The 46955-nt window shown below is 59.4% G+C and carries 47 protein-coding genes and 1 pseudogene; 38 read left to right on the top strand and 10 right to left on the bottom strand.

Going from position 1 to position 46955, the window contains the following annotated elements:
* Positions 1–231: pseudogene (locus ACTG3X_RS10735) on the top strand (transcriptional regulator); the annotation flags it as partial.
* A 90-nt stretch (positions 232–321) separates the two neighbouring features.
* On the opposite strand, the gene ACTG3X_RS10730 reads toward ACTG3X_RS10735, so the two are convergent.
* From ACTG3X_RS10730 to ACTG3X_RS10715, 4 genes are read right to left on the bottom strand one after another with little or no spacing between them, the layout of a single operon-like run.
* A complete protein-coding gene (locus ACTG3X_RS10730; protein ID WP_439111267.1) occupies positions 322–1077 on the bottom strand; it encodes an SDR family oxidoreductase in 756 nt (251 codons plus the stop codon).
* Positions 1074–2549, bottom strand: a complete 1476-nt coding sequence (locus ACTG3X_RS10725; RefSeq protein ID WP_439111266.1) for a carnitine 3-dehydrogenase — start codon at positions 2547–2549, stop codon at positions 1074–1076. The genes ACTG3X_RS10730 and ACTG3X_RS10725 overlap by 4 nt, the downstream gene beginning before the upstream one ends.
* 21 nt (positions 2550–2570) lie before the next feature.
* On the bottom strand, positions 2571–2927 hold the full coding sequence (locus ACTG3X_RS10720) for a hypothetical protein (RefSeq protein WP_439111265.1): 357 nt from the start codon (positions 2925–2927) through the stop codon (positions 2571–2573).
* Positions 2924–3835 (bottom strand): 3-keto-5-aminohexanoate cleavage protein, encoded by a 912-nt coding sequence (locus ACTG3X_RS10715; RefSeq protein WP_439111264.1) that lies wholly within the window; start codon positions 3833–3835, stop codon positions 2924–2926. The genes ACTG3X_RS10720 and ACTG3X_RS10715 overlap by 4 nt, the downstream gene beginning before the upstream one ends.
* A gap of 82 nt (positions 3836–3917) precedes the next feature.
* Between ACTG3X_RS10715 and ACTG3X_RS10710 the strand changes: the two genes are divergently transcribed.
* The gene (locus ACTG3X_RS10710; protein ID WP_439111263.1) at positions 3918–4886 is read left to right on the top strand and encodes a GlxA family transcriptional regulator; all 969 of its coding nucleotides are present in this window, start codon (positions 3918–3920) and stop codon (positions 4884–4886) included.
* On the opposite strand, the gene ACTG3X_RS10705 is transcribed toward ACTG3X_RS10710, so the two are convergent.
* The gene (locus ACTG3X_RS10705) at positions 4880–5923 is read right to left on the bottom strand and encodes an aldo/keto reductase (RefSeq protein WP_439111262.1); all 1044 of its coding nucleotides are present in this window, start codon (positions 5921–5923) and stop codon (positions 4880–4882) included. The genes ACTG3X_RS10710 and ACTG3X_RS10705 overlap by 7 nt on opposite strands.
* Positions 5924–6059: 136 nt before the next feature.
* On the bottom strand, positions 6060–7730 hold the full coding sequence (locus tag ACTG3X_RS10700; protein WP_439111261.1) for a SulP family inorganic anion transporter: 1671 nt from the start codon (positions 7728–7730) through the stop codon (positions 6060–6062).
* Between the two features lie 362 nt (positions 7731–8092).
* Here ACTG3X_RS10700 and ACTG3X_RS10695 point away from each other — a divergent pair, with 362 nt between their 5' ends.
* The 4 genes from ACTG3X_RS10695 (at position 8093) to ACTG3X_RS10680 (ending at position 10869) form a co-directional block, all read left to right on the top strand.
* Complete coding sequence (locus ACTG3X_RS10695) at positions 8093–8965, top strand: S-methyl-5'-thioadenosine phosphorylase (RefSeq protein ID WP_439111260.1); 873 nt, start codon at positions 8093–8095, stop codon at positions 8963–8965.
* 48 nt (positions 8966–9013) lie between these two features.
* On the top strand, positions 9014–9643 hold the full coding sequence (locus tag ACTG3X_RS10690; protein WP_439111259.1) for a LysE family translocator: 630 nt from the start codon (positions 9014–9016) through the stop codon (positions 9641–9643).
* A gap of 78 nt (positions 9644–9721) precedes the next feature.
* Positions 9722–10324 carry a type VI secretion system-associated protein TagO gene (locus tag ACTG3X_RS10685; protein WP_439111258.1) on the top strand — a complete coding sequence of 201 codons (603 nt, stop codon included), beginning with the start codon at positions 9722–9724 and terminating at the stop codon, positions 10322–10324.
* Positions 10325–10338: 14 nt separating this feature from the next.
* Complete coding sequence (locus ACTG3X_RS10680) at positions 10339–10869, top strand: adenine phosphoribosyltransferase (protein ID WP_439111257.1); 531 nt, start codon at positions 10339–10341, stop codon at positions 10867–10869.
* A gap of 10 nt (positions 10870–10879) precedes the next feature.
* Here ACTG3X_RS10680 and tldD read toward each other — a convergent pair whose 3' ends face one another.
* Positions 10880–12307, bottom strand: coding sequence for a metalloprotease TldD (tldD, locus tag ACTG3X_RS10675; protein ID WP_439111256.1), 1428 nt, complete (start codon positions 12305–12307; stop codon positions 10880–10882).
* Between the two features lie 195 nt (positions 12308–12502).
* Between tldD and coxB the strand changes: the two genes are divergently transcribed.
* The 18 genes from coxB to ACTG3X_RS10585 all read left to right on the top strand — a co-directional run bounded on the left by coxB (position 12503) and on the right by ACTG3X_RS10585 (position 30649).
* Positions 12503–13345 carry a cytochrome c oxidase subunit II gene (gene coxB, locus ACTG3X_RS10670; protein ID WP_439111255.1) on the top strand — a complete coding sequence of 281 codons (843 nt, stop codon included), beginning with the start codon at positions 12503–12505 and terminating at the stop codon, positions 13343–13345.
* Positions 13346–13401: 56 nt separating this feature from the next.
* Entirely contained in the window at positions 13402–14355 is a 954-nt protein-coding gene (gene cyoE / locus ACTG3X_RS10665; protein WP_439111254.1) for a heme o synthase, read from the top strand.
* Positions 14352–14582 carry a cytochrome C oxidase assembly protein gene (locus tag ACTG3X_RS10660; protein ID WP_439111253.1) on the top strand — a complete coding sequence of 77 codons (231 nt, stop codon included), beginning with the start codon at positions 14352–14354 and terminating at the stop codon, positions 14580–14582. The genes cyoE and ACTG3X_RS10660 overlap by 4 nt, the downstream gene beginning before the upstream one ends.
* Positions 14582–15157, top strand: a complete 576-nt coding sequence (locus tag ACTG3X_RS10655; RefSeq protein WP_439111252.1) for a cytochrome c oxidase assembly protein — start codon at positions 14582–14584, stop codon at positions 15155–15157. The genes ACTG3X_RS10660 and ACTG3X_RS10655 overlap by 1 nt, the downstream gene beginning before the upstream one ends.
* Before the next feature lie 28 nt (positions 15158–15185).
* Positions 15186–15986, top strand: coding sequence for a cytochrome c oxidase subunit 3 (locus ACTG3X_RS10650; protein WP_439111251.1), 801 nt, complete (start codon positions 15186–15188; stop codon positions 15984–15986).
* 105 nt (positions 15987–16091) lie between these two features.
* Positions 16092–16766, top strand: a complete 675-nt coding sequence (locus ACTG3X_RS10645; protein ID WP_439111250.1) for an SURF1 family protein — start codon at positions 16092–16094, stop codon at positions 16764–16766.
* Complete coding sequence (thrC, locus tag ACTG3X_RS10640) at positions 16763–18151, top strand: threonine synthase (protein ID WP_439111249.1); 1389 nt, start codon at positions 16763–16765, stop codon at positions 18149–18151. The genes ACTG3X_RS10645 and thrC overlap by 4 nt, the downstream gene beginning before the upstream one ends.
* On the top strand, positions 18148–19410 hold the full coding sequence (locus ACTG3X_RS10635) for a M16 family metallopeptidase (RefSeq protein ID WP_439111248.1): 1263 nt from the start codon (positions 18148–18150) through the stop codon (positions 19408–19410). Before thrC ends, ACTG3X_RS10635 begins: the two co-directional genes overlap by 4 nt.
* 1 nt (position 19411) lies before the next feature.
* Positions 19412–19999 carry a GNAT family N-acetyltransferase gene (locus ACTG3X_RS10630; protein ID WP_439111247.1) on the top strand — a complete coding sequence of 196 codons (588 nt, stop codon included), beginning with the start codon at positions 19412–19414 and terminating at the stop codon, positions 19997–19999.
* A 3-nt stretch (positions 20000–20002) separates the two neighbouring features.
* A complete protein-coding gene (locus tag ACTG3X_RS10625) occupies positions 20003–21442 on the top strand; it encodes an FAD-binding oxidoreductase (protein WP_439111246.1) in 1440 nt (479 codons plus the stop codon).
* Positions 21443–21475: 33 nt separating this feature from the next.
* On the top strand, positions 21476–22642 hold the full coding sequence (gene dprA, locus ACTG3X_RS10620) for a DNA-processing protein DprA (protein WP_439111245.1): 1167 nt from the start codon (positions 21476–21478) through the stop codon (positions 22640–22642).
* Between the two features lie 110 nt (positions 22643–22752).
* The gene (gene topA / locus ACTG3X_RS10615) at positions 22753–25356 is read left to right on the top strand and encodes a type I DNA topoisomerase (protein WP_439111244.1); all 2604 of its coding nucleotides are present in this window, start codon (positions 22753–22755) and stop codon (positions 25354–25356) included.
* Between the two features lie 103 nt (positions 25357–25459).
* Positions 25460–26041, top strand: a complete 582-nt coding sequence (locus ACTG3X_RS10610; RefSeq protein ID WP_439111243.1) for a L,D-transpeptidase — start codon at positions 25460–25462, stop codon at positions 26039–26041.
* A 96-nt stretch (positions 26042–26137) separates the two neighbouring features.
* A complete protein-coding gene (locus ACTG3X_RS10605) occupies positions 26138–26851 on the top strand; it encodes a CoA transferase subunit A (protein WP_439111242.1) in 714 nt (237 codons plus the stop codon).
* A 1-nt stretch (position 26852) separates the two neighbouring features.
* The gene (locus ACTG3X_RS10600) at positions 26853–27476 is read left to right on the top strand and encodes a 3-oxoacid CoA-transferase subunit B (RefSeq protein ID WP_439111241.1); all 624 of its coding nucleotides are present in this window, start codon (positions 26853–26855) and stop codon (positions 27474–27476) included.
* Between the two features lie 119 nt (positions 27477–27595).
* Positions 27596–28591: a lysylphosphatidylglycerol synthase transmembrane domain-containing protein gene (locus ACTG3X_RS10595; RefSeq protein ID WP_439111240.1), complete on the top strand. Its 996-nt coding sequence runs from the start codon at positions 27596–27598 to the stop codon at positions 28589–28591.
* Positions 28591–29898, top strand: coding sequence for an FAD-binding protein (locus tag ACTG3X_RS10590; protein ID WP_439111239.1), 1308 nt, complete (start codon positions 28591–28593; stop codon positions 29896–29898). Before ACTG3X_RS10595 ends, ACTG3X_RS10590 begins: the two co-directional genes overlap by 1 nt.
* Before the next feature lies 1 nt (position 29899).
* Entirely contained in the window at positions 29900–30649 is a 750-nt protein-coding gene (locus tag ACTG3X_RS10585) for an SDR family NAD(P)-dependent oxidoreductase (RefSeq protein WP_439111238.1), read from the top strand.
* Here the strand turns inward: ACTG3X_RS10585 and ACTG3X_RS10580 are convergent.
* Positions 30646–31866 (bottom strand): UbiA family prenyltransferase, encoded by a 1221-nt coding sequence (locus ACTG3X_RS10580; protein WP_439111237.1) that lies wholly within the window; start codon positions 31864–31866, stop codon positions 30646–30648. The two genes, ACTG3X_RS10585 and ACTG3X_RS10580, sit on opposite strands and share 4 nt — an antisense overlap.
* Positions 31866–32702 (bottom strand): lytic transglycosylase domain-containing protein, encoded by an 837-nt coding sequence (locus ACTG3X_RS10575; RefSeq protein ID WP_439111236.1) that lies wholly within the window; start codon positions 32700–32702, stop codon positions 31866–31868. The genes ACTG3X_RS10580 and ACTG3X_RS10575 overlap by 1 nt, the downstream gene beginning before the upstream one ends.
* A gap of 385 nt (positions 32703–33087) precedes the next feature.
* Between ACTG3X_RS10575 and ACTG3X_RS10570 the strand changes: the two genes are divergently transcribed.
* The 12 genes from ACTG3X_RS10570 (at position 33088) to ACTG3X_RS10515 (ending at position 43802) form a co-directional block, all read left to right on the top strand.
* Positions 33088–33276, top strand: a complete 189-nt coding sequence (locus ACTG3X_RS10570; protein WP_439111235.1) for a Flp family type IVb pilin — start codon at positions 33088–33090, stop codon at positions 33274–33276.
* Positions 33277–33367: 91 nt separating this feature from the next.
* The gene (locus tag ACTG3X_RS10565) at positions 33368–33553 is read left to right on the top strand and encodes a hypothetical protein (protein WP_439111234.1); all 186 of its coding nucleotides are present in this window, start codon (positions 33368–33370) and stop codon (positions 33551–33553) included.
* Between the two features lie 203 nt (positions 33554–33756).
* Positions 33757–34605, top strand: a complete 849-nt coding sequence (gene cpaB, locus ACTG3X_RS10560; RefSeq protein WP_439111233.1) for a Flp pilus assembly protein CpaB — start codon at positions 33757–33759, stop codon at positions 34603–34605.
* Positions 34606–34821: 216 nt separating this feature from the next.
* Positions 34822–36240 (top strand): type II and III secretion system protein family protein, encoded by a 1419-nt coding sequence (locus ACTG3X_RS10555; protein WP_439111232.1) that lies wholly within the window; start codon positions 34822–34824, stop codon positions 36238–36240.
* Between the two features lie 17 nt (positions 36241–36257).
* The gene (locus ACTG3X_RS10550; protein ID WP_439111231.1) at positions 36258–36929 is read left to right on the top strand and encodes an OmpA family protein; all 672 of its coding nucleotides are present in this window, start codon (positions 36258–36260) and stop codon (positions 36927–36929) included.
* A 226-nt stretch (positions 36930–37155) separates the two neighbouring features.
* Positions 37156–38397: an AAA family ATPase gene (locus ACTG3X_RS10545; RefSeq protein ID WP_439111230.1), complete on the top strand. Its 1242-nt coding sequence runs from the start codon at positions 37156–37158 to the stop codon at positions 38395–38397.
* Between the two features lie 14 nt (positions 38398–38411).
* Positions 38412–39878 (top strand): CpaF family protein, encoded by a 1467-nt coding sequence (locus tag ACTG3X_RS10540; protein ID WP_439111229.1) that lies wholly within the window; start codon positions 38412–38414, stop codon positions 39876–39878.
* A 5-nt stretch (positions 39879–39883) separates the two neighbouring features.
* Positions 39884–40852 (top strand): type II secretion system F family protein, encoded by a 969-nt coding sequence (locus ACTG3X_RS10535; RefSeq protein WP_439111228.1) that lies wholly within the window; start codon positions 39884–39886, stop codon positions 40850–40852.
* A gap of 10 nt (positions 40853–40862) precedes the next feature.
* Positions 40863–41828 (top strand): type II secretion system F family protein, encoded by a 966-nt coding sequence (locus ACTG3X_RS10530; RefSeq protein ID WP_439111227.1) that lies wholly within the window; start codon positions 40863–40865, stop codon positions 41826–41828.
* 7 nt (positions 41829–41835) lie between these two features.
* Positions 41836–42411, top strand: coding sequence for a tetratricopeptide repeat protein (locus ACTG3X_RS10525; RefSeq protein ID WP_439111226.1), 576 nt, complete (start codon positions 41836–41838; stop codon positions 42409–42411).
* 32 nt (positions 42412–42443) lie between these two features.
* Positions 42444–43301: a tetratricopeptide repeat protein gene (locus tag ACTG3X_RS10520; RefSeq protein ID WP_439111225.1), complete on the top strand. Its 858-nt coding sequence runs from the start codon at positions 42444–42446 to the stop codon at positions 43299–43301.
* Between the two features lie 6 nt (positions 43302–43307).
* A complete protein-coding gene (locus ACTG3X_RS10515; RefSeq protein WP_439111224.1) occupies positions 43308–43802 on the top strand; it encodes a prepilin peptidase in 495 nt (164 codons plus the stop codon).
* On the opposite strand, the gene ACTG3X_RS10510 is transcribed toward ACTG3X_RS10515, so the two are convergent.
* On the bottom strand, positions 43787–45313 hold the full coding sequence (locus ACTG3X_RS10510; protein WP_439111223.1) for a hypothetical protein: 1527 nt from the start codon (positions 45311–45313) through the stop codon (positions 43787–43789). The two genes, ACTG3X_RS10515 and ACTG3X_RS10510, sit on opposite strands and share 16 nt — an antisense overlap.
* Positions 45314–45463: 150 nt before the next feature.
* Between ACTG3X_RS10510 and ACTG3X_RS10505 the strand changes: the two genes are divergently transcribed.
* Positions 45464–46771 carry an ATPase gene (locus tag ACTG3X_RS10505; RefSeq protein ID WP_439111222.1) on the top strand — a complete coding sequence of 436 codons (1308 nt, stop codon included), beginning with the start codon at positions 45464–45466 and terminating at the stop codon, positions 46769–46771.
* Positions 46771–46955 (top strand): hypothetical protein (locus ACTG3X_RS10500; RefSeq protein WP_439111221.1); only part of this gene is annotated, 185 nt, incomplete at its 3' end. The genes ACTG3X_RS10505 and ACTG3X_RS10500, both read left to right, overlap by 1 nt.

Raw genomic sequence — 46955 nt, 5'->3', positions numbered from 1 at the left:
CCGCGCCTGCGCATCTACCTGTTTGATGCCCGCCGCCTCTTCTCCTCCCCCATCACAGTTTTCGGCCCGCTCCTGGCCGCGCTATACGTGGGCCGCGACTATCTCACCTTCCGTGACCGCGAGCGCGTCGCAGCGCTCACACAGCACTTTGACGCGCTCGTCGTCGAAGCCCGCATCACAGCGCGCGACTTCCCCGCACACCTTGATGCGCTCGCCTCCGAGCTGCCCTAGCGCTTTCTTTTTGCTTAAAATATCCTGGGGAGAGCGCGAGAGGGGCAAAGCCCCTCTCGCATCGGTCGGATTGGCGCAGCCAATTCGATCCTAGATTTTCGGATCAGGGTTCTCCGTGTGCCCGTCCACAGCAATCACCTGTCCGCTCACCAGCCGCGCTTTGCTTGAGCCAAGGAACACCGCCATTTGCGCCACATCCTCGGCGCTCACAAAACTGCGCATCGAGGTGCCCGCCGCATAGCCCGCATAGACCGCGTCCCGCGTCATGCCCTTGGCCGCAGCTTCACGCGCCAAAACGCCGTCCATCCGCGCACCTTCCACCGCCCCGGGGCAGATCGCATTGGCACGGATGCCGTAAGGGCCAAGCTCCATCGCCAATGTTTTCATCAGGCCGATAATCGCCCATTTCGCCGCCGCATAGGGCGCACGAAACGGATAGCCATATTGCCCTGCCGTTGAGGAGGTCAGCACAATCGATCCGCTGTTTTGCGCCTTCATCATCGGGGCGGCGTATTTTGCGGCCAGAAACGCCCCCTCAAGGTTCACACTCACGCATTGGCGCCAGTCCGCAAGCGCCACATCTTCCACAGCAGCCGTCGGCCCGGCGATACCCGCATTGGCGCAGAGCACATCCAGCCCGCCCCAATGCGCCATGATCTCTTCAAAAAGCGCCGCCATCGCCACCTCGTCAGAGGCGTCCACACAAGAGGCCTGCCAGCCCTCGGGCACAGCCGCCAAAGCGCCCGTGTCCACATCCGTCACCCAGATTTGTGCCCCCTCGGCCGCAAAGGCCTCAGCCATGGCGCGCCCGATCCCGGACGCGCCCGCTGTCACAAGCACTTTCACCGCGCATCACCGATCGCGCGGCCAAGCCCCTCAGGTGCCGCGAGGCCCGCATGGGCCGCAGCCACCTTCACCAAGGCCGCCTCGACATGCGCCGCCGGCGGAGCCGCGCGGCGCGTGGCAAGATCAACGTGCAAGAGCATATGCTCACCGCTCGCCAGTAGCCGGTCGCCTTCGCGCATTGTGTGGAACAGGTGCATCTTCTTGCCGGCCCCCATAATCACCTGCGTGTGCACCGTGATCTTGGCACCGGCATGAACCTCGTCGATATGCCTGATATGCGTCTCGGCGGTGAAGTAGCTGCCGCCGCTCGCGATATAGGCCGCATCACAGCCGATCTGCTCCATAAAGCGGTCGGTTGAGTCGGCAAAAGCCTGCAAATAGCGGCTCTCGGTCATATGGCCGTTGTAGTCGAGCCAGTCGAGCGGCACGACACGGTGCAGCGTCAGAACAGGCTGGCTCAGGTCGGCAATCTCATCGATATGGCTGGCAATGCCTGCGCCTGCGCGCAGGGTCTTGTCATGGGCGTTTTGCAAAGCGCCTGCGCCCCAGTCGTTCGCGCCCAGCGCACGCATCATGCCCACAAGGTTATCATCGCGAATGCGCTCCAGCTCGCGGATGCTGTGCATCCCGCTCTGCGCATCCGACTGGTCGGCAATCGCATCGACCAGTTCGTCTGTCAGCTCGGGCACATCCATGAGCTTGGTCCAGGGCCAGCTCAGACAGGGGCCAAACTGCGCAATGAAATGGCGCATCCCCGCCTCGCCACCCGCCACGCGGTAAGTTTCAAACAGACCCATCTGCGCCCAGCGGATGCCAAAGCCGTAGCGGATCGCATTGTCGATCTCTTCTGTCGTGGCGATGCCATCGTTGATCAGCCAAAGCGCCTCGCGCCACACAGCCTCGAGAAAGCGGTCGGCAATATGGGCATCAATCTCTTTCTTCAGATGCAGCGGATACATCCCGACACCCGAAATCACCTCTTTCGCCCTGGCAATCACGCCCGCGTCGTTGGCCTCGGTTGTGACCAGCTCGATCAGCGGCAAAAGGTACACGGGGTTGAACGGATGCGTCACCACAATCTGGCGCGCATTGGCCATCCCCGCCTGCAATTCGCTCGGCTTATAGCCCGACGTCGAGGAGCCGATCACAGCATCCGCCGCCACACATGCCGCAAGCTGGCCATAGACCTTGTGCTTGATATCCAGGCGCTCCGGCACGCTTTCCTGCACCCAAGCCGCGCCCTCGCAGGCCTCGGCCAGATCTGTGTGAAAGCTCAGGCGCCCTTCCTCTGGCAACGCCATATTGCCAAGCCCCGGCAAGGCGCGGCGCGCATTGGCCAGCACTTCGCCAATCTTGCGTTCGGCCTCGGGGTCAGGGTCAAACACCCGCACATCCCAACCATTGAGCAAAAACCGCGCGGCCCAGCCGCCACCGATCACACCACCGCCGATGATAGCAGCCCGTTTATCCATCTCTCTCGTTCCTTATCCGTGTTAATCGATGCAGATCGCAGCAGCCTTGCCTTGGAGCAAAACCTCATGGCAGCCAAAATAGGGCGTCACAGGCGAGCAGCTCTTGCTCTTGGCAAGGCAGAACCCCGCGCAATCTCCGTTGTCGGTGCAGGCTTTGCCCGCATCAGGCTGGGCGCGCGCACATTGCGGCCCCGCAAGGCCCACAACCATTGTGCCACCCGCCGCCTCGCAGTCTTGCGCCACCAACAGGGGCGAGCGCTTGCCCGCAGATTGCTGCGGCGCACCGCCCCCGCCCGAGACCCCCTCATCGATCTGACACGCCGCCAGCGCAAACAAGGTCAGGAGAGCGAGGGCAAAACGGGGCAGTGCAAGTCTCATGATTTCGGGGCTCTCTTTGTCAGTTTCAGCTTTTCGCGCACCGCCTCGGGGCCGATCACTTTGGCCCCCATGTTCTCGATGATGCTCACAGCACGCTCTACCAGCTGATAGTTCTCGGCCAAGACGCCCTTGTCCAGCCAAAGGTTGTCTTCCAAGCCCACGCGCACGTTTCCGCCCGCCAGCACAGACGCAGCCACATAAGCCATCTGGTTGCGCCCCAGCGCAAAGGCGCTGAACGTCCACTCGCTTGGCACATTGTTAACCATCGCCATAAATGTGTTGAGATCATCAGGCGCGCCCCAAGGCACCCCCATGCACAGCTGCACCAGCGCATCAGGCTCAAGAACGCCATCCGCCACAAGCTGCTTGGCGTACCAGAGGTGACCTGTGTCAAAGGCTTCGATCTCGGGCTTCACGCCCATCTCGGTCATCATCCGCCCCATCGCCGTGAGCATACCGGGCGTGTTGGTCATCACATAGTCGGCCTCGGCAAAGTTCATCGTGCCACAGTCGAGCGTGCAGATTTCGGGCAGACACTCCGCAATATGCGCCACGCGTTCTGTTGCGCCCACCATGTCAGTTCCGGCCACGGTCGGCAGCGGGGTTTCAACCCCGCCAAAGACCATATCACCGCCCATGCCAGCGGTGAGGTTGAGCACAACATCCACATCCGCCTCGCGCACACGGTCTGTCAGCTCGCGGTAAAGCTTGAGGTCACGGCTGGGCGCGCCGGTCTCGGGGTCGCGCACATGGCAATGCACCACAGCCGCCCCCGCCTTGGCCGCCTTGATCGCGCTGTCGGCAATCTCTTTGGGCGAGCGCGGCACATGCGGGCTGCGGTCTTGCGTGCCCCCCGAGCCTGTTACGGCACAGGTGATGAAAACCTCTTTGTTCATTGTCAGTGGCATTGGCGAATCCCTCCTCAGCGTCAGATTTGCCAAAAGTATCACCGCTCTTGTGCTGCCTCTTTTGATCTTTTACGAAATAGACATGGCAAATACCGAAAAAATCTTGGCAAAACCGCTCGATACGGCTGTGCTCACCTTCAGCGACAGCAACACGCTCAGCTTTGCCGCCGCCGTTGACCCGCTGCGCGCCGCCAACCGCCGCGCAGGCCGCACGCTCTTTCAGTGGCGGTTTGTAACCCCCACAGACGCGCCCGCAACGCTCACATCAGGGGTCGAGGTGCACGGCACAGCGCTCAGCCAGATAGACAGCTGCGATCTGCTGGTGATCGTTGCAGGTTTCAACCTTGAGGCCCACGCCACACCTGCGCTTCTGGCCACTCTGCGCCGCCTCGCGCCCCGCGCGGGGCAGGTCCTGGCAATAGATGGGGCGAGCTGGCTCTTGGCGCGCGCAGGTCTGCTCAACGGCCACCGCGCCACCACCCACTGGGAAGATCTCGAGAGTTTTGCCGCACGCTTTGACGGGGTTGAAACCCTCGCCCACCGCTTTGTGCAATCGGGCAAGTTTGCCACCGCAGGCGCCGCTATGTCCGGGCTGGATATGATGCTGCGCCTCATTGAAGAGCGCTTTGGCGCACGCCTCGCCCAAGAGGTGGCAGGCGCGTTTTTGCATGATCCGTCCTTGCCCGCCGATCTGCCGCAAAACCCCGCCAGCCGCCAAAGCCTTGCGCGCCACCACCCCGCCGTGGCCCGCGCGCTGGCGCTGATGCAGGCCAATGTCGAAACGCCGCTCGGCATCGCTGCGCTGGCAACTGCTGTCTCGCTCTCGCCCCGCGTGCTGGAGCTGCGCTTCAAAGCGGCGCTGGGCCAAAGCCCCAAGGCAACCTACCTTGCCCTCAGGCTCTCCGAGGCCCACCGCCTCGCACTTGATACATCCCTGCCCGTGCAAGACATAGCGCTTGCCACGGGCTTTGCCTCGCAAGCCAGCTTCGCGCGCGCCTTTCGTGCCGCGCACGGCAACTCCGTGCGCAGCCTCAGGGGGCGGCCTCAGTAAGGCATCGGGTGCAGCTTATGCGCCGCGTCGATCTCTTTGAGCACCTCGGCAGACAGCACAACATCGCCCGCGCCCAAAGCGTGCTCAAGCTGGCCCACGGTCGTTGCACCAAAAATCGAGCTGCCCATAAACGGCCGCGTCAGCGTCCACGCCAGCGCCATATGCACAGGGTCAAGACCATGGCGCGCCGCAATCGCAAGATAAGCCGCAACCGCCTCCAAAACCCGTGGCGTCATGCGCCCGCCCATCTCGGGCACAAGGCTCATGCGCGAGGCCTCGGGCACTGCGCCCGCCTGATACTTGCCCGTCAAAAAGCCCGCCGCCAGCGGCGAAAAAGCCAAAAGGCCCACGTCTTCGTTCACGCTCATCTCGGCCATGTCGGTGTCATAGAGGCGGCACAGCAGCGAATATTCGTTCTGCACAGAGGCCACACGCGGCCCGCCCACGCGCTCGGCGGCAGCAAGCCACTGGCACGTGCCCCAAGCGCTCTCGTTTGACAGGCCAAAGGCACGGATCGTGCCGCGCTCCACCTCGCGCTGCAAAGCTTCAAGACAGGCTTCCATATTGGCCAGCGTCTCGGCGCGGTTCTGTTTTGAAGGGTCAAACTTCCAGTTCTGGCGAAACATATACGAGCCACGGTTGGGCCAGTGAAACTGGTATAGATCGATCACATCGGTCTTGAGCCGCTTCAAGCTGCCCTCAATCGCCTCAGGGATGGTCGCCGCCGTGATCGGCGCACCGTCGCGCACGTTTTTATAGCCAGCCCCCGAATGCTTCGTGGCCAGCACAACCTCGTTGCGCCGCCCTGTCTTTTCAAACCAGTTGCCCAGAATACGCTCGGCATCGCCCTGCGTTTCCTTGGTGAGCGGGTTCACAGGGTACATCTCGGCACAGTCCCAAAACTGCACCCCATGCGCCAGCGCCATATCCATCTGCGCGTGGCTGTCGGCCTCGCTGGTCTGCGTGCCGAATGTCATCGTGCCAAGGCACAGCTCGCTCACAGAAATACCCGTGCGGCCAAGTTCGCGCTGCTTCATGTCATACCCTCATGTTTGATCTGATGCGCACTCTGCCAGCATGGGGCGCAATGTCAAATCGCACCTGCGCCCAAACAGAAAAAGCCGCCTGCGCATCGGCACAAGCGGCTCTTTTTTTGGGGCGTTAAAGCGGGGCTTAGTGCCCGCTCTCCAGAATACCTGTCTGCACATCATAATCCACAGCCAGCGCATAATCGGGGTCATCGTCACTATCCACCATCAGGTGGCCCGCCTTGTTGAGCAGCTTGTGACAGTCGCGGCTCAGGTGGCGCAGCTTGATCTGCTTGCCAGCCGCCTCATAGCGCGCCGCCAAAGCCTCAATCGCCTGAAGCGCCGATTGGTCCACAACGCGGCTTTCCTTGAAATCCACGATCACAAGATCAGGGTCTGTCTCGACCTCGAAAATCTCGGCAAAGCCATCGCTTGAGCCAAAGAAAAGCGGCCCCTGAATTTCATAGACTTTCGCGCCCTCATCCGTGGTCGACTCGCGCGTGACAGCATGAATGCGCGTCGCGTTGTTCCACGCATAGGCCAGCGCCGACACGATCACACCCACAACAACCGCAATCGCCAGATCATAGGCCACTGTCACAATCGTCACCAGAATGGTGACAAAAGCATCCGTCATAGGCACACGGCGCAGGATCTTGAGCGAGTTCCACGCAAATGTGCCGATCACCACCATGAACATCACGCCCACAAGCGCCGCCAGCGGGATCTGCTCGATCAGCGGCGAGGCAAACATGATGAAGCTCAGCAAAAAGAGCGCCGCCGCAATGCCAGCAATGCGCGTGCGCCCGCCCGACTTCACATTGATCATGCTCTGCCCGATCATGGCACAGCCGCCCATACCGCCGAAAAAGCCTGTCACAACATTGGCAGCACCCTGCGCCATACATTCCTGCGAAGCCCCGCCGCGCTTCCCGGTAATTTCGCCCACAAGGTTCAGCGTCAGCAAGCTTTCGATCAGGCCAATCGCGGCCAGAATAACCGCATAGGGCAGAATGATGTAAAACGTCTCCATATTAAGCGGTGCAAGTGCTGTGCCGTAAAGCCCCTCCCCCGTGCCAAACGGGTTGTGAAAGCTCGGGAAGCCGCCAGAGATCGACGCCAGATCGCCCACGCGCGGCACATCAAGCCCAAGTGCAATCACAAGGATCGCCACAATCCCGATCCCTGCGAGAGGGGCCGGCACAAAGCGTGTCACCTTCGGCATCACCCAGATAATCGCCATGGTCAGCGCCACGAGGCTCAGCATCATCATAAGCGCTGTGCCCGTCAGCCACTCACCGCCGCTCATACCGTGGCCTGTGTTCACAACAGAGCCCGGCACTTTAAACTGCGTCATCTGCGCAAGGAAAATAACAATCGCGAGCCCGTTCACAAAGCCCAGCATCACAGGATGCGGCACAAGGCGGATGAACTTGCCCCAATGCATGGCCCCCGCAATCAGCTGCAAGACCCCCATCAGCACGACCGTCGCAAAGAGATATTCCACCCCGTGCTGCGCCACGAGCGCCACCATCACAACCGCCAGAGCGCCAGTCGCGCCCGAGATCATACCGGGGCGGCCGCCAAACACAGCCGTGATGAGGCCCACAAGAAAGGCCGCATACAGCCCGACCAGCGGATGCACCCCCGCCACAAAGGCAAAGGCGACAGCTTCAGGCACAAGCGCCAGCGCCACGGTCAGCCCCGCCAGCACCTCGATTCTGAGCCGCCCCACGCTAAAGGGTTCGTCAGGCATCAGCCTCAGGTCTGGCATGGCAAGGCGGTTGGCAAAAGCAGCCATAAGGGCGCGTTTCATATATTCTGTCCTACTCGGGTCGTTCGGGTTCGCGTTCAGCCTTGCGCCCTAACGCGCCCCGCGTCAAATGGCCAGCCCGCACCGAAACGCGCGCCACGACGCGTTGCGCCGATGCACAGGCTGCAGGGCCTCGGCGGGTGGGCCTGCGTTTGGCAGGCCGTTTCGACAGGAGAAACCAAAAGGTTAACGATTCGCCCGCGCACAACACCCGCCACAGCCGGTGCACGGGGGGTGCACGCATGGTGCACGCTTTTCACCCCCCCGTTTTTGGCCATCACAAGCAGGTTAAGCCTGCGCACGCTGCCTTGCCTTTGGCCCCGCATCGGGCCACAAATGAGCCAACAGATATCAGGGAGCACACCATGAGCGAAACTATGATTGGCGTCATCGGCGGGTCAGGAATATATGAGATCGACGGGCTGGAAAATGCCAGCTGGCAAACGGTTAAAACCCCTTGGGGAAAGCCCTCTGACGCGATCCTGACAGGCCGTCTGAATGGTGTCAAAATGGCCTTTCTCCCCCGCCACGGGCGCGGCCATATCCACACGCCCACAAGCGTGCCCTACCGCGCCAATATCGATGCGCTCAAGCGCATTGGGGTCACCGATGTGATCTCTGTCTCCGCCTGCGGCAGCTTTCGCGAAGAGATGGCACCCGGCGATTTTGTCATTGTAGATCAATTCATTGACCGTACATTCGCCCGCGAGAAATCCTTCTTTGGCACAGGCTGCGTGGCGCATGTTTCGGTCGCGCACCCCACCTGCCCCCGCCTTGGCGCCGCCTGCTTTGAAGCCGCCCAAGACGCAGGCATCACCGTGCACAATGGCGGCACCTATCTTGCCATGGAAGGCCCGCAATTCTCCACGCTGGCCGAGAGCAAAATGTACCGCGAAAGCTGGGGGGCCGACGTGATCGGCATGACCAATATGCCCGAGGCCAAACTCGCCCGCGAAGCCGAGCTCTGCTACGCCTCGGTGGCCATGATCACCGACTACGACAGCTGGCACCCCGAACACGGCGAAGTCGATGTGACTGAAATCATTAAGACTTTGATGGGCAACGCCGAAAAAGGCCGCGCTCTGGTCTCCCGCTTGCCCGCCCTGCTCGGCGCGGCACGCGCAGCCTGCCCCCACGGCTGCGACCGCGCTCTGGAATATGCGATCCTCACCGCGCCAGAGGCCCGCGACGCGGCGCTTTTGGCAAAGCTTGACGCGGTGGCAGGGCGTGTCCTCTAAAGGCCGCCGCCCAGAGGCGTTACCAGTTGTTAAGAAAGATAGGTAAAGATGACATTTGAAACTTGGGGTGCCTTCGTGCTCGCCTCATCGGTGCTTCTGATGATCCCCGGCCCGACGATTCTTCTGGTCATGAGCTATGCGCTCTCCAAGGGTCGGCCTGTGGCGGTTGCCTCGGCGGCGGGGGTGGCACTGGGCGATCTTGTCGCCATGACAGCGTCGCTCGCAGGGCTTGGCGCGCTGGTTCTGGCCTCGGCCACGGCCTTTACCGTCCTCAAATGGGTCGGCGCGGTCTATCTGGTCTACCTCGGCGTAAAGCTCTTGCGCTCGGCCACCGAAGAAACCCTCAGCCTGCCCGAGGCTGACAAAAGCGTCACGCCGCGTGGCGTCTTTGCCCATGCGGCTGCCGTCACCGCGCTCAATCCGAAGAGCATCGCGTTTTTCATCGCCTTTGTGCCGCAGTTCATCCGCCCCGAGGCGGCGATCCTGCCCCAAATGGCCCTGCTCGTCGCAACCTTTGTAAGCCTTGCAACCCTCAACGCACTGGCCTATGCGCTCCTCGCTGACCGCCTCCGCAGCGTCATAGCCCAGCCCAAAGCCCTTGTCTGGATGACACGTACAGGCGGGGCAACGCTTGTCGCCATGGGGCTTCTCACCACCACGCTCAAACGCGCAACGTAATCAGGCAAGCCACTCTAGAAAATCGATACTAATTCAACCTATAGTAGGGCAAAATCGATAAATCTAAGGAGTTAGCCAGTGAAACATTTTATATCAATTATCGCGCTCTTCGCAGCAAACACCCTAAATGCGCAAGACCTTGAAGGCTGTGCCGCAATCCAAAACGACTTAGACCGGCTCGCTTGCTACGACAAAGCCTTAGGCCTAACTCCAGAAGTCTCAACCGAACCATCCAAAGGCAATTGGACGGTGAGGCAAGAAAAGTCAGACTTCAAGGATACAACAGACGTTTTCCTATCCGTTTCAAGCGAAAAAACTGTCCGTTGTGGCTATTCTGATGATCAAAAAATTACTCTTTTTGCACGCTGTGTCGAGAACACGACAGCTCTAATCATTGCGACCCACTGCCATGTGGCATCTGGCTTTCAAGGCTATGGCTCCGTTGAATACCGTATCGACGACAAGCCAACTCAGAAACGAGGTTTCAATGAGAGCACCAATAACCGTTCGCTTGGCCTGTGGAGCGGAGGACAGTCAATTCCCGTTATTAAATCTCTGTTTGGAGCAGATAGTCTCTTGGTTCGTTTCACTCCGTTCAATGAAAATCCTGTAACTGCAAAATTCGATGTCCGCGGGATAGAAGATGCGATATCACCGCTCCGAAAAAGCTGTGGCTGGTAACGCTGAGGAAAAAAATGAAAACCGTCAAAGACTACATCCGCACGATCGTTGACTTTCCTCATGAGGGCATCATGTTTCGTGATGTGACAACCCTCTTTGCTGATCCGCGCGGCTTTCGCATGGCGATTGACCAGATGCTGCACCCCTATGCGGGTATGCAGATCGACAAGGTCGTCGGCCTTGAGGCGCGCGGCTTTATCTTGGGCGGGGCGATTGCCCACCAGCTCTCTGTCGGTTTTGTGCCTGTGCGCAAAAAGGGCAAGCTTCCGGGGGCTGTGATCTCGGAAGAATACACGCTCGAATACGGCGAAGCCGTGGTCGAAATCCATGATGACGCCATCCAGGCGGGCGAGAAGATTCTCGTGGTCGATGACCTCCTCGCAACGGGTGGCACAGCCGAAGCCGGCATCAAGCTCATCGAGCGGTTGGGCGGCGAAGTCATCAGCTGCGCCTTTGTCATCGACCTGCCAGAGCTGGGCGGGCGCAAGCGCCTTGAAGCCATGGGCATGGACGTCATGGCGCTCTGTGATTTTGAGGGGCTGTAAGCTGCGCCTGTCAGCCTGCGGCGGCAGAGCCACCAACGGTTAATCCGCCAATCATGACAGTGGGTTGCCCAACACCAACAGGCACCCACTGGCCCGCTTTGCCGCAGTTGCCCATACCCGGATCAAGCGCCATGTCATTGCCAAGCGCGCGGATGTTCTTCAGGGCCGTGGCTCCATCTCCGATGAGCGTTGCACCCTTCACAGGCTCCATGACTTTCCCGTTGCGGACGCGGTAGGCCTCGGTGCAGGAAAAGACAAACTTGCCGTTTGTAATATCAACCTGCCCGCCGCCAAAGCCCACGGCCCAAATACCGTCTTTCAGATCGGCCACGATATCGCTCGGATCGGCCTCACCGCCCATCATATAGGTGTTGGTCATGCGCGGCATCGGTGCGTGCTGGAAGCTTTCCCGCCGTCCGTTGCCTGTAGGCTCAACCCCCATCAGGCGCGCGTTCTGGCGGTCTTGCATATAGCCCACAAGCACCCCGTCTTCGATCAGCACATTCTTCGCACTGGGCGTGCCTTCATCATCAATCGTGATCGAGCCGCGCCTGTCAGGGATCGTGCCATCATCCAGAACCGTCACACCTTTGGCCGCAATCTGCTGGCCCATTAGCCCTGCAAAAGCAGAGCTTCCCTTACGGTTGAAGTCGCCCTCAAGCCCGTGGCCAATGGCCTCGTGCAGCAAGATCCCGGGCCAGCCTGGCCCGAGCACAATATCAAGCTGTCCCGCAGGCGCTGGCACTGCATCAAGGTTGACCAAAGCAATGCGCAGCGCTTCCCGTGCGCTGGCCTGCCAGCTTGTTGGCGCGAGCAGCCCCGTGAGGCCAACACGCCCCCCGCCGCCCGCCGACCCGCTTTCGCGGCGGCCACCCTGCTCGACAATCACACCTACATTGAGCCGCGTCATCGGGCGCACATCGGTCAGCCGCTGACCGCCCACACGCAGAATCTCGACCTCCTGATAGGTTGCCGAAACCGAGGCTGTCACCTGCACCACCCGCGCATCAAGGCCACGGGCATAGGCATCAATCTCTTTCAGGATATCAAGCTTGGCTGAAAAGCCTGCGCTCTCGATCGGATCAATTGCCTCATAAAGACGGGTGTTTGTGCCCTTTGGCCCCGCCGCCATCGTGCCCCCGCCCGCAGCCACAGCCAAGCGCGCCGTCTCGACAGCGCGCGTCACAGCCGCTTCGCTGATATCGGTGGAATGCGCATAGCCAGCCACCTCACCCAGCACAGCCCTGAGGCCAAAACCTTGAGATGTGTCAAAACTTGCTGTTTTGACGCGCCCGTCATCCAGGACAAGAGCTTCCGACTTGGAGCGCTCCAGAAAAAGCTCTCCATCATCGGCCCCGGCACAGGCATTCTCCAACAATTTAAGGGCTTTCCCCTCGTCTATCTCGGTCTCAAAGGGGCGAAACGGGGCGTTGCTCATGACTTTTCCTGTCTTTCTCGGGGCGTATTTTCTTGATCTAAATCAAAAAAGCGTCTCTTTGACGCAAGCTACAATATTGTCTCTGAGCCTAGAATATGGTTTCTGAGGCTCCAAGACGCAATGGGCCGAGACATGAGTCTCTGGTTCCTTTTGCTTTAAGATAAAACAGAGATACTCAACCGATCAGGGTGAACCATGCGAATTCTTTCTTCCCTTCTGGCTCTTATGACAGCCATTTTTGCGCTTCCTGCCATGGCACAAGACGCTGTCGAGCGCGTCGGCAAGCCTGTCGATGGTGGCATGAACTTCCAATTTGCAGCCACCGAGCTGAAACGCGACATCATCTGGCTGGACACAGCGATCAACTGGATCATCCTTGCGATCTGTCTTTTGGTCATCGCTCTGGTTCTGTGGATCATCGTGTTCCACAACCGCAAAGCAAACCCGACCCCAGCGACCTTCACGCACAACACACCCATCGAGGTCATGTGGACACTCGTGCCAGTGCTGATCCTCGTCTTCATCGGGGCCTTCTCGCTGCCGATCCTGTTCAAACAACAGATCATCCCTGAAGGCGAAGTGAACATCAAAGTGACAGGCTACCAGTGGTACTGGGGCTACGAATACACAGACGAGGAGTTCGGCTTTGAAAGCTTCATGGTCGCGCGCGAAGAGCTCGCCGACTACGGCTACTCAGACGACGAATACCTCCTTGCGACAGACACACGCATTGTTGTGCCGGTCGACAAAGTGGTCGTCATGACAGTCACAGGCGCCGATGTGATCCACTCATGGACCATCCCTGCCTTTGGTGTGAAGCAAGACGCCGTACCGGGCCGCCTCGCGCAGCTGTGGTTCAAAGCAGAGAAAGAAGGCCTCTACTTCGGCCAGTGCTCAGAGCTTTGCGGCAAAGACCACGCCTACATGCCGATCACAGTCGAAGTTGTAAGCCAGGAAGCCTATGACGAATGGCTGCTTGGCGCGAAGGAAGAGTACGCCGGTGTGCCTGCTTCCGTGACATTGGCCTCGGCTGACTAAGTCAACAAGAGGGCGGTAACCTGCCCTCTTTTCCTCACCTGATCCAGAGAGATGCGATGAGCGACACATCAATCAACACACGGACGAAAACACTTGCCCGAGCTGGTGAAGCTGGCTTTGGCGATTATTTTGCGCTGCTGAAGCCCCGTGTCATGTCGCTTGTTGTTTTCACAGCACTGGTGGGCCTGCTCGCCGCACCAGTGCCTGTGCACCCTCTGCTCGGGTTCGCCGCCATTCTCTTTATCGCCATTGGCGGCGGCGCATCAGGGGCGCTGAACATGTGGTATGATGCCGACATCGACCGCATCATGCGCCGCACCCAGAGCCGCCCGATCCCTGCTGGCATCATCAGCGAGAGCGAAACATTTGCCTTTGGCATGTTCCTCGCGGTCTTCTCCGTGACGATGCTGGCCCTTGCGGCCAACCTCGTCGCAGCTGGCATTTTGGCCTTTACGATTTTTTTCTACGTGGTGGTCTACACCATGTGGCTCAAGCGCTGGACGCCACAAAACATCGTCATTGGTGGCGCTGCCGGAGCCTTCCCTCCCATGATCGGTTGGGCCGTTGCAACAGGTGGCATCAGCGTGGAAAGCGTGTTGATGTTCACTCTGATCTTCATGTGGACTCCCCCCCACTTCTGGGCGCTGGCCCTCTTCATGAAGTCTGACTACCGCGACGCTGGCGTGCCCATGCTCAACGTAACGCATGGCCGCCCCGCAACCCGCGCCCACATTATTGTCTACACAATCCTGCTCGCGCCCATCGCGATCGGAACAGGCTTCACCAGCATTGGTGGCCCCATCTATCTGACGGCTGCTTTGGTCCTCAACGCGATCTTCCTGAAAGGCGCGTTTGATATCTGGCGCCGCGGTGATGAACAGGCCGATGCTGACAATTACAAAGTCGAGAGAAAGTTCTTCACTTTCTCACTGCTCTATCTCTTCGCGCATTTCGTCGCGATTCTTGTTGAAAAAGGCCTCGCGCCTTACGGTCTTGGAGGCTGGTCATGAGCAGTAAACTTCGCGTCGAGCACGAACTTCACGGCCGCCGTCGCAGCCGCAATGTTGGCCTTGGCCTCGTGCTGGGTGCATTTGTCTTCCTTGTGATGGGGATGACATACGTAAAACTAACCGCGCAAAACGCGGAAATGGCGGCGGAGCACGCCAAAAAACAAGCGGCCGCAGCAGCCGCAACCGGGACAGCCACATCAACTTCTTCTCAGGAGACAAGTGACTGATGGCACTAGAAGGTAAAAACAAAACACTGGCACAAACAGTTGGCGTCGTCATTCTGATGGGCGGCCTCGCTTGGGCTTCTGTTCCGTTTTATGACTGGTTTTGCCGTGTAACGGGCTTTGGCGGCGTGACCAACACAGCCGAGGCAGGCTCGGACCTGATCTTGGATCAAACGATCAAGATCCGCTTTGACGCCTCCATCGAGCGTGACTTCCCATGGACCTTCAAGCCCATGCAACGCGAGATGGAAGTGCGCATCGGCGAGACAGGCTTGGCCTTTTATGAGGCCTACAACCCGACAGACGTACCTGTTGCAGGGTCAGCGGCTTACAATGTAACCCCCTACGAAGCTGGCAGTTTCTTCACCAAGATCGACTGCTTCTGCTTTGAAGAGCAAGTCTTGCAGCCCGGCGAACGGGTGCAGATGCCCGTGACTTTCTTTGTCGATCCAGAGATTGTCACAGATCGCGAAGGGCAGTATGTCCATACCATCACGTTGGGCTACACCTTTTATCAAATCGACCTCCCAGAAGCGCAAGCCGCTCTGGAGACCGACCAAAAAACCAATCTTAACTAATCACAACTAGCCTCAGGCGAGGGACACAATGGCGCACGAAAAAAATCACGACTATCACATCCTACCCCCATCACCATGGCCCCTGCTTGCATCGCTTGCTTGTTTTGTGCTGCTTTTTGGTTCTGTTCTTTTCATGCACGGAAGCACGCCTTTCGTAATGATCGCGGGTTTCCTGTTCACCTTCTATGTCATGTATGGCTGGTGGGCTGACGTTGTTCATGAAAGCAACACAGGCGACCACACACCTGTCGTTCAGATCGGCCTGCGGTACGGCGTTGTTCTGTTCATCATCTCCGAGATCATGTTCTTCGCAGCTTGGTTCTGGAGCTTTTTCAAGCACGCGCTCTATCCGATGGGCCCGCAAAGCCCCGCTGTGGACGGCCCATGGCCACCTGTTGGAATCGAGACGTTTGACCCATGGCACCTGCCTCTGATCAACACACTCATCCTGCTATGTTCCGGTGCAGCGGCCACATGGGCCCACCACGCAATGGCGCATGAGAACAACCGCGAAGACATGAAGTGGGGTCTTATCCTTGCCGTGGCTCTCGGTGTGATCTTCACAGGCTTCCAGATCTACGAATATACCCACGCAGGCTTTGGCTTTGCTGGCAACATCTATGGTGCCAACTTCTTCATGGCGACAGGCTTCCACGGGTTCCACGTTGTGGTCGGCACGATCTTCCTTGCTGTCTGCCTCTTCCGCTTGCAAGCGGGCCACTTCACGCCCGAGCGCCACGTTGGCTTCGAAGCGGCGGCCTGGTACTGGCACTTCGTCGATGTGGTCTGGCTCTTCCTCTTCGCCAGCATCTACGTCTGGGGTCAATAAGCCTTCACAAGCTGATCAAAAAGTTACACCAAACGCCCCGCTTTTGCGGGGCGTTTCGCGTTTGGCCCCTTGCACGTGCCCCCTCTCTCGCCTTACGTCTTGCCCATGATAAAAAACTGGCCTTTCCTGCTTCTGTCAGCGCTTGTGCTTGCCGTGCTTATCAGCCTCGGCAACTGGCAAGTGGCGCGCCTTGCCGAAAAGGCCGACTACATCGCCTCAATCGACGCGCGCCTTGCCGCAGCTCCGGCGGTGGTGCCCGCACACCCCGATGCCGTGACTGACCAGTTCCGCGCCGTCGCGGTGCAAGGCAGCTTCACAGGGCCGGAAGTGCGCGTCCTCGTGTCAACCCGCGACTATGGCGCCGGCTACCGCATCATCCAGGCCTTCGAGACCGAAGGCCGCCGCCTGTTGGTTGATCGTGGCTATGTGCGCTCGAGTGACAAAGACACGCCCCGCCCCGCAGGGCGCGCCACGGTTGAAGGTAACCTGCACTGGCCAGAGGAACGCGACAGCTACACGCCTGAAAATGACATCGCAGGCAACACATGGTATGCCCGCGATGTACCTGCCCTTGCACAAGCGCTCGACACCGAAGAGGTGCTCATCGTCACCCGCGTTGAAACACCCCAACCCGAAGCGCTCCTGCCCTTGCCGCTTGATACAAGCACAATCCCCAACAACCACCTTGAATACATCATCACTTGGTATGGATTGGCCGCCGTATGGGTGCTAATGACCGCCTACTTTCTCCAACGCCGAAACGCGAAAGCGAAGCCATGAAATATATCTCGACCCGCGGCCAAGCGCCTGAACTCACTTTTGAAGACGCCATGCTCACAGGCCTTGCCCGTGATGGCGGGCTGTATCTGCCCAAAGACATCCCCACCCTGAGCGAAACCGAGATCGCCGCGCTCGCAGGCCTGTCCTATGAGGACACGGCATTTGCCATCATGCGCCCATTCATCGGCGACACCTTCACAAACGCCGAGTTCAAAGAGCTGATTGCCAAGGCCTATGCAGGCTTCGGCCACGCCGCGCGCGCGCCACTCGTACAGCTTGACAGCGGCCACTTCCTGCTCGAGCTGTTTCATGGCCCTACACTCGCCTTCAAAGACTTCGCCATGCAGATCATCGGCCAGATGTTTCAGGCCGCTCTCGAGCGCTCGGGCAAACGGATCACAATCGTTGGCGCCACATCAGGTGACACAGGCTCAGCCGCCATCGAGGCGTTTCGCGGCCTCTCCAACGTCGATGTCTTTATCCTCTACCCACATGGCCGCGTCTCAGAGGTGCAGCGCCGCCAGATGACGACGCCCACAGAGAGCAACGTGCACGCGCTCGCCGTCACCGGCGACTTTGACGACTGTCAGGCGCGCGTTAAAGACATGTTCAACGACTTTGACTTCCGCGATGGGGTGCGCCTTGCGGGCGTAAACTCCATCAACTGGGGCCGCGTGCTTGCACAGGTTGTGTATTACTTCTCTTCCGCCGTCGCGCTCGGCGCGCCACACCGCAAGGTCAGCTTCACAGTCCCCACAGGCAACTTCGGCGACATCTTCGCAGGCTACATCGCCAAGCGCATGGGCCTGCCCATCGACCGCCTTGTTGTCGCAACAAACCAGAACGACATTCTTCACCGGTGTCTCTCAACAGCCGAATATCGCCCCGATGGCGTCACGCCGTCCATCAGCCCGTCAATGGACATTCAGGTCAGCTCCAATTTCGAGCGCGCCCTGTTTGAGGCCTATGGCCGCGATGCAGCTCCCGTGGCGCAGCTCATGGAAGAGCTCAAGGCATCTGGCTTCTCCGTCAGTCAAGGCGCGTTGCAAGCCCTGCGCGAGAGCTATGACAGCGGCAATTGTTCCGAGAGCGACACCAGCGCCACAATCACCCGCAGCTTGGCCGAAACAGGCGAGCTTCTCTGCCCGCACTCCGCCATTGGCGTGAAGGTGGCCGAAGAGCAGCTGAAGGCCGACACCCCCATGATCACGCTGGCCACAGCGCATCCTGCCAAGTTCCCCGACGCTGTCGAGGCCGCAAGCGGCATCCGCCCGCCACTGCCCCCGCGCATGGCCGACCTTTTTGAGCGCGACGAGCGCGTCACACGCGTCGAGAATGATCTCGCCGCCATTCAAACCCTCATCAAAGAACGGATCGCGCATTGAGCATCCAGACCCATACTCTCTCAAACGGCTTCCGCATTGTCACCGAGCATATGCCTGGTCTGCAGTCGGCCTCCGTCGGCATCTGGATCACAGCAGGCGCGCGCCACGAGACACTGCAACAAAACGGCATCGCACACTTCCTTGAGCATATGGCCTTTAAAGGCACCAAGACACGCTCGGCTCTCGATATCGCCGAAGAAATCGAGAATGTCGGAGGCTATATCAACGCCTACACCAGCCGCGAAACGACAGCCTATTACGCACGCGTGCTCGCGGGCGATGTGCCGCTCGCCGTCGATGTGATCGGCGATATCCTTGTGAACCCCGTGTTTGACCCCCGCGAAATCGAGGTCGAGCGTGGCGTTATCTTGCAAGAAATCGGCCAAGCGCTCGACACCCCCGATGATGTGATCTTTGACTGGCTTCAGGAAGAGGCCTACCCGGAGCAGGCTTTGGGCCGCACCATTCTTGGCCCGACCGAACGCGTGCGCGCCTTTTCACGGGACAACCTCAAAGAGTTCGTCAGCCAGTATTATGGCCCCGAAAACATGATCCTCTCTGCCGCTGGCGCAGTGGATCATGACGCGCTTGTGAAACAGGCCGAAGCGCTTTTTGCGGCAATGCCACGCGGCAGCGCCCAACCCGAGACGCTGGCGCGGTTTACAGGCGGGGAACGCCGCGTTGTCAAAGACCTTGAGCAAGCGCATTTCGCCATGGGCTTTGAAGGCCCTGCCTACCGCGATGAAGGCATCTTCACCGCTCAGATCTACGCCTCAGCCCTTGGTGGCGGCATGTCCTCTCGCCTGTTTCAGGAGATCCGCGAAAAGCGCGGACTGTGCTATAGCATTTTTGCCTCCGCAGGCGCTCACGCCGACACAGGCATGATGACAATCTACGCGGGCACCTCAGGGGAGCAAGTGGGCGAGCTGGCCGAAATCACACTGGCCGAAATGGCCCGTGCGGCCGAAGACATGTCTCAAGCCGAAGTTGACCGCGCCCGCGTTCAGATGAAAGCAGGAATGCTGATGGGCCTTGAAGGCCCCTCAAACCGCGCCGAGCGCCTGGCCCGCATGACCCAGATCTGGGGTCGCGTGCCAGACCTTGACGAAGTGGTTGAGAAGATCGACGCCGTGACAGCGCAAGGCGTGCGCGACTTTGGCGCTGAAATGGCCACAACAGCCAAGACAGCCCTCGCGCTCTACGGCCCCGTCGCCGACGCGCCCGAGCTTGACGTCCTCCTGCAAAAACGGGCCGCATAATATGCTGATGCGGGTGCGCAAAAAACTCAGGATCGAGACCGACCGTCTGAGCCTGCGCGCACCCGTTCATTCCGACTTTCACAGCTGGGTAGCCTTGCGCCGTGCCTCCGAGCCCTTCCTTGCGCCTTGGGAGCCAAGCTGGAACATTGACCACCTCTCGCGCCGCGCCTTCACCAACCGTGTCTACTGGGCCCAGCGTTCCATGTCGGGCGATACAGCGCTACCGCTCTTCATCATCCGCCGCTCCGATGACCAGCTCGTCGGCGCGATCACCATCGACAACATCCGCCGCGGCCCCGCCCAGGCGGCCACAGTCGGCTACTGGACAGGCGAAGCTTTTGCGCGCCAAGGCTACATGCGCGAGGCCCTGACAGCCGTGGTGCACCACGGCTTCCACGTCATGGATTTGTCTCGCATCGAAGCCGCTTGCCTGCCCGAAAACACGCCCTCGCGCGGCCTTTTGGAGCGATCCGGCTTCAAATATGAAGGCGTTGCGCAGAGCTATTTGCAAATCAACGGGCGCTGGCGCAACCATGTGCTCTACGCCGCCCTGCGAATGGATCGCCGCGGCAAAACAGATATAGGCTAGGCCATGCTAACGCCCCTTTCCTCCGATCTGCTCGCGCAGCTCGACGCACTCTTGCCCGAGGGCACTTTACGCGAAGTGGCTCCGCGCTACCTTGAGGAGCCCCGTGCCAAATGGCAGGGCGTAGCGGCCGCAGTTGCGGCGCCGCAGTCTGTCGCAGAGGTCAGCACCATTGTGGCTTTCGCCGCCGCAAATCGTATCGCGCTCATTCCCTATGGGGGTGGCACAGGGCTTGTCGGCGGGCAAGTCATGGGCGAGGGTGCGCCGCTTCTCCTGTCGCTTGAGCGGATGAACCGTGTGCGCGCCATGCACGCCTCTGAAAACGTCGTCGTGGTTGAGGCAGGCTGCACACTTCAAGCCGTACAAGACGCGGCCACCGAGGCAAACCGCCTCTTTCCTCTTTCAATTGGCTCCAAAGGCACCGCGCAGATCGGTGGCAACCTCGCAACCAATGCCGGTGGCATCAATGTGTTGCGCTACGGCAATGCGCGCGACCTTGTTCTCGGCCTTGAGGCTGTCATGCCGGATGGCACCATATGGAACGGCCTCACCCGTCTGCGCAAAGACAACACAGGCTATGACCTGCGCAACCTGCTGATAGGCTCTGAGGGCACCCTCGGAGTGATCACCGCCGCAGCGCTCAAGCTTTTCCCCCGCCCCGCCCAGACAGGCACAGCGCTTTTTGCCGTCAACAGCCCGGAAGCCGCGCTGAAGCTTCTGGCGCACCTACGCGACATCGCGGGCGAAACCATCAGCGCCTTTGAACTGTTGCATCGTCAGGGGCTTGATTTTGTCGCCGAAAAGCTACCCGATTTTCGCCTGCCGTGGGCCGAACCACCCGAATGGATGGTCCTGACAGAGCTGGGCCTCGCACGTGGGCCTACCCCGCAAGATCTGTTTGAAGAGCTCTTTGAAGTCGCCCTTGAAGACGACCTCGCAAGCGATGGCATCATTGCACAAAGTGAAAGCCAATCAGCCGCGCTCTGGGGCCTGCGCGAAGCGATCCCGATTGCCAACAAAGCCATCGGCGGCATTTCAAGCCACGACATATCTCTTCCGCTCAGCGCCATTCCTGCGTTTATTCCAAAGGCAGAGGCCGCACTGGCAGCGCATGGTGACTACCGTATCAATTGTTTTGGTCACTTGGGCGACGGCAACCTGCATTATAATGTCTACCCGCCCAAAGGCGGGGCGCGTGACAGCTACAAAGGCATTGCCCACGAAGTGCAGACCATTGTGCACGATATCACAGTGGAAATGGGCGGCAGCTTTTCTGCCGAGCATGGCTTGGGCCGCCTGAAGGCGGATGATCTGGAGCGCTACGGCGACCCCGCCAAACTGGCTTCCATGCGCGCCATAAAAGCTGCACTAGACCCAAATGGCATCATGAATCCCGGTGCTGTGCTGAAAACAGAGTCTGATTCAGAAGCTGTTAACCAACAATAGGTAAAGATGATTCTGTAAGAGAACGGAGTCGCAATGCCTGAAGGTTTACATCCTTCCACTCACCCCCCACTCCCACCCACCACGGAAGATGATCGGGTGTTGTGGCTTCGTCTCTTGCGCTCCCGTCGTGTCGGGATCGCAACTTTCTTCCGCCTGCTGGGCGAACATGGCAGCGCCGCCGCCGCACTTGAAGCCCTACCAGACATTGCCCGCGCAGCAGGCGTTGAGCGCTACACACCCTTTTCAGAAGACGCCGCCCGCGCAGAGCTGGCCCGTGGCCGCGACGCCGGCGCAGAGCTCCTTTGCTTTGGCGCAGCCGACTATCCCACAGCTCTCTGTGATCTCTCAGATCCCCCGCCCCTCCTTTGGGTGCGCGGAGACGTGTCTCTTTTCAAGCGCCCTGCCATTGGCATGGTGGGAGCGCGCAACGCCTCCTCTTTGGGCGGGCGCACAGCGCGCATGCTGGCTGCCGAGCTTTCAGAGGCCGGCCATGTCATCGTCTCGGGGCTTGCGCGCGGTGTCGATACCGCGGCCCACCTTGCCAGCCTTGAGGGCGGCACCATTGCCGTGCTGGCAGGTGGCGTTGATGTGATCTACCCTTCTGAAAATGCGCATTTGGCGCGTGATATCTCCCAAAAGGGGCTCTTGATCAGCGAACAGCCCATGGGCTTGTCTCCTCAAGCGCGGCATTTCCCGCGCCGCAACAGGCTGATCTCCGGGCTGGCGAGCGGGCTGATTGTTGTTGAAGCCGCGGCCAAGTCAGGCAGCCTCATCACCGCGCGCAACGCTCTGGATCAGGGGCGCGAGGTTCTGGCCGTACCGGGCCATCCCTTTGATGCCCGGGCCTCTGGCTGCAATATGCTCATCCGTGACGGGGCCACGCTCGTACGCTCCTCTGCCGATGTTCTAGAGGCACTGGCCCCGCTGGCAGAGGCTGCCGCGACCCCCCAACCAGAGCTTGCGCTCGATATTGCGCCCCCGCCCCCCGAGCGGCGCGGCCTTGCCGAAACAGCCGCCTTGCACCAACAGATCCTCTCGCGCCTCGGCCCTTCACCCCTGCCCGAAGACCAGCTCATCCGCGACCTCGCCCAGCCGGCCGCCACCGTTGGCCCTGTGCTGGTCGAGCTTGAGATGGACGGAAAGATCAGCCGTGCCGCAGGTGGAATGCTCTCAAAAGAACCCGAAAACACCCGCCACTAACCGCACCTACACTGCATTTTCAGGTAAAGCGCCAATCATCGCATTGACATTCCCTACCCTCTGCCCACATTTTGCGCGGCCATTGCATGTGCACATTTGAGAGGAAGTTTATGCCCGTAGTTGTCGTCGAATCTCCGGCCAAGGCCAAAACGATCAATAAGTATCTCGGCTCTGACTACACCGTGCTTGCCTCTTACGGACACGTGCGCGACCTGCCACCCAAAGACGGTTCGGTCGACACAGAGCATGATTTCGAGATGACATGGGAAGTCGGCGTTGACAGCCGCAAGCATGTCAAAGCCATTGCCGATGCTCTCAAAGACGACCCGAATCTCATTCTCGCGACCGACCCCGACCGCGAGGGGGAGGCCATCAGCTGGCACTTGGAAGAAGCCCTGCGCAAGCGCAAGGCGATCAAAAAAGACACGCCCGTCAGCCGCGTTGTCTTCAACGCGATCACCAAGGCCGCCGTCACCGAAGCCATGCAAAACCCCCGCGAGATTGATGCGCCATTGGTCGAGGCCTACCTCGCCCGCCGCGCGCTCGACTATCTCGTCGGCTTCAATCTCTCACCGGTTCTCTGGCGCAAACTGCCGGGTGCGCGCTCGGCAGGCCGTGTGCAATCGGTCTGCCTGCGCCTCATCGTTGAGCGCGAAATGGAGATCGAAGCGTTCAACCCGCAAGAATACTGGACAGTCAAAGCCGTGCTCAGCACACCACGTGGTCAGGAGTATGAAGCCCGCCTGACCGTTCTGGCAGGCAAGAAGCTTGAGAAATTCGACATCTCCAACGACACGCAAGCAGAGCTTGCCGTGCAGGCCATCAGCAGCCGTGATCTCTCTATCACGTCAGTCGAAGCCAAACCTGCCTCGCGCAACCCGGCCGCCCCCTTCATGACATCCACGCTCCAGCAAGAAGCCTCGCGCAAGTTCGGCATGGGGGCACGCGCCTGTATGAGCACGGCCCAGCGCCTCTATGAGGCAGGTCACATCACCTATATGCGAACCGACGGGATCGACATGGCCCCCGAAGCCGTCACCGAGGCGCGCGCCGCCATCGCCGCGCGCTTTGGCGAAAAATATGTGCCCGCCAGCCCGCGTATCTACAAGAACAAAGCCAAGAACGCCCAAGAGGCGCACGAGTGTATCCGCCCGACCAACCTTGAAGCCGACGCAGCCGCGCTCGGGCTGCGCGATGCGGACCAAGCCAAGCTCTATGACCTCATCTGGAAGCGCACACTCGCCTGCCAGATGGAAAGCGCACGCATGGAGCGCACCACCGTTGATATCGGCTCGGCAGATGGCCAAGTCGGGCTGCGCGCCACAGGTCAGGTTGTGTTGTTTGACGGCTTCATGGCGATCTACGAAGAAGGCCGCGATGATGCGGTTGTCGATGATGATGACAAGCGCTTGCCGCAAATCAGCCAGGGCGAGCCTGCCCCGAAGAAATCGGTCACACCCGACCAACACTTCACACAGCCACCCCCCCGCTACACCGAAGCAACCTTGGTAAAGCGCATGGAAGAGCTTGGCATTGGCCGCCCCTCGACCTACGCCAGCGTCATCACAACGATCCAGGATCGGGAATATGTGCGCAAAGAGCAAAACCGCCTCTTCCCAGAAGACAAGGGCCGCATCGTCACGATCTTCCTGCTGAATTTCTTCCGCAAATATGTCGGCTATGAGTTTACGTCCTCCCTTGAAGACGAGCTTGACGATGTCTCTGCTGGCAACCGCGACTACAAGAAAGTTTTGGAGCGCTTCTGGAAAGATTTTTCCGCCGCCATCGCCGAAACAAGCGAACTGCGTATCTCCGAAGTGCTTGATGTCCTCGATGCAGCCCTCGCACCACAGCTCTATCCGCCACGCGAAGACGGCTCTGATCCGCGCGTTTGCCCCAAATGTGGCAATGGCCAGCTTCATCTGAAGTCCTCGCGCACAGGTGGCTTTGTCGGCTGCGGCAACTACCCCGAATGCACCTACACCCGCCCCATCGCGGGCGAGGGTGCAGACGGTGACGAGCGTGTGCTTGGCGAAGATGCAGGCGACGAGATCTGGCTCAAGTCAGGCCGCTTCGGCCCCTATGTGCAACGCGGCGAGCCAACGCCCGAAAACAAGAAACCACCGCGCGCGTCTCTGCCCAAAGGCTGGGAAAAAGACGCAATGGACCTTGAGAAAGCTCTCACGCTTCTCTCCCTGCCGCGCCAGATCGGCGATCATCCTGAAGGCGGCATGATCACCACCAACTTTGGCCGCTTTGGCCCCTACGTGATGCACCAGTTGCCTGATGACGCAAAACCGACATACGCAAACCTCAAAGACCCGAACGATGTCTTCGAGCTGGGTATGAACCGTGCCGTTGAGCTTCTGGCTGAAAAACGCGCCAACCCGGGGCGAGGCCGCTCAGCCGCTGCCAAGCCACTCAAAGAGTTGGGCGAGCATCCCGAAAGCGGCGGGCCTATCAATGTCATGGAAGGGCGCTACGGCCCCTATGTGAAGTGGGAAAAGGTCAACGCGACCCTCCCCAAAGACACAAAGCCAGAAGACCTGACGCTTGAGCAGGCTGTAGAGCTGATTGCCGAAAAAGCAGCCAAAGGTGGCAAGAAGAAAGCCGCGCCCAAAAAGGCTGCTGCGAAAAAGCCCGCAGCCAAGAAAAAGGCCGCGCCCAAGAAAGCCGCCGCCAAAAAGCCTGCGGCTAAAAAGAAGGCCGAGTAGCGCCAAGGCCAGATAACGTCTGGCCCACGCAAATGTGAGTTTCAGGTGAGCGGATAACCTGTTTTTACAGCCCGCGAACCGAAACTCACGCAAAGGCCCAGACATGTCTGCAAACACCCTATCCCGCCGCGCGCTTTTGCTGGGGGCAAGCGCCTCGCTTGTTGTGCCTGCAGTCGCCCAAGCCGCGCCCCTGCCCGATAGCCTCGCCACCCCGGAGGTGAACCGCCGCAATATCTCAAGCTTTGCCACCCAAGACTGGCGCGACCACTTTGAGAGCTTGGGGGTCGGAGCCATTGTCTGTGACACCGTTTCGCGCGCCCTGCACTTCTGGTCAGAAGACGGCAGCGACTACCGGATCTACCCCACCTCTGTGCCCAGAACCGACGAGCTGACAAAACGGGGCTACACTCAAATCGTGCGCAAGAAGGTTGCACCAAGCTGGACGCCAACCGCCTCGATGATGGAACGCTTCCCCGAGTGGAAACCCGTCGCAGGCGGCGCGCCTGAAAACCCGCTTGGCAGCCATGCGCTTTATCTGAGCTGGCCCGCCTACCTTATCCACGGCACCCACGACACCCGCAAGATAGGCCGCCCCTCTTCTGATGGCTGCATCGGGCTCTATAACGAAAAGATCGAAGAGCTTTACGCAATCGCCAAGATCGGCACGCAAGTCCGCCTGATCTGACCCTGCAGAAAGCCTAAGTAGAAACCCTGCCACGATTGACTCTGAGACCGGCCCGCGCCACAACTCGCCCAAAGTATCCACCTCAGGAGTCATCCCATGAAAAAAGTCTACGGATCAGCCGCAGAAGCGCTGGACGGCCTTCTCCACGATGGCATGTTCATCGCCTCGGGCGGCTTTGGCCTGTGCGGCATCCCCGAGCTTCTTTTGCAAGCCATCAAAGACGCTGGCACCAAAGATCTCACCTTCGCCTCCAACAACGCAGGCGTTGATGATTTCGGCATCGGCATCTTGCTGCAAACCAAGCAAGTGAAGAAAATGATCAGCTCTTACGTGGGTGAAAACGCCGAGTTCATGCGCCAGTATCTCTCGGGCGAGCTTGAGCTTGAATTCAACCCCCAAGGCACTCTGGCCGAGCGCATGCGCTCAGGCGGCTGCGGCATTCCCGGCTTTTACACCAAAACAGGTGTTGGCACGGTCATCGCCGAAGGCAAAGAGCACAAAGACTTCCCCACTGGCCCCGATGGAGAAGCTGAAACCTATATCATGGAAGAAGGCATCTTCGCGGACCTTGCCATTGTCAAAGCCTGGAAAGCCGACGCAACGGGCAACCTTGTGTTCCGCAAGACAGCCCGCAACTTCAACCCGCCTGCCGCCATGTGCGGCAAGGTCTGCGTTGTCGAAGTGGAAGAGATCGTGCCGACAGGCTCGCTTGACCCCGACAGCATCCACCTGCCCGGCATCTATGTGCACCGCATCATTCAAGGTGAGCACGAGAAGCGCATCGAGCAACGCACAGTGAGGAGCGCATAACATGTGGGATCGCAATCAAATGGCGGCACGCGCCGCACTCGAGCTGCAAGACGGCTGGTATGTAAACCTCGGCATCGGTATTCCGACGCTGGTGAGCAACTACATCCCCGAAGGTGTTGAAGTGACGCTTCAGTCCGAAAACGGTATGCTCGGCATGGGGCCTTTCCCCATCGAAGGCGAGGAAGACGCCGACCTGATCAACGCAGGCAAGCAGACCATCACAGAGCTGCCCCAGACGGCTTACTTTGACAGCGCGCAAAGCTTCGGCATGATCCGCGGTGGCAAGATCGCCATGGCGATCTTGGGAGCGATGGAAGTCGCCGAGAACGGCGATCTGGCCAACTGGATGATCCCTGGCAAGCTCGTCAAAGGCATGGGCGGCGCAATGGATCTTGTCGCAGGCGTGGGCCGTGTGGTTGTCGTTATGGACCACACCAACAAACACGGTGACAGCAAGGTGCTCAAAGAGTGCACCCTGCCGCTCACAGGTAAAGGCGTGGTTGACCGCATCATCTCCAACCTCGGTGTGCTGGATGTCGTCGAAGGCGGCCTCAAAATCGTCGAGCTGGCTGAAGGTGTGTCTGAGGAAGACATGCGCGCTGCAACACAGGCCACTCTGGTCTAGGCGCAGGCCGGAACAGGTTGAAAGCGGGTCTCGCAAGAGGCCCGCTTTTTTGTTGCGCAATCGGCGCGACAAATCCACAAAATTGCCCTAATCTGCCAATACCACGTCGGGCAATGACAATGAGCAGTGAATTTCCAGTATCGCCCCCCCGTTCGGGCCAAAGCCGCTGGCGCGACTATGCGCTCTTGGGCGGGCTGTTTCTGCTTGTGCTCGCAGGCCTTGCCTCTCTCGCCGCCGCAACAGGCTGGGACGCAACAATCGCCCAGCTGGGCAAGCTTTCTTGGCGCGAGTTGGGCCTGCTGCTCGCCCTGTCACTCGTCAATTACCTCTTTCGCGCCCTGCGCTGGCACTACTTCACCCGCTGCCTCGGCATCGGTACCAAGCTGGGCCAGAACATCCGCCATTTCCTCGGCGGCTTTGCCATGTCGGTCACACCGGGGCGCGTGGGCGAGCTCATCCGCATGCGCTGGATCCGCCGCGAAACAGGCTGGAGCTTTGAGCGCACAGCCCCGCTCGTATTGGTTGATCGCGCCTCAGACCTTGCCGCCATGGCCCTTCTGCTCGCAGTGGGGCTGCTGATGTCAGGCGCAATGATCCGCCTTGCCGTGCCTGTCACGCTTCTGGCTTTCGCAGGGGCTGTGCTTGTCACCCGCCCCGCCCTCCTGTCGCTTTCTGCTGGCATATTTTACCGCGTCACGGGGCTTTTCCCCCGCCTCATGGCGCGTATCCGCCGCGCCGCGCGCTCGCTCAAAGCCTTCTCCAGCGCTGGTATTCTGACATTGGCCACAGGCCTTGGCCTCATCGGGTGGTTGGCCGAGGGCTATGCCTTCTGGCTCCTGCTCACCTGGATGGATGTCGAAATCGGCTTCTGGCTGGCTGTGCTGATCTTTGTCTTCTCTACCCTCGCAGGCGGCCTCACAGGTGCGCCCGGCGGCATTGGCGGCGCAGAGGCGGCCATGGTCGGGCTCTTGCTCCTTGAGGGCATTCCTTTTGAAGTGGCTCTGCCAGCGACAGCCGTGATCCGTGCAACCACTCTGTGGTTTGCCATTCTCATAGGCCTTGGTGTCTTTCCTTACGCCGAGGCAAAATCAAACCTAAATGAAGGGCGCGTATAATGCTCTGGAACACACAGACTTACACAGGCTGGGGCCATGTCCTCTCAGCCACCAGCGAGATAGCCCGCCCGGAGCGCGCAACCGCCCTTGCAAGCCTTGGCGCGCATCCCGCCATTGGCGCACGCCGCTCGTATGGCGATGCCTGCCTCAACTCTGATGGCACAGCCGTCGATATGACACGGCTCGACCGCATTCTCAGCTTTGACGCGAGTACAGGCCTCGTGGAAGCCGAAGCGGGCATAGCCATCGGCGAACTCGCCCGCCTCTTTGCGCCTATGGGCTGGATGCCAGCCGTTATGCCGGGCACCGGCTTTGCCACCCTTGGTGGCTGCATCGCCATGGATGTGCACGGTAAAAACCACCATGTTGATGGCAGTTTTGGTGGCCACGTCACCGCACTCAAGCTCATGGTCGCAGGCAAAGTCAAAACCATCACTCCCAAGCGCAACACGAGGCTTTTCGCGGCCACCGTCGGCGGCTTGGGGCAGACAGGCATCATCGTCTCCGCCACGCTCCAGATGGAGCGGTGCGAGGGCGAAGGCATGGAAGTGAGCGAGCAGCGCGCCGAAAACTGGGAAGAGCACATCGCTCTGCTCGCCTCCTCGCAAGCGCGCTATACAGTCGGCTGGCTCGACTGCACCGCCAAAGCAAAGAACCTCGGTCGCGGGATCGTGGAAGAAGCGCGCAGCACAGCCGTGCGTCCGCAAAGCGCCCCCAAAGCGGCCGCCAAATCAGTGCCCTTTAACTTTCCACGCTTCACCCTCTCCAAAGCCATGGTGAGCGGGTTCAACAAAGCCTATTACCTGCGCATCCGCGATGGTGGCCAAACCCGTATCAAGCCCCTGGAAGAGTTCTTCTTTCCGCTTGATAAAATCCACAACTGGAACCGCCTCTACGGCAAAAACGGGTTTCACCAGTTTCAATGTGTCCTGCCTGAGGCCAAGCTCCCCGAGCTGCGCGCCATGGTCGAGACCATCGCCCATAGCGGCCTCGCCTCGCCCCTCGCTGTGCTCAAACGCCTCGGGCCCGAGGCCGCTGGCATGCTGTCTTTCCCGATGGAAGGCTATACGCTCGCCGTGGACTTTCGCGAAAGTGCCAAGGCCCGCGCCCTGATTGCCGAGCTCAACGCAGCCACCTTGGCCGCAGGCGGGCGGATCTATTTTGCCAAAGACAGCCTCGCCACTGAGGCCGAGGCCAAAGCCATGTATCCCGACTGGGCCGCATGGGCCAAAGAGGTCAACACACATGACCCTGACCACCAGCTAGAAACCGACCTGACACGCCGCCTTGGCCTGAGGAGCATTTGACATGAGCGAGACACGCACAGACACATGGATCATCCTTGGCGCAAGCTCCTCCATGGCGCGCGCCTTTGTGCGCGGCTTGGCCGAAGCAGGCCACAGCCTTATCCTCGCGGGCCGCGACAAAGACGATCTGGCGCGCATCGGCTCCGATGCCAAAGCGCGCGGCGCGGCCACTGTCTCAAGCTTCACGCTTGATGCCCGCAATGCCGCGAGCTTCACCCCCATCATCAATCACGCCGCCGCGCAGGAAGGCCAACTGTCATGCGCCGTCTTCATTGGCTCCATGCCCGACCAATCCGAGATTGATGCCACCCCCGCCCTGATCGACGGCGTGGTGAGTGACAGTTTCACAGGCCCCGCCCAGTTTCTGCAACAGCTTGCCCCGCTTCTGGAAGCGCGCGGCGGTGGCACAATCGTTGGCGTCGGTTCGGTCGCAGGCGACCGTGGCCGTCTTGGCAACTATGTCTACGGCGCGGCCAAAGCGGGCTTTGCCACCTATTTGTCGGGGCTGCGCAACCGCCTTGCGCGCTCGGGCGTCCATGTGATGACAGTCAAGCCCGGCCCTGTCGATACGGCCATGACATGGGGCCTTGGCAAGCAACCCTTCATGACAACCCCCGAAGGCGTGGCGCGCGATATTTTCAAAGGCCTCAAAAAGCAGCGCAACACCGTCTACACGGCAAGTATCTGGTGGTTGGTGATGCTGGTGATCCGCCTGATCCCCGAGCCGGTCTTCAAGAAAATGTCGATCTAAAAGCCGAACCACTGTGCCCAAAGGCCTGCCGCATAAAACATCAGCGACAGCGTGATCAGGATCAACCCGATCCCACGCTTGTCGCGCAGGGCAAAGACGATAGGGTCGTAATCCTGCTTGCCATAGTAGCCAAGCCGCACCATCCGAAAGAGCCATGCCGCCAGCGGCACAATCGCCAGCCAGAGAAACCAGCGGTCAGGGTAAAGCGCCACAGCCTGCGGACTGTTGGAATAGACGAAGAAAACAACCAACGCCGCAATCATGCTGACAACCGCAAAATTGAGCAGCTTGCCGCGGTCTGGCCGCCCGTAGCCCCGCCCGGGCAAGCGTTCGTCCGACGTGGCCAGTGTCAGCTCCGTCAGCCGCTTCACCGCGCCCAGCGTGAGAAACACGGGAAAGATGAAAAACAGCATCGCCCCGGAAACAGCCACACCAGCCGCCGCCGCGCCGGCCACCACACGCACAGAATAAAGCGAAGCCAGCATCGTAATATCAACCCAGCGCATCCGCTTCAGACGCATCGAATAGGCGACGGAAACAAAGACATAGAGCACTGTCACCGCTAAAAACTTCGGGCCAAGATATGCCCCGAGCCCCAAGGCAAGGCTCACAAGCACAAGCCCCGTCAGCATCCCGACGCTCAGCGGCACAGTCCCACTCGCGAAAGGGCGTTTGCATTTCTTGGGGTGCAGGCGGTCTGCCTCAAGGTCGACAAGGTCATTGACCACATAGATAGACGAGGCCGCTGCCGAAAAGGCAACCATGCCCAGAAGCGCCAGTATCAGCGCGCCCCCTTCAAAGCGATGCGCCGCCAAGAGCGGCAACAAGAGCAATATGTTCTTCACCCATTGGTGCGGCCGGATCGCCTTGGCCAGCGCGCGCCAGCTCCAGTTCTGGGCGCGCGTCTCGCCTGTTGCCTCGCTCAGCTCAAGCCCGTGCACAGCCGCCAAAGCTTCGGCGACTTCGGGGTGTTTGGCGCTTGAAAGCGCAACCCGCTGTCCTGAAGCCTTGAGCGCCGCAATCTCTTTCAAAACATCCGCATCCAGCGGCAAAAGATCGGTGCGCAGCGCAACACCCTCGGGCTTTGCCCCGCTCATAAGGCTGACAAAAGCGGCACGCGGTTTTACCCCGAGTGCGCCCCAAACATATTCCAGCCGCACAGATGTGCGCAGCAAACCGCCTTCAAGCGCAAAAACGGTGACCCCCACATCCGCCATCAGTCTGATTTCGCCATCTTGAAGTTAAAGACACAGCCGTCACTCGCCAACTCAGGCGGCGTCATGCAAAGCCCCTTCGCTGTCTTGAATGCCGCCAGAACCTTGGGCACGTAATCACGTGTCTCGGCATAGTCGGGCACACCGCCCGCGCGCTTCACAGCGTTTTCGCCCGCATTATACCCCGCAAGCACCAAGATAGGGTCACGGTCGAAAGCCTTCATCAAAACATCAAGGAACGCCACGCCGCCCTTTATGTTGTCGGCAGGCACAAGTGCATCTCCCACACCAAACCGCTCTGCCGTCACGGGCATCAGCTGCATCAACCCTTGCGCGCCGGCTCGGCTCACAGCATCTACACGCCCGCCACTTTCAATGGAGATCACAGCCAGCACAAGCGCGGGCGACACTTCTGTTCCGATTGTTGCTTTCAAGATATCCGCACCCCTTGCCTCGACAATGGCGCGCAAGGTCTCAAGCCGTGGCGTGCTGACAGCGGCCCCGCCCGGCCCGTTGCTCACACTGACAAGCGCAGGCGCAAGGCGGCCCGGCGCACTTGCCGCCATATCCGGCGAGATCTTCTCCCAGAACCATGCATATGTTCCAGTGTTTGTTTTGGCAGGTGCGCTGGCGCTCTCAGCCGTCGCCGCCTCCTGCTCGGTCGCAGGGCGCGCCACAAGGCTACTGCTCTTGCCGCGCTGGCGCTCAAGATCTTCCGGAGCGATCTGAATGTTGATCCGGTTCTTTTCACCAGCCTTCGGAGGCTTCACCTTCTTGAAGGTGAAGTCACGAAACTGCGACGGGGATTCCGCCAGAAGAGGTGCACCACCAAGAAGCACCAAGAGACTCGTTATACATAGGGCCCGCATTTTGCGTTCTGCTCTGCCTGTTATTTTTCCAAACTATCGCAGAATCTTTCGATATCGGCCAGTCTCACGCGGAATTTCACATAAAATTTGGCTCAATTTGCCGCCTCATCAAAAAAACGGAGTTTAATATTCCGTAAAATTATCAAGAATAAATTAGCAATATCAATAACTTAATTCACCACCTCAGAAATTATTCGAATTGCACCAAAATTGCTCAAATCGCGCCCAATTCCTGCCGTTTTCCACTGGCTATATCTCCCCATACCGAGACGGTGATGAGCCAAAGAGAGAGAGCGGCACATCAACACCCCGACGCGGTGAACACAAACCTAATGATCCTTTGGAGGGACACACCATGATGAAATTTATCAAAAACTTCAAAAAAGACGAAGACGGCGCCGTAACAGTTGACTGGGTTGTTCTGACAGCAGCCGTTGTTGGCCTTGCCGTTGCAGCCTACTCTTCAATCCAGACTGGCGCGTCAGACCTGACATCACGCACAAACACATACATGGGTTCACAAAACCCGGGTGGCTTCAACTAAGTTGGCCTAAGAGGTCGCGCCGCTCACAGAGGCAGCGCGACCTTTCTCCTTCTGCATGGTGCAGCAGGGTTTTTATGGGAAGGTCACGAGTATGCTTCGCAGAGTTAAGAATTTTTTGTCGCGTGAAGACGGCGCGGTTACTGTTGACTGGGTTGTTCTGACAGCCGCGGTTGTTGGCCTTCTTGCGGCTGGCTACGGCATGATGCGCAGCGGAACAACAGACCTGTCAGAAGGCGTCTCCTCATATATGGGCTCTGCCGAACCTGGCGACATTTAGAGCGCGCCCGATTTGCACACACGCGTTCAGCGAGTTGAGCCGCCCACGGGCGGCTTTTGCATGTGGGCACCTCTCCACAAGGCGATGGGCATTTCACGGTATCACCCTTTCAGCACCACGATCTCGCCATATTCGCGCGCTAGATACCTGACCAAGGCAAAGCCTCTGGGCTTTTGCCATAACAGATTTTGAGGAGCGTTATCATGCGTGGCATTTTCGGATTGGTACTCATTGTGGGCGTTGCCCTTGCAGGCTTTGCGGTCTTCATGGCCAAAGACTACATCGACAAATATCAATCTGCCCTCGAAGCCGAGCGCTCCAAAGGCGGGTCCATCGACACTGTCGAGATCTTCGTGACCAAAAAGCCGGTCAAATACGGCGACCAGCTCACAGCCGAAGATGTCCGCCTTGTCAGCTGGCCAACCCGCTCAGTGCCCCAAGGCGCCTACAGCATCCCAGAAGAGCTTTTCCCGCAGGGCTTTGACAAGCCTCGCTCCGTGCTGCGCTCCCTCGAGCCAGGCGAAGCGATCTTGGCTGTCAAACTTACCAACCCGGGCGAGCCTGCAGGTCTAACCTCCCTTCTCAAGCCGGGTGAGCGCGCCTTCACAATCGAGGTCAGCGTGGCATCAGGGGTCTCGGGCTTCCTGCGCCCCGGTCATCAGGTTGATGTCTACTGGACAGGCCGCGTCGAGGGTCAGGGCCGCAATGCCGAAGTGACAAAGCTCATACAATCCAGCCTTCCGCTCATCGCCATTGACCAATCAGCCAATGAAGAGGTGCAAAAAGCAGGGATCGCCCGCACAGTAACAGTTGCCGCTTCAGCCCAACAAGTCGCGGCTTTGGCGCAGGCCCAGTCTACAGGCAGCCTCTCGCTTGCCTTGGTCGGCTCGGGCGATGCCCGCACAAACGAGGTGATCGAAGTCGACCAAAACGCACTTTTGGGCGTTGTAGCCGCCGAAGCCCCCGTAGCACAGGCGCTCGAAGAGGTCTGCACCATCCGTACGCGCCGCGGCGCAGAAGTGGTCGAAATCGAGATCCCTTGCACAAATTAAGGTAGAGCATCACAGCTCACACACATCATACAGGGGTCCAGTTCGCGCTGGCCCCCTTTTTCATATCGCGGCAGATTCACCCCTGTTGCCTCAGATCAACATAAATCTCACCTTCGAAACCTTTGATTCTTGCAATAAAAACCAAACTAACGCATGGTCACACCAATAATGGGCAAAAAGCCCACGATAGTAATGTGATCAGAGAGGCAGGTCACAATGACATTGAGTAGTTTTCTAAAAGTAGCCGTCGCGAGCTTTGCGCTCGCCCTAACGGCTGTTCCACACACAGTTTTGGCTGAGTCCGTGCGCGTTGTAAAACGTGGCACCTCGAGCGCGCTTGAAGTTCCCATGAACCGCGCGGTCGTTGTCGAAAGCGACCAGCCTTTCGCCGAACTCTCGATCGCCAATCCGGCGATCGCAGATATTTCGTCGCTGTCCGACCGTACAATCTATGTGCTCGGAAAGGCCCCTGGCCTAACCACTCTCACCCTTCTGGATGCCAATGGCCGCCTCATCACAAACGTTGATGTGCGCGTCGCCTCTGACATTTCCGAATTCAAAGAGCGGTTGCGCCAGATTTTGCCAGGCGAAAAGATCGAAGTGCGCACCGCCAACGACGGTATCGTGCTCTCTGGCACGGTGTCTTCCGCAGCCCGCCTTCAGCGCGCGATGGATCTGGCCGAACGCTACGCGCCCGAGCGCGTCTCCAACCTCATGGTTGTTGGCGGGATCCAGCAAGTCATGCTCAAAGTGCGCTTTGCTGAAATGCAGCGCACCGTGTCAAAGTCGCTCAGCGCTTCGCTCGCCTTCAACGGCAGCGCGGCAGGTGGCAACCTTGGCCTCAACGGCGGCACCAATACAACCAACAACTCAGGCGCCATCACAACAGCGCTTGGCGGCTCTGTCCCCTCAGGCAACTCAAACAATGGCGCGATGCTCTTCGGCTTCAACGCAGGCTCCGTCGAAGTCGGCGTACTGCTTGAAGCCCTTGAAACAAAGGGCGTTGTGCGCACCTTGGCCGAGCCGAACCTGACCGCCCTTTCAGGGCAAGAAGCCAAGTTCCTCGCCGGTGGCGAATATCCTATCCCGGTTTCCCAAGATGGTGGCTCCGTCACGATCGAGTACAAGCCTTTCGGTGTTGAGCTCAACTTCATCCCCCGTGTGGTTGATGGCGATCTGATCAACCTTGAGCTTGAAGCCGCTGTGTCCTCGCTCGACCCCAACAATGGCGCGACCTTCAACAACTTCAGCATTGATGCCTTCAAGCGCCGCGAGACCAAAACAACGGTCGAGCTGCGCGATGGCGAGAGCTTCGCAATCGCGGGTTTGCTGCAAGACGACTTCCGCGACAGCGCAGGTCAGGTGCCATGGCTCGGTGATTTGCCTATCCTCGGTGCTCTTTTCCGCAGCGCCGACTATAACCGCTCGCAATCCGAGCTGGTGATCATCATCACAGCCCACCTCGTTTCGCCCACGCGCGGCGAAGTCTTGGCTCTGCCAACCGACCGCGTGCGCCCACCGTCAGAGAAAGATCTGTTCTTGCACGGCCGCGTGGCAAGCACGGGCCAAGGTGGTGTTGTCGGAGAGGTTGCAAAGCAAGACTTCAACGGCTCTTATGGCTACGTGATGGAGTAAGAGACATGGTGGGGTTTATGAAAACACGCTTTACGCGCAACAGTATTGTCGCTCTCGCGGCCTGCACAGCACTCACCGCTTGCTCCAGCAATCCAGCCATGATGCGCTTTGAAAGCGAAGCAGGCACGCTCCTTCAGGGGCAGGATTTCGGCAACTCGACGATGAACAACACCCAGATCATGTCTGGCGAGAAATCATATGCCATTGATCTGGCAAACAGATTTGCCGCCGAAGTGATCACAACTGTGCATTTCGCGTTCAACTCGGCCCAGCTTGATGCTGGTGCCCAAGACGCACTGCGCGAGCAGGCCAACTGGATCCGCCAGTTCCCGGAAATCACCTTCCGTGTCTTTGGCCATGCCGACGCCCCAGGCCCCAACAGCTACAACAAAACCCTTGGCCTGCGCCGCGCGCAAGCAGTGGTGTCTTTTCTCTCGACCCAGGGCATCAGCCGCAACCGGCTTGAGGCGGTGTCCTCCTTGGGCGAGACACAACCGCTTGTTGCCACCGAAGGCCGCGAGCGCCGCAACCGCCGCGCTGTGACCGAAGTGTCAGGCTTCGTGCGGGCGCATCCATCCGTTCTGGATGGGAAATACGCCGCCATCATCTACCGCGACTATGTCACATCCGCTGGCAAAGACATCGGAACATCCGGCATCACAGGTGCCGACGTGGCCACAAGCCAGTAAACTCCAAGCAGAGGGGCGCGTGCAAAAGCCTGCGCCCCTGCCTGCCCCCCGGCCCACACCGCCTGCTAGAAATCGCAGAAAAGCATATTTTTAGCCCCAATTCTGCCCCAGTCTCCAGCAATATTCTCTCAAAAGCAGTCGTCCGTCTTTCGTAAAGCGAGGCGCGAACCGCAGGATCAACGGTGCAAAATGCCCGCCTGTGCGTTCTAGTATGAGGAATGAGGCAATGACACGTTCAGAGACACCACATCAGGAGCTTCCCCCGCTCAAGGCTTGCACCGTCAGCCGTGATGTTCAGAACTTTGACCTACTGATCGAAGACATGGAAAGCGCACTGGGCGAAGCCTGGGGCGATATCGGCTTCGGCGAGGCCCGACACTTCTTTGACCAGCCAGAGGCCAAAGACCTCGAATTCATCGCGCTGGCCCTTGATACCGAGGAAGAAGACAAAATCGTCTTTCTCAGCGAAATCGTAAAAGCCGCAAAAGCCCGCGCGATCAAAGTGATCGTCGTGGCCGAAGATGTCACGCCGGCCGCCTTGCACCAGCTTCTGCGCGACGGCGCTGACGAATTTGTCCCCTACCCCCTTCCCGAAGGCGAGCTGCACGCCGCCATCGAGCGGCTGAATGCGCCAGCACCAGCCGCAGCCCCGGCTGCCGCGCCTGCACCTGTTGCCGCTGGGCCGGGCAAGCGCGATGGTGTCATCATAGCCTGCCACGGCCTCGCTGGCGGCACAGGCGCAACCACGCTTGCGGTCAACCTCGCGTGGGAACTCGCGATTGTTGATAAGAAAGCCCCGCCCAAAATCTGCCTGATCGACCTTGATTTGCAGTTCGGCTCGGTCGCAACCTATCTTGACCTGCCCCGCCTAGAGCCAGTCTTTGAGCTTTGGACAGACACCGAAAGCATGGATGACCAGATGTTCAAGTCGGCTCTTGTCGGCTTTGAAGACAAGCTCAGCGTCTTCACGGCACCGTCCGATATGATCCCGCTTGATCTGATCACCTCTGCCGATGTGGACCGCGTCCTTGATATGGCCGCGACCCATTTTGACTATGTGATCGTCGATATGCCCAAGACACTGGTGCAATGGTCAGAATCCGTCCTGCGCAAGGCCTCGGTCTACTTCTCGACCCTCGAGCTTGATATGCGCTCGGCACAAAACACACTGCGCCTTGTGCGCGCTCTTCAGGCCGAGGATCTGCCAGCAGACAAGCTGCGCTATGTGCTCAACCGTGGCCCCAAATTTACCGACCTCAACGGCAAGGCCCGTATCAAACGCATGGCCGAAAGCCTCGATATCAAAATCGAGCTTGTCCTCTCTGATGGCGGCAAGCCTGTCACGCAGGGGGCCGATCATGGCCTGCCGCTGGCGTCCTCTGCAGCGAAAAACCCGCTGCGCAAAGAAATCGCCAAGCTGGCAGCCGAGCTCCACGCGCTCGGCCAGGCCGAAGCTGAAGCCGCATAAGAAAGAGTTTTCAGATGTTTTCACGCTACAAAAAAGACGCTGCCGCCAGCACCCCCGTCACAGACGCGAAAGTGACCCAGCTTCCCACAAAAGGCGCAGCGGCCTCGGCGCCAGCTGAAGTCAAAGCGCCAGCGCCGTCCACAAGCCTGCGCCGTGCCAGCTCGGGTATCCCGGCACAGGCAGTCCCCATGGACAAAGAGGCCAAGCGGCGCGAGCGGATCGGCGAGCTCAAGCTCGAGCTGCACCGCGAACTGCTCGACAACCTCAATTTGGCCGCCCTCGACAGCGCCAGCGAGGCCGACCTGCGCGGCGAAATCAACGCCATCACCGATGAGGTCTTGGCGCAGAAAAACGTGGTTCTCAACCGCGATGACCGCAACACCCTGACCAAAGAATTGTTTGACGAGGTCAAAGGCCTCGGCCCGCTCGAAACGCTTCTGCAAGACGAGACGGTAAACGATATTCTCGTGAACGGCCCCAAACAGATTTTCGTTGAGCGCAACGGCAAGCTGTCGCTGTCAGACGTCACGTTCAAAGACGAAAAGCACCTGATGCGGATCATCGACAAGATCGTCTCCGCCGTGGGCCGCCGCGTGGATGAAAGCAACCCATACGTCGATGCGCGCTTGCAAGACGGCTCACGCTTCAACGCCATGGTGCCGCCCATCGCGGTTGACGGCTCGCTCGTTTCCATTCGTAAGTTCAAAAAAGACAAGCTCGGCATTGACGATCTTGTGGCGTTCGGAGCCTTCTCCGAAGAGATGGCCGCCTACCTTCAGGCTGCCGTGTCCACCCGCCTCAACATCATCGTCTCTGGCGGGACAGGCTCGGGTAAAACAACCACGCTCAACGCGCTTTCAAGCTTCATCGCCGACGATGAGCGCATCCTGACAATCGAGGATACAGCCGAACTCCAGCTCCAGCAAACGCACGTGGGCCGCATGGAAAGCCGCCCACCCAACGTGGAGGGCAAAGGCGAGGTCTCCCCGCGCGATTGTCTGAAAAACGCTCTTCGGATGCGCCCTGACCGTATCATCGTGGGCGAGACCCGCGGCGAGGAAGTTATCGACATGTTGCAGGCCATGAACACAGGTCACGACGGCTCGATGACAACAATCCACGCCAACAACCCGCGCGATGGTATCTCGCGTCTTGAAAACATGGTCGCCATGGCCGGGATCGAAATGCCGCTCAAAGCCGTGCGCTCGCAAATTTCCTCGGCGGTAAACCTTCTCGTGCAGGCCTCACGCCTGCAAGACGGCTCCCGCCGCATGACCTCGATCACCGAGATCACAGGCATGGAAGGCGATGTTATCTCGATGCAGGAAATCTTCCGCTTCCAGCGCGTGGGGCTGACCCCCGAAAACAAAATCATCGGCCACTTCACAGCCACCGGCGTGCGCAGCCACTTCTCCGAGCGCTTCCGCCTCTGGGGCTATGATTTGCCACCTTCCATCTTTGAACCCGTTGCAGCGGAGTAAGCCTCATGGCCATTAGCGCAGAACCCCTCATCTACGGACTGATCTTTATCGGCGTGCTTGTGCTCGTCGAGGGCATCTATCTGACGCTCTTCGGCCGCTCGATCTCGCTCAACAGCCGCGTCAACCGCCGCCTGGATATGATCCAGAAAGGCAACAAACGTGCCGACGTGATGGACAAACTCCGCAAGGAAATGAACCAGCACAAGCGCTCGATGGGCATCCCGCTCTACTCCCTTCTGGCAAGCAAGGCCCAAAAGGCCGCGCTGGCATTCTCTCCCGTACAGCTGATCCTGCTGATGGGCGTTGTCTCCGTCATCGCCTTTCTCGGCCTCACGGTGGGCACAGATTCGCCTTTGCCCGTGCGCGCAGCCCTTGCGCCCCTGATCGGCATCGGAGGCATTTTCTTCTGGGTCAATTCCAAGGCCAAAAAGCGCATCTCCATGATCGAAGAGCAGCTGCCTGACGCCGTCGAACTGATGGTGCGCTCCTTGCGCGTGGGTCACCCCTTTGCCTCTGCTGTGCAAATTGTCTCCAAAGAGATCAAAGATCCGCTCGCCTCCGAGTTCGGCATCATCGCCGATGAATGTGCCTATGGCCGCGATGTCGGCGATGCGCTCAAAGACCTTGCCGAGCGCATCGGTTTGCAAGATTTGCGCTTCCTCGCGGTGGCCGTGACCATCCAGCAGCAATCCGGCGGCAACCTCGCCGAGATCCTTGCCGGCCTTGCGCAGGTGATCCGTGCCCGCTTCCGCCTCTTCCGTCGCGTGAAAGCAATCACCGCCGAGGCGCAGTGGTCGGGCAAGTTCCTGTCGTCTTTCCCCTTGGTGGCACTCGTTGTCATCAACGTCTCCAAGCCCGACTACTATGACGAAGTCATGGACCACCCCTATTTCATCCCGGCCTGCATCTTTGTGGCCGTATTCCTCACGCTGAACCTGATCGTCATGCGCGTGCTGACAGATATCAAGGTTTAAGGAGCGCGCTATGGACCAGTTAAACGAAACGCTTACAGGGGTTCTTGGCCCGTTTGGCCCGCTCATCGCGGTGGGCTCGCTCGGGCTGATCCTCATCCTTGTCGCCGTCTCCATGATCATGGCGCAGCGCAGTGACCCGCTGGAGCGGCTCAAGCGCGACACCCGCCTGCCCTCCAACTCCCGTGAGGTAAAGCAAAAGCTGCGCGGCTCACAGCGCAACGAAAAGCTGCAGCGCTACGCAAACTTCCTTGAGCCACAGGACGAGCAAGAGCTGGCCGGCATGAAGCTGAAGCTCATGCAAGCAGGCTACCGCGGCAAAGATTCTGTGCGCTACTTCCACTTCGCCCAGTTCGCGCTTGGCATTGGCTTCCTTGTCCTTGGTGTCGCCTATTTCGTGATGTTTGTTCAAAACGAGCAAACGACCATGCAGCAAACGATCATGTATATCCTCGGCCCCGGGGCTGCCGGTTATATGTTCCCCAAATACTGGGTCACAAAGCGCCAGCAAACCCGCCAAGAAAACCTCACCAACGGCTTCCCTGACTCGCTTGATATGCTTTTGGTCTGCGTTGAGGCGGGCCAGTCGATGGAGCAATCCATCATCCGCGTCTCAAAAGAAGTGCGCCCCTCTTGCGCCGATCTGGCCGACGAGCTGGAAATCGTCTCCCACGAGATGAAGGCTGGCAAGGATAAAGCCACCGTGCTCAACGACATGGCCGAGCGCTGCGGATCGCAAGACATCGCAAGTTTTGTGACCGTGCTCAACCAGTCCCAAGCCTTCGGCACGCCCATTTCCGATGCCTTGCGCGTCTATTCTGCCGAAATGCGTGATAAACGCGTCATGCGCGCAGAAGAAGCCGCGAACAAGTTGCCAACCAAGATGACACTTGCCACAATGATGCTGACGGTGCCGCCGCTCCTGATCATTCTGGTTGGGCCTTCGGTGCATGGCATCACGCAGTTGGGCAATATGTAGGGCTTTTATGAATTACCGCCGCTTCGGGCTGTTGCTGGCATCCCCGCTTCTGATTTCTTTGGCCGCCTGTTCTTCGGGCGGCCTCAGCACATCCAAAGACAGCCCCTTTGCGCCGGGCCGCGCGACGGGGGCCGAGGCCGTAGACGGGCTTCTCGTCGGCCACCGGCTGATGGCAGCAGGCGAATACGAGCTGGCGCTGCGCGCCTTCACCCGCGCCGCAGGCCAGCAAGGCCTCACCGTTGATATCCTCTCAGCCCTTGGCTCGGCCAACATAGGCCTCGGACGGCTCGGTCAGGCCGAAAAGCTCTTGCGCCGCGCCACCGACAAGGACGATGCCGTGCCAGAAGCCTGGAACAATCTCGGTGTCGTGCTCATGGAGCGTGGCGAATATGCCGAAGCTGCACAAATATTTCAGCGTGCCTATGCACTCGATGATGGCCAAAGCGACTCTATTCGCGATAATCTACGCTTAGCGTTGGCAAAATCCACAAATTCGGACTATGATACCGCTATAGAAGAAGAGCAAAATTATAAATTGGTACGGCGCGGAAGCAGCGACTTCCTCATAAGATCGATACCATGACGAGGCTGAGACAGTAATAAGGACGCAGGCACATGCGCCATTTAAGAGTACTTCCCGTATGCTTTTTGAGCGCGGCGCTTTTGGCTGGCTGCCAAAAAGCGGGTGACCAAGCCGTTGACCGCGCCTTTCAAGACGTAAACGTCGTGGATGAAAGCAACCTTAGTGACATCATGCTCACCGTGGCAGACCCGAACGAAGCGGTGAACTACTTCAAGCGCTCCGTCAGCGAAAACCCCGACCGTGCCGATCTCCAGCGCGGCCTTGGCCAATCGCTCATTCGCGCCAAGCGCCCTTCCGAGGCTGTGCCGGTCTATGCCACCCTGATGAAGTCCGATGACGCAACCGAAGAAGACCGTGTCGATTACGCCGATGCGCTCATCCGCGCGGGCGACTGGAAGACAGCCGAAGAAACACTCGACCTTGTCCCGCCGACCTTTGAAACCTTCAAGCGCTACCGCCTTGAAGCCATGGTCGCTGACAGCAACAAAGAGTGGAAAAAAGCCGATAGCTTCTATGAAACCGCCGTTGGCCTGACAACACGCCCCTCTGGCGTGCTCAACAACTGGGGCTACTCCAAGCTCACCCGCGGCGAGTTCAAAGAAGCCGAGCGCCTCTTCGCGGATGCCATCCGCCAAGACAACACGCTCTTCACCGCCAAAAACAATATGGTTCTGGCCCGTGGTGCCCAGCGCGATTACAACCTGCCCGTCATTCCCATGACACAGGTCGAGCGCGCCCAGCTTTTGCACACGCTTGGCCTTTCAGCCATCAAGCAAGGCGATGTCGAGACAGGCAAAGGCCTGCTGCGCGAAGCGATCAACACGCACCCGCAGCACTTTGAAGCCGCTGTGCGCTCGTTGCGCGCGCTTGACAGCAACGTCTCAAACTAGCCCGTCATGGAGCTGACAACACACGCCGCATGGCTGTTTTTGCCCTTCGTTCTGCCCATCTGCATCTGGGTGGCCTGGAGCGATCTGCGCATCATGAAGATCCCCAACAAAGCCGTGGGGGCATTGCTGGCTGTCTTTGTGCTGCTGGGCCTTTTCGTCATGCCATTTGACACCTACCTCTGGCGCTTGGCACAGTTCGGCATCGTGCTTCTGGCAGGTGTCGTGCTCAACGCCGCAGGCGCCTTGGGCGCAGGTGATGCCAAGTTTGCAGCCGCCGCCGCGCCCTTCATCGCCCTTGGCGATTTACGGCTCCTGCTGGCGCTCTATGCGGCCAATCTTCTGGCCGCGTTCCTCACCCACCGCATCGCCAAAAACACCAAGCTGCGCACTCTGGCCCCCGATTGGAAAAGCTGGACTGTCGGCCCTGATTTCCCGATGGGCTTCAGCCTTGGCGGCACTTTGGCAATCTATATTCTCATGGGCACTTACTTTGGCAGCTGAAGCCTGAACGCCGCCAGAATATCATCCTGATAAACAGGCGTCAGCACAATACCGCGGCGTGTGATCTCTTGCATCACAAGCTCTTTGAATGCGGGCTTAAAGCTACATTCCGGCAGCACAAAAAGACGCGCGCTCTCAATCCCGGGGAGCCCGCCATAATACCACGGTGCGCCCCCCGTAAGCGGCACAAAGTCACCAAACATCCACAGCGTGTTGAACAGCCCCGCCACATAGGCAGGCTCACCGCCAAGCCCTGCGTCTTCCAGCCGTTGCGCCATCAGCCGCATATGCGCCACAGCGCCGCCCGCAAGCGTGCATTGCCCGTCTTCCTCCCCCAAGGCAAACGTGCCCAAAGGCGGACCAAACCGCGCCTCAACCCCGCGCAAATCAGGGTGCGCCGCCAGCAAAGGCGCAAAAGCAGCCTGCGGTTGCAGCACGTGGCGCAGAGGGCTCGTAGCAATGTTGAGAAGCGGGCTTGCAGCCAGTGCCAGCGCCAAGGCTCCCACAAGGCCCAGCCAGCGCTCGCCATTATAGCGCGCCGCCAAGGCCAAAAAGAGCAGCCCCCAAAGCACAAGCCAAAGCGGGTCGTTGCCAAAGTTCTGATACGAAACATAAATCGCCCCGGGCAGCACAAGAGCAAGGATCAGCCCCGCAGGCTCGTCCTTGTGCTTGCTGCGCAGCCACAAGACCGACCCCATCGCCAAAAGCGTTCCTGCCGCATAGGCAGGCGAGAGCATGACTTGCGCCCAGCCTTGCCCGGGCTGCGGGCGCACCTCTGACGCGGCCACAGCCAAAAGATCGCCCACATAAGCCTGCCAGAAGCCAAGCCCCAAAAAGAGCGTTTGCACCGCCAGCACCGAAAGCCCGACAGCCACCGCGCCCGCCAGCACTTTGCCTTGCCCACGCAAAAGCAACCCAAAGATCACCGCAGGCGCAAAGGCCACAAAGTAAGTTGCCTTGATCAAGACAAGCGCAGCCATCGCCGCGCCGATCACCAGCGCATCGGCCCAAAAGCCCGCCCGCTGTGCCGGCAGCACAACCAGCGCCAAAGCCGGAAAGACAACAGCCCAAGCCCAGCGGTTGTAGTGCATCGACAACGACAGCTTCGCATCGGCCCCGCCATAGACCAGCCCCGCCGCCAGCAAAAGCACAGCCGCCGCAAACGCCACCGCCAGCGGCACGCTGCGCATACGGCTCACGCCCACCCAGCAGGCTGGCACAACAAGCAGCGCCGCCACAGCGATCTGCCCCCACTTTAGCGCAGCGCCAAGGCCCAGCCCCGCCTGCTTAAGCAAGACAAAGGGCGCGACACTCCAGAAGCCGAGAGGCGTCATGACATCTTCATGCAGCCGGGCCCCGCCCTCAAGGCGCAGCACAATATCCACAAGATGCAGCATGTCTGTCTCGTGTTTGGCAAAATCAAACCCCGGGCGCAGCGCGGCCAGTGCAACAAGCCCGGCAAAAACCGCCAAAACATACCCAAATACACGGCGCGCCTGTGCGTTCTGCATCACAACCTCTTCATTTTTTCTGCACTTTATGGGCCGATACTGGCCTTTGCACGGTTTTTGTTTGGCCCGTTGGCGCAACGCCGCTAAACTGGTGTCTAAAGAGGCCCGCGCAAAACGGCCCAGTTTGTATTGAGTAACCCGAGGCAGCAGATGAATATGCAACCGACAGCCGTAGTGGCTCCGCCCCCCCCGAAAACCCTTGATGATATGCAGCTTCCCTTGGTGATGATGCGAGACATTGCACTCAAAACCATGTTTCGCAAAAACATCACCGAAGTGAGCGAGCTGGCCCGCGCCATCTGCCTGCCCCGCCAAGTCACCCAAGAGCTGATTGACCTCGCCCGCGAGAACAAGCTTGTCGAGGCCACAGGCACGCTCAACGCCAACTCTGGCGGCGAAATGGGCTACCAGCTCACCGATGGGGGCAAATCGCGCACGCTTGATGCGCTGTCCCAGTCCGAATATTTCGGCGCCATGCCCGTTCCCCTTGCGGTCTACCGCGAGCAGGTCAAGCGCCAGTCGATCCGCAACATTCAGGTGACACGCGAGCAACTCACAGGCGCAATGGGCCACCTCATCCTGCCACCCGAGCTGCTTGACCACCTTGGCCCGGCCGTCTCTGCGGGGCGCTCCATCCTCATGTACGGCCCCCCCGGCAACGGCAAATCTTCCATCTCCAACGGCATCCGCGACGCGATGGGCGAAAAGGTCTATGTCCCGCGCGCCATCGAATATGCAGGGCAGGTCATCACCGTCTATGACCCCATCGTTCACACCGCCGTCGCCGACGAGGCCGAAGACCCGACAGCGCTGCGCCGCCGTGTCACCTTTGACACCCGCTACGTGAAGTGCGACCGCCCCACAGTGATCACAGGGGGCGAGCTTTCGCTTGATATGCTTGATCTCGTCTACAACCCGACCGCGCGCACCTACCAAGCGCCGCTCCAGCTCAAGTCCACGGGCGGTATCTTCATCGTCGATGACCTTGGCCGCCAGAAAGAGCCGCCCCAATCGCTGATCAACCGCTGGATCGTGCCGCTCGAAGAGAGCAAGGATATCCTCGCGCTGCAATCCGGCGAGAAATTCGAAGTGCCCTTTGACACGCTGGTGATTTTCTCCACCAACTTCCACCCCAACAAGATCTTTGACCAAGCCGCGCTGCGCCGTATCTTCTTCAAAATAAAGATCGACGGCCCCGATCAGGAGAACTTCCTCAAAATCTTCGCCATGGTCGCCCGCGCCAAAAAGATGGAGCTCGACGAGGCCGCCCTCGTGCACCTGCTCAAGGTCAAATACCCGACAATCGACAACATCTACGCCAACTATCAGCCAGGCTTCCTCATCGACCAGATGCGCGCCATCTGCGACTTTGAGGGCATCCCTTACAAAATGTCCCCTGATCTGATCGAGCGGGCATGGGCCAATATGTTCGTCAAAGAAGAACACATCGTGAATTGATGCGCCCGCATCTTGCACCTCCCCCCAAGAAGAAAAGACGGCTGTTCTTCTTGGGCGCGGAGCAAGCCTTCGGCTCGCTCATCCTTCTCGCAATCGGCTATGTGATCGGGATCATAATTCTCGGCAGCCATGACAGCGTGATGCGCGAGCTGACATGGACCAGCACAGGCAATGGCTGGGCTTC

This window comes from Lentibacter sp. (assembly GCF_965658795.1).
GTDB lineage: Bacteria > Pseudomonadota > Alphaproteobacteria > Rhodobacterales > Rhodobacteraceae > Lentibacter.
Note: the sequence above shows the minus strand (reverse complement) of the source record. Positions and strands in the feature narration are given on the sequence as shown.

What these genes read in the sequence shown, in the direction of transcription:
- ACTG3X_RS10725 (WP_439111266.1), bottom strand. Translation starts at nt 2,549, where the DNA reads ATGGATAAACGGGCTGCTATCATCGGCGGTGGTGTGATCGGTGGCGGC.
- ACTG3X_RS10720 (WP_439111265.1), bottom strand. Translation starts at nt 2,927, where the DNA reads ATGAGACTTGCACTGCCCCGTTTTGCCCTCGCTCTCCTGACCTTGTTT.
- ACTG3X_RS10715 (WP_439111264.1), bottom strand. Translation starts at nt 3,835, where the DNA reads ATGCCACTGACAATGAACAAAGAGGTTTTCATCACCTGTGCCGTAACA.
- ACTG3X_RS10710 (WP_439111263.1), top strand. Translation starts at nt 3,918, where the DNA reads ATGGCAAATACCGAAAAAATCTTGGCAAAACCGCTCGATACGGCTGTG.
- ACTG3X_RS10705 (WP_439111262.1), bottom strand. Translation starts at nt 5,923, where the DNA reads ATGAAGCAGCGCGAACTTGGCCGCACGGGTATTTCTGTGAGCGAGCTG.
- ACTG3X_RS10700 (WP_439111261.1), bottom strand. Translation starts at nt 7,730, where the DNA reads ATGAAACGCGCCCTTATGGCTGCTTTTGCCAACCGCCTTGCCATGCCA.
- ACTG3X_RS10695 (WP_439111260.1), top strand. Translation starts at nt 8,093, where the DNA reads ATGAGCGAAACTATGATTGGCGTCATCGGCGGGTCAGGAATATATGAG.
- ACTG3X_RS10690 (WP_439111259.1), top strand. Translation starts at nt 9,014, where the DNA reads ATGACATTTGAAACTTGGGGTGCCTTCGTGCTCGCCTCATCGGTGCTT.
- ACTG3X_RS10680 (WP_439111257.1), top strand. Translation starts at nt 10,339, where the DNA reads ATGAAAACCGTCAAAGACTACATCCGCACGATCGTTGACTTTCCTCAT.
- tldD (WP_439111256.1), bottom strand. Translation starts at nt 12,307, where the DNA reads ATGAGCAACGCCCCGTTTCGCCCCTTTGAGACCGAGATAGACGAGGGG.
- coxB (WP_439111255.1), top strand. Translation starts at nt 12,503, where the DNA reads ATGCGAATTCTTTCTTCCCTTCTGGCTCTTATGACAGCCATTTTTGCG.
- cyoE (WP_439111254.1), top strand. Translation starts at nt 13,402, where the DNA reads ATGAGCGACACATCAATCAACACACGGACGAAAACACTTGCCCGAGCT.
- ACTG3X_RS10660 (WP_439111253.1), top strand. Translation starts at nt 14,352, where the DNA reads ATGAGCAGTAAACTTCGCGTCGAGCACGAACTTCACGGCCGCCGTCGC.
- ACTG3X_RS10655 (WP_439111252.1), top strand. Translation starts at nt 14,582, where the DNA reads ATGGCACTAGAAGGTAAAAACAAAACACTGGCACAAACAGTTGGCGTC.
- ACTG3X_RS10650 (WP_439111251.1), top strand. Translation starts at nt 15,186, where the DNA reads ATGGCGCACGAAAAAAATCACGACTATCACATCCTACCCCCATCACCA.
- ACTG3X_RS10645 (WP_439111250.1), top strand. Translation starts at nt 16,092, where the DNA reads ATGATAAAAAACTGGCCTTTCCTGCTTCTGTCAGCGCTTGTGCTTGCC.
- thrC (WP_439111249.1), top strand. Translation starts at nt 16,763, where the DNA reads ATGAAATATATCTCGACCCGCGGCCAAGCGCCTGAACTCACTTTTGAA.
- ACTG3X_RS10630 (WP_439111247.1), top strand. Translation starts at nt 19,412, where the DNA reads ATGCTGATGCGGGTGCGCAAAAAACTCAGGATCGAGACCGACCGTCTG.
- ACTG3X_RS10625 (WP_439111246.1), top strand. Translation starts at nt 20,003, where the DNA reads ATGCTAACGCCCCTTTCCTCCGATCTGCTCGCGCAGCTCGACGCACTC.
- dprA (WP_439111245.1), top strand. Translation starts at nt 21,476, where the DNA reads ATGCCTGAAGGTTTACATCCTTCCACTCACCCCCCACTCCCACCCACC.
- topA (WP_439111244.1), top strand. Translation starts at nt 22,753, where the DNA reads ATGCCCGTAGTTGTCGTCGAATCTCCGGCCAAGGCCAAAACGATCAAT.
- ACTG3X_RS10610 (WP_439111243.1), top strand. Translation starts at nt 25,460, where the DNA reads ATGTCTGCAAACACCCTATCCCGCCGCGCGCTTTTGCTGGGGGCAAGC.
- ACTG3X_RS10605 (WP_439111242.1), top strand. Translation starts at nt 26,138, where the DNA reads ATGAAAAAAGTCTACGGATCAGCCGCAGAAGCGCTGGACGGCCTTCTC.
- ACTG3X_RS10600 (WP_439111241.1), top strand. Translation starts at nt 26,853, where the DNA reads ATGTGGGATCGCAATCAAATGGCGGCACGCGCCGCACTCGAGCTGCAA.
- ACTG3X_RS10595 (WP_439111240.1), top strand. Translation starts at nt 27,596, where the DNA reads ATGAGCAGTGAATTTCCAGTATCGCCCCCCCGTTCGGGCCAAAGCCGC.
- ACTG3X_RS10590 (WP_439111239.1), top strand. Translation starts at nt 28,591, where the DNA reads ATGCTCTGGAACACACAGACTTACACAGGCTGGGGCCATGTCCTCTCA.
- ACTG3X_RS10585 (WP_439111238.1), top strand. Translation starts at nt 29,900, where the DNA reads ATGAGCGAGACACGCACAGACACATGGATCATCCTTGGCGCAAGCTCC.
- ACTG3X_RS10580 (WP_439111237.1), bottom strand. Translation starts at nt 31,866, where the DNA reads ATGGCGGATGTGGGGGTCACCGTTTTTGCGCTTGAAGGCGGTTTGCTG.
- ACTG3X_RS10570 (WP_439111235.1), top strand. Translation starts at nt 33,088, where the DNA reads ATGATGAAATTTATCAAAAACTTCAAAAAAGACGAAGACGGCGCCGTA.
- ACTG3X_RS10565 (WP_439111234.1), top strand. Translation starts at nt 33,368, where the DNA reads ATGCTTCGCAGAGTTAAGAATTTTTTGTCGCGTGAAGACGGCGCGGTT.
- cpaB (WP_439111233.1), top strand. Translation starts at nt 33,757, where the DNA reads ATGCGTGGCATTTTCGGATTGGTACTCATTGTGGGCGTTGCCCTTGCA.
- ACTG3X_RS10555 (WP_439111232.1), top strand. Translation starts at nt 34,822, where the DNA reads ATGACATTGAGTAGTTTTCTAAAAGTAGCCGTCGCGAGCTTTGCGCTC.
- ACTG3X_RS10550 (WP_439111231.1), top strand. Translation starts at nt 36,258, where the DNA reads ATGAAAACACGCTTTACGCGCAACAGTATTGTCGCTCTCGCGGCCTGC.
- ACTG3X_RS10545 (WP_439111230.1), top strand. Translation starts at nt 37,156, where the DNA reads ATGACACGTTCAGAGACACCACATCAGGAGCTTCCCCCGCTCAAGGCT.
- ACTG3X_RS10540 (WP_439111229.1), top strand. Translation starts at nt 38,412, where the DNA reads ATGTTTTCACGCTACAAAAAAGACGCTGCCGCCAGCACCCCCGTCACA.
- ACTG3X_RS10535 (WP_439111228.1), top strand. Translation starts at nt 39,884, where the DNA reads ATGGCCATTAGCGCAGAACCCCTCATCTACGGACTGATCTTTATCGGC.
- ACTG3X_RS10530 (WP_439111227.1), top strand. Translation starts at nt 40,863, where the DNA reads ATGGACCAGTTAAACGAAACGCTTACAGGGGTTCTTGGCCCGTTTGGC.
- ACTG3X_RS10525 (WP_439111226.1), top strand. Translation starts at nt 41,836, where the DNA reads ATGAATTACCGCCGCTTCGGGCTGTTGCTGGCATCCCCGCTTCTGATT.
- ACTG3X_RS10520 (WP_439111225.1), top strand. Translation starts at nt 42,444, where the DNA reads ATGCGCCATTTAAGAGTACTTCCCGTATGCTTTTTGAGCGCGGCGCTT.
- ACTG3X_RS10515 (WP_439111224.1), top strand. Translation starts at nt 43,308, where the DNA reads ATGGAGCTGACAACACACGCCGCATGGCTGTTTTTGCCCTTCGTTCTG.
- ACTG3X_RS10510 (WP_439111223.1), bottom strand. Translation starts at nt 45,313, where the DNA reads ATGCAGAACGCACAGGCGCGCCGTGTATTTGGGTATGTTTTGGCGGTT.
- ACTG3X_RS10505 (WP_439111222.1), top strand. Translation starts at nt 45,464, where the DNA reads ATGAATATGCAACCGACAGCCGTAGTGGCTCCGCCCCCCCCGAAAACC.